Genomic DNA, 56,393 nt, shown 5'->3' with positions numbered 1-56,393 from the left:
GGGCCTTTCGGTGCGCGCGGTCGAGGAGATCGTGGCGCTGATGGGCTCGGAGTCGCCGAGCGCGGTGAAGCCGAAGGGCCCGCGGGCGGGTGCCCGGGTCGCCCCGGCGCTCAGTGAGCTGGCGACGCGGTTGTCGGACCGGTTCGAGACGCGGGTGAAGGTGGATCTCGGCCAGAAGAAGGGCAAGATCACCGTCGAGTTCGCGTCGATGGAGGACCTGGAGCGGATTCTGGGCACTCTGGCGCCGGGCGAGGGCAGGGTGCTGGACCAGGGCGCTGCCGGGGAGTAACCCACAGCCTGGGGGCGGTTCGTGCCGGTGTGAACCGGTGCGGCCCGCCCCCTTTGCCTTGTTGCGGTTTCGGGTGATTCGCGCTGTGGATACGATGCGGTCATGGGTCGTCGGCTGGTACCGCTCACGCTGGACAACCTCCAAGACCTGCCCCGGCGTTGCCGGTCCTGTGTCTTCTGGGAGCTGGACCCCGTCAGCGGCGATGCCGCCGTGAAGGCGGGGAACCCTGCCGAGGAGAAGGAGGCGTGGATCTCCGCCGTCCTCCTGGAGTGGGGCTCGTGCGGACGGGTGGTCTACGTGGACGAGGTTCCCGTGGGGTTCGTTCTGTACGCGCCGCCGGCGTACGTGCCGCGTGCGACCGCGTTCCCGACCAGCCCGGTGTCCCCGGACGCCGTACAGCTCATCACCTCGTGGATCATGCCGGGGTACCAGGGCCAGGGGCTGGGGCGGGTGATGGTGCAGACGGTGGCGAAGGATCTGCTGCGCAGGGGGTTCCGGGCGATCGAGGCGTTCGGCGATGCCCGGTGGGAGGGTCCGGCCTGTCTGCTGCCGGCGGACCATCTGCTGGCGGTGGGCTTCAAGACGGTGCGCCCGCATCCGACGCGTCCCCGGCTGCGGTTGGAGCTGCGCTCCACGCTGTCGTGGAAGGAAGACGTGGAACTGGCCCTGGACCGGCTGCTGGGCGCGGCCCGGAAGGAACCGGCGCTGCGTCCGCTGTGAGACGGGAGCAGCCTGTTCCCGTACGCGCCTGACATGCGGACGGGGCCGCCCTGGCAGGGGACGGCCCCGTGTCACGCGATCGCGTCCGGTCTCGGACGCGGGTGCGTCAGGCCTTGATGGTGACGAAGGCGTCGAGGTCGCGCAGGATGGCGGCCTTCGGCTTGGCGCCGACGATGGTCTTGACGACCTCGCCGCCCTGGTAGACGTTCAGCGTCGGGATGGACATGACGCCGTACTTGGCCGCCGTTTCCGGGTTCTCGTCGATGTTGAGCTTGACGATCTCGATCTCGTCACCGTACTCGGAGGCGATGGCCTCGAGGGACGGAGCGATCTGGCGGCACGGACCGCACCAGGCGGCCCAGAAGTCCACCAGGACGGGCTTGTCGCTCTTGAGGACGTCGTCATCGAAGCTTGCGTCGGTGACGGTCTTGAGGGTGCCGGCCACAGCGGCCTCCTTCTTTTCCTGCGGGGAGTGGGGTGTGGTGTTGCTTGAGGGTGTCAGACCGCTGCGTGCGCCTTCTCGGCGTCCGCGAGGGCGGCGAGGAAGCGCTCGGCGTCGAGGGCCGCGGAGCAACCGGTGCCCGCGGCGGTGATGGCCTGACGGTAGGTGTGGTCGACCACGTCGCCCGCGCCGAACACACCGGTGAGGCTGGTGCGGGTCGAGGGGGCGTCGACCTTGAGGTAGCCCTCCGCGTCGAGGTCGAGCTGGTCCTTGAACAGCTCGGTGCGCGGGTCGTGGCCGACGGCGATGAAGAGGCCGGTCACGGGCAGTTCGGAGGTCTCACCCGTCTTGGTGTTGCGCAGGGTGAGGCCGGTGAGCTTCTGCTCGCCGTGGATCTCCGCGACCTCGCTGTCCCACGCGAACTTGATCTTCGGGTCGGCGAAGGCGCGGTCCTGCATGGCCTTGGAGGCGCGCAGGGAGTCGCGGCGGTGGACGATCGTGACGGACTTGGCGAACCGGGAGAGGAAGGTGGCTTCCTCGATCGCGGTGTCACCGCCGCCGACCACGGCGATGTCGTGCTCCTTGAAGAAGAACCCGTCGCAGGTCGCGCACCAGGAGACGCCGCGTCCGGAGAGGGCGTCCTCGTTCGGCAGGCCGAGCTTGCGGTGCTGGGAACCGGTGGTCACGATCACGGCCTTGGCGCGGTGCACGGTGCCGGCGGTGTCGGTGACGGTCTTGATCTCACCGGTGAGGTCCACGGAGATGACGTCGTCCGGAATCAGCTCGGCGCCGAAGCGCTCGGCCTGGCCACGCATGTTGTCCATGAGGTCCGGCCCCATGATGCCGTCCTGGAAGCCGGGGAAGTTCTCGACCTCGGTGGTGTTCATCAGGGCGCCACCGGCGGTGACGGCGCCTTCGAAGACCAGGGGCTTGAGCGAAGCGCGTGCGGTGTACAGGGCGGCGGTGTAACCGGCCGGCCCGGAGCCGATGATGATCACGTTTCGTACGTCGCTCACGGGTTGATTCCTCGTCTCTGCGGACTGCCTGCTGCCTACCGGGGGGCCGGTGTGGACTCTCACCCCACCCAACGGATCCTACGGCGCCTGCATTCCCGAGTTGTCCCCCCGGGCTTTCCGGCCGCTCAGCTCCTCGGGTAGGTGCGGGTGAGCAGGGGCTTTCCGGGAACGGCCGTGGGGTCGGTGACGCAGGCGGAGCCGACGAGATAGGCGTCGACGACGGTGGGGTCGCCGGGGTGGGGCAGGACGATGAGGAAGACGTCCTTGCCCTCGTAGGTGCCGGGTTCGAAGCCCAGGGGGGTCTCGGTGCGGCCGGTGGCTTCCTGCACGCAGGCGGGTGCCTGCAGCGCCCGGCCATCGGCTGGGGCGGGGCTAGGTTCGGCCGGAGGGCTGTTGTCCACTCCGAAGGTGTTGTTCCCCTCCCCCGCGGCCTTGTCCCCCGGGCCGCCGGACGCGAGGAGCTCGCGCACCGTGGCGGGGAGCCCCTGGGCGGTGTACTCGGGCACGGCGGACCTGGGCTGGGCGGCGGATGCCTCGCTCCGCGCGGACATGTCCTGCGCGGGGCGGTCGCCGGACATCAGGCCGGCCACCAGGACGCCGGCGGCGCACGCCGCGAGCAGTCCGCCCGCGAGAGCGATCCGGCGGCGTGCGCGACGCCGTCCGGGGCCGGTTGGGCCGGTCGGGTGACCGGAGGGCCGCAGGGCGCTGGTCTCACCGAGCGGTGCGGGGGCGGTTTCACGTGAAACATCGGCGTCGGCGACCCGTACGGCCGGCTGGTCCGGGTGGCCGGGCCCGGACTTGCCGTGCGGGGTGGTGGCGTCGAGGAGTGCTTCGGCGGCGAGGGCCGCGTCGATCCGGCCGGAGATGTCGACGGGCATCCGGGCCGGCCCGGGCAGGGTGCCGAGGAGGGACCGGATCTCCTCCAGGGAGGCACGGACGTCCGCGCACAGGGGGCAGTCGCCGAGATGGCTGCGGACCTCCACCGTGCGGGACGGGGAGAGGAGGCCTTCCGCCAGCTCGGAGATCTCCGAGACGTCAGGGTGCCCGATCGTGCCGGTCGCGCCGGTTGTGGGGTTCACGCTCGTCCACCTCCGCCCTTCACTGCGTTGGGATCCGGGGCCGGATCCCCGCGGTCTGCCGTCGGTGGGACGGTTGTCCCCGGTGTCCGGTTCCTTCCCCGCTCGGTGTCGGTGTTATCCCCGGTATGCGTGCGCAGATGAGTGAGGAGCGGGACGAGTTTCGCCCTGCCGCGTGCGCACCGGCTCTTCACGGTGCCGACGGGGACGTCGAGGATGCGGGCGGCCTCGGCGACGGGGTAGCCCTGCATGTCGACGAGGACCAGAGCGGCCCGCTGATCGGCCGGGAGGGTGCTCAGGGCCGCCAGCAGCTGCCGGTGGAGGTCCTGGCGCTCCGCGGGCGCCTCGGCGGACTCGTGGGGCTCCAGGAGGCGCTCCAGGCGGTCCGTGTCGTCGAGGGGGGACGTCCTGCGGGAGGCGGCCTTGCGGGCCCGGTCCAGACAGGCGTTCACGGTGATGCGGTGGAGCCAGGTCGTGACGGCGGATTCGCCGCGGAAGGTGTGTGCGGCCCGGTAGGCGGAGACGAGGGCGTCCTGCACGGCGTCGGCGGCTTCCTCCCGGTCGCCGAGGGTGCGCAGGGCCACGGCCCACAGCCGGTCACGGTGCCGGCGTACGAGCTCACCGAAGGCGTCCGGGTCTCCGGCGGCGTGCAGCGACAGGAGTTCCTGGTCGCTGCGGCCGCTGGGCGTGGCTTCGTTCAACGCCGGCCCCCTCCCCTGCTGTCCGTCAGCCCGTGAACTTCACGTCCGTGATGGCTTGCTTGAAGCCCGGCCCGCTGTACGTGTCGGCGCCCGCCGCCGGCATCGCCGTGATCCAGACGAGGACGTAGCGCGTGGTGACCGGGGAGTCAGTGGTCGCCTTGAGCGTGCTGTCCGACGTGGAGCTGGTCGCGATCCTCTTCATGGAGCCGACCGGGGTCGACGAGGACATGGAGTTGGCCGCGTAGAGCGTGACGTTCGTGTGGCTGCCGGCGTACTTCAACGCTATCGAAGCGCCGTTGACCGCTTGCTCGGAGCCGAGATCGTAGACGATGCCGACGCCGGCTTTGTAGTCCGTCTTCATCGCGGGGCCCTCGCGGTAGCTCTTGGTGCGCCAGTAGGTGGTGGCGTCGCCGTCGAAGGTGTTTCCCACGTTGGTGGGGTCCTGGGCCAAGCCGTCGGGAAAGTACTCCTGGGCGCCCTTGATGGAGAGGAGCGTGGGCTCCTTCTTCTCCGGGACGTCGTCGGCCGTCTCATGCGTGGTCTGGCTGCCGCTGGTGCTGCCCTGGTTGCTCCGGTTGAGCAGGGTGTCGGCGAGCTGCCAGCTGCCCAGTCCGAGGGCGGCGATCAGCAGGGCCGCTACGCCCCACTTGAGGACGCGGCCGGTACGGCTCTGCAGGGGCGGCGGCGGAGGAACGACGGTGAGGACCTGCGCGGTGGGCATGCCGGGGCCCTGGGGCCTGCCGTAGCTGCCCTGCTGGTAGGTGGTGTGCTGGTACTCCGGAGGCGCTGTGAAGGTGGGCTCCGGCGGCCGGATGCGGGGCATCGCGGCCACGGCCTTGGAGAGCTCTTCCGGGGTGGTGCAGGCGGGTTCCTGCCGCGATGCGGTGGCCCCGTCGTTGGCGAGGGCACGCATGGCCAGCTCGCCCAGACCGCGGTGCACGCCCGCGCGGACCTGGTCGGGGGCGATCAGGCCGACGCCCTTGGGCAGGCCGGTGAGGCCGTAGGCGTCGTTCTCGTACGGCCAGCGCTGGGTCAGCGCGGCGTACAGGAGGGCGCCGATGGCCTCGGTGTCCGAGCGCTGCGGGGTCTCGCTGGTGATGCCGCGCAGGGCGGCGTTCACGGCGAGGCCGCGGATGCGGTACTGGCCCGAGGAGGTGCGCAGTATCGCGCTGGGGGTCAGCCGCAGGTGCGCCAGGCCCTCGCGGTGCGCGGCGGCCATGGCCTGGGAGACCTGGCTGACGAGCTGGTAGGCCTCGTGCGGCTCCATGGGGCCGGCGGCGAGGACCGCGGTGAGCTCCGTGGCGTCGGGGAGCCACTCGTGGACGACGTAGACGAGGTCGTTCTCCTCCACGGCGTCCAGGACCTGGACGAACCGGGGGTCGCCGAGCAGGGCCGAGGAGCGGGCGGCGGCCAGGACGGCGCGGGCCCGCGCGTGGTCGGCGGGCAGCAGGTGGACGCCCACGGCCCGGCGCAGTTTCTCGTCCATCGCACGCCAGCTGCTGAATCCGTCCAGACGGGTGACGCACTCTTCGAGCCGGTAGCGTCTGGCCAGCTTGTGGCCGCTGTGCAGCTCGGGCGCGGCAGCGGGTGCCGCGTTCCTGCGATCGCCGTCCTTCTCGGGCATGGTTCCGTCCGCGGCTTGTCCGTTCTCGGTGTCCACCCCGTCGGCCGTGGCCTGGGCCGTCTCTGCGGCCAGCGGCTCGTCGCCGCCGTTGTCGGCCACGTCGACGGCAGCCGTGCTACGTTCCGCCACCGTCGTCCCCGCCTCCCCATCCGTTGCGCGCTGTCGGCCAGTCTGCGAAGCCATGCCAATTGTGCCCACAGTCCACCGATCTGCACGACACGCCAGGGAGCAGGATGGTTGTACGCATCAGCGTCCCAGGCGTCCGCGGACCATCCCGACCATGGCGTTGAGTTCTTCGATGCGCATCCGCTTGGCGGCGACGAGGAACACCGCCGCCAGGGAGATGCCGCCGGCCACCAGGGCGGTGAGGGAACCGAGTGCTCCGCTGCCGATGAAGTGCAGGACGGCGTAGGCGACGGCGCCGGCCACGGCCGCGGCCGGGACGCAGGCGCCGATGAGCCGGGTGTAAGTGCGCATCACGTGCGCCCCGTCGAGGTCTCCGCCCAGGCGGGTGCGCAGTCGGCGCCAGGCGACACCGACACCCACGGCGTAGCCGAGGCCGTAGGCGGCGGCCATGCCGACGACGGCCCAGCGGGCGGGGAGCATGAAGAAGGCGACGGCTGACATGCCCGCGTTGACGGCGGCCACGATGACCGTGTTGTAGAAGGGCGTCCGGGTGTCCTCGTAGGCGTAGAAGCCGCGCAGGACCACGTACTGGACGGAGTACGGGATCAGTCCGAGGCCGAAGGCCATCAGGATGAAACCGATGTTCTGGGCGCTCTCCGCGCCGGAACCGGCGTAGAGCAGGCCGGCCATCGGGACGCCCAGGGCGAGGAACGCGAAGGCGCAGGGCACGATCGCGACGGCGGAGGTGCGCAGTCCGTAGGAGATGTCGTCACGGACCGCGGCGGCGTCGCCGTCGTGGGCGGACCGGGAAATGCGCGGCAGGACGGCGGTCATGACGGAGACGGTGATGATGGCCTGCGGCATCTGCCAGAGCAGCAGGGCGTAGTTGTAGCCGGTGATGCCGGTACCGCCGTGGCCCTGCTTGTCGGCCAGCTCGCCCGCCCAGGTGGCGAACTGGGTGACGACGATGAGGCCGATCTGGTTGGCGAGGACGAAGAAGAACGTCCACTTGGCCAGGCCGGCGGCCTTGCCGAGGCCGTGGCCCTTCCAGTCGAACCGCAGGCGCGGCTTGAAGCCGGCGTCGCGCAGGTAGGGAAGCATCGCCAGGGACTGGACGACGAGGCCGAGCAGGGTGCCCAGGCCCAGCAGCCGGACGCCCTCGGGAGTGATGCCGGCCTCGGTGACCCCCGTGGTGGTGAAGCCGCCGAAGGCCCAGATGAAAGCGCCGAAGGTGGCGATGACGACGATGTTGTTGAGGACCGGGGTCCACATCATCGCGCCGAACCGGCCGCGGGCGTTGAGGATCTGACCGAGGACCACGTGCACACCCATGAAGAACATGGTGGGCAGGCAGTAGTGGGCGAAGGCGACGGCGACGTCCAGCCGCTGCGGGTCGTCGGCGATCGTCTGCGACATCATGCCGATGAACAGCGGGGCCGCGAGCACACAGACCACGGTGACGGCGCCCAGCAGGACCATGACGAGGGTCAGCAGCCGGTTGGCGTACGCCTCTCCCCCGTCCTCGTCGTTCTTCATCGCGCGCACCAACTGCGGGATGAAGACGGCGTTGAGGGCGCCGCCGCCGACCAGGACGTAGATCATCGTCGGCAGGGTGTTGGCGACCTGGTAGCTGTCGTTGAGGGTGGCGACGCCGATCGCTCCGGCGATCACCAGGGTCCGCATGAAGCCGGTGATGCGGGAGACGATGGTGCCGGCGGCCATCAGGGCGCTGGACTTGAGCAGACTCGAGGCGCGTCCGGCGGGCTTGCTCGGTGCCGGCGCGGCCACGGGCGCGTCCTCGGCCGGGGTGCGGGGCGCCGCGTCCTGGTCCCGGTAGAGGTGGGCGAAGGCGTCGGGACGGGGGTCCTGGTCGGCGGCCTTGGTCACGAGGGAGTCCACGCCCACGAACTGCGTCGTCGTGGCGTGGTCGCCGTAGGGCAAGTGCCGTGACGGGCCGTCCGGCTCGGGCGGCGGGGTCTGGGCCCATACCCGGGGGTCCGGGGCGTACGAGGGGGCCGGCGGGGCCGCGTAGAGCGGACCGGGCTCCTGGAAGGTGCCGGGCGGTGGCGGGGGGTGCGAGGCCCGGTCGTACAGGACCTCTGCCACCGGGTCTTGGGCGGACAGGTCCTGCGCCCGGTACGGGTCGTAGGCGTAGGCGTCCTGGACATAGGGGTCGTGGTCCGGCGCTGGTGCGGGCGCGGGAACCTGTCCCGGCACCGGGGCGCCGGGGGCAGTGCCCTGGGAGGGCGCGGGCCCGCCAGTGCCCTGCGCACGGTCACCTTCGTACGGCGCGTTCATCGAAACCCCACCTCATCGTCCCCAGGCCGACCGGCCACGGCGTCGCTCAACGGTCCACTGTCTCACCCGTGCCGGACGGGTCCGCGCTTTGCGGTCCGGTGTCCGGGGACTCGTCACTCTGCTGCGTGCTCTCCTCGGCGGCGGCGCGTGCCGCGACACGCTTGCGGCTGGCGTACATCTTGATGCCGGCCAGCACGAGGAGGAGGACACCGCCTGCGATGACGAGCATGACGGTCGGGGTCACCTCGGTGGCTTCGACGGTGAACGTGCGGGCCTTCCCGTAGGGCACGCCGTCGATGGTGAACAGCTGGGCCGTCACCTCGACCGGGCCGCTCGCGGTGGCGTTTGCGGGGAATTTCACGGTCTGGCTGTGCCCGCCCTGGACCGCGACCTGCTGCTGGGACTCCCCGCTGTCGCCGAACATCAGCCGGGTCGGGTTGGCGGACCGCACCCGCAGGACCAGGTTGTGGGTGTCCTGGACGAGGCTGTTCTGGACGCTCACGGGGATGGTCGCGCTGTGTCCGGAGAGCGTCGCATCGGACTTGGGAATGATCTTGACCTTCTCGGTCAGACCGATCAGGTACCGCTGCACCTGGTCCCGGTAGTCCCACGCCGCGTCGGGGCGGCCGCGCCAGGAGGCGGACATCTCCCGGTTGGTGGTGTTGCCGAAGGGGATCTCGACGCGGTCGGGCGCGGTCAGGATCACCTTGAAGGCGTCGAGGGTCGTCTCGGTGGTGCGGATCTTCTCGAAGGCGGAGACCGGCAGTTCCTGCTTGCTCAGCGCCTCGGGGTACTGGCCGGCTCCCGGGACCTGCGTCGCGGCGCGGGGGTCGGGAGTCGCGGCGGCCGCCGCCTCCAGGTCCACGGCCTGGCTCCAGCGGCCCGCCTGCAGACCCCGTATGGCGGCGGCCATCGTCTGCACTTGGCTGGAGCTGGGCATCCGCTGCGGGGCGACGACGACGCTGCGCTGGTTGTCGGTCTCCTGCAGGTTCAGGGCGAGGGTCTGGGCGAGGAACTTCTGCACCGCGAGGGTGGAGTTCCCGGCGTGGAGCACGTCGCCCTCGAAGGCGGTGGAGAGATCGGCGTCGGCGACGACCGCCGTGGTGCCCGCGCCGATGGGCCGGGCGGCCGACGGGGTGTAGCCGAGGGCGCCCGTCTCCTGGAGGCTGTCGCTGCGGGTGAGGACGTTGTGGGCGCCGGCCGAGGTCGCGACGTTGACGATCGACGGGTCGATCGCCCCGTCCACGGGCCAGGAGAAGTCGGTACTCGCGGGGACGTGCAGGACGGTCTCGACGGCCTGCTTCGCCTTGTCGGTGGCCGGCCGCAGCTGTCCCAGGGTGCCGGACACGTCCTTGCCGCGGTGGGCGAGCGAGGCGATGTCAGGATCGGCGAAGGGCAGTGCGACGACCTTCTTGCCCTGGACGGCGCTTTCCAGCGAGCTCAGCCACTGCTCGGCGATGGCCTTGTTCTTGCCCTGGACGGTCCGGCCGTCCGGGGTGCGGACCCGGTAGCCCTTGGTCATGGCGTCGACGGTGTAGAGCAGATCCGGGTCGATGAGCCAGGTGATGGGGAGGTCCTTGCCGAGGGTGACCATCTGTTCCAGACGGCCGCCCGGCCTCAGCTCGTCGGCGAGGCTGTCGTCGAGGAAGACGGGGGTCTGCAGCTCGTCCGAGCCGGTCTCCGAGGTCAAGTGCGTGGTGGAAATCAACGGCCACACGTACGCGAGCTGGGACCGCTTGGCGGCCGCCTCCGGCTGCCAGGGCAGGAAGGTCCGCTTGATGCCGAGGACCTGCTCGTACTGGCGGCTCTCGGTCTCCCCGGACAGGGAGACGCCGAGCTGGTAGACGCCGTCCTCGTCCAGGTCCAGCTTGTTCACCGGAACCTTGAGGGTGAACGGCTGGCCGACCTTCGAGGGCAGCGAATCGATCTTCACGGCGAACTCGGCACCGACCTCCGCCGGGTCGGCGCCCGCCCGGAATCCGCCACGCTCGGCGGCCTCGTCGATGGAGCTGCGGTCCCCCAGGGCAGGCCCGACCCGCAGGCCCACGTGTGCGTCGGTGATCTTCTCCGGGCCGTTGTTGATCACGGTGCCCGAGATGGTGAGGGTGTCGCCCTTGACCGGGGCGCTCGGTGTCATGGTGTCGAGCTGGACGTCGACGGCGGCGGCCGCCGTTTCGGCTGCCTGGGCTTCGGGGGCGTGCGAGTAGACCAGGCCGGCGAGTACCGGCGTCCCGGCGAGCAGGACGACCGCGCGCCGCAGCCAGCGTCGCCGGGCAGGAGCGAGGGGTGCCCCCTGGATGTCTGCCGCCTCGGCCAACGCGCTCGCCCGTCCCTCGAAGTGTCAGTGGTCGTCGTTTGTGCGTCCACGCATGGTAACGAGGCCCGCTGTGCGCGAGTGCCGCGCCTTGCTCCACATGATCGGGTCCGCCCCGGGGTGGCCGCGGGCCGGGGTGGCCGCAAAACGCGGGAGCTCCCGGCGGGCCGGGCACGTACCCTTTTCTGTTGTGCCGAACGCCAACGAAGACAACCCCAGTGTCCTGAATCACGGGCAGGCCCGCGCGGTGAGTGAACTGCTGCGGATCGCCCCTGTCGCCGACGAGCTCGGCCGCCGCTTCCAGGAGGCGGGATTCCGGCTCGCCCTGGTCGGCGGGTCCGTCCGCGACGCGCTGCTCGGGCGCCTCGGCAACGATCTCGATTTCACCACCGACGCCCGCCCCGAGGACGTTCTCAAGATCGTCAGGCCGTGGGCCGACTCGGTGTGGGACGTCGGCATCGCCTTCGGCACGGTCGGTGCGCAGAAAGAAGCCCGCGTCGGAGACGCTGATCGAAGCTTCCAGATCGAGGTGACCACGTACCGCTCGGAGTCCTACGACCGGACCTCGCGCAAGCCCGAGGTCTCCTACGGCGACTCGATCGAGGACGACCTCGTCCGCCGCGACTTCACGGTGAACGCGATGGCCGTCGCGCTCCCCGAGAAGGAGTTCGTGGATCCGTACGGCGGCCTGGAGGACCTCCGGGCGGGCGTGCTGCGCACCCCGGGCACGGCCGAGGACTCCTTCTCCGACGATCCGCTGCGGATGCTGCGGGCGGCGCGGTTCGCCGCTCAGCTCGACTTCGAGGTCGCCCCGGACGTGGTGGCGGCGATGACGGAGATGTCCGGCCGCATCGAGATCGTCTCGGCCGAGCGGGTCCAGGCCGAGCTGAACAAGCTGCTGCTGTCCGCGCACCCGCGCAAGGGCCTGGGCCTCCTCGTGGACACGGGGCTGGCCGAGCACGTGCTGCCGGAGCTGCCGGCGCTGCGTCTGGAGAGCGATGAGCACCACCGGCACAAGGACGTCTACGACCACTCGCTGATCGTGCTGGAGCAGGCGATCGCGCTGGAGCAGGACGGCCCGGACCTGGTGCTGCGGCTCGCGGCGCTGCTGCACGACATCGGCAAGCCCCGGACCCGCCGGTTCGAGAGCGACGGACGGGTCTCCTTCCACCACCACGAGATGGTGGGCGCGAAGATGACCAAGAAGCGCATGACCGCACTCAAGTACTCCAACGACATGGTCAAGGACGTAGCCCGGCTGGTGGAGCTGCACCTGCGCTTCCACGGTTACGGGGACGGGGAGTGGACCGACTCGGCCGTGCGGCGCTATGTCCGCGACGCCGGTCCGCTGCTGGACCGCCTGCACAAGCTGACCCGCTCCGACTGCACCACGCGCAACAAGCGCAAGGCGAGCGCGCTCTCCCGCACCTACGACGGGCTGGAGGAGCGTATCGCGCAGCTCCAGGAGAGGGAGGAGCTGGACGCGATCCGGCCCGACCTCGACGGCAACGAGATCATGCGGGTCCTCGACGTGGGTCCCGGCCCGGTGATCGGCAAGGCCTACGCGTTCTTGCTGGAGCTGCGGCTGGAGAACGGCCCCATGGAGCACGACGCGGCGGTCGCCGCCCTCAAGGAGTGGTGGGCCGCACAGGGCTGAGCGCCTGAAGGTCTGGGCACCAGAGGGTCTGAGCGCCTGAAGGTCCGGGCGTCCCGATGTTTCACGTGAAACATCGGGACGGAGACCCGGTCGTGCTCCGGTCAGGGCGATGTTTCACGTGAAACATCGCCCTGACGCATGAGGAGAGCCGCGGTAGCGGCATAGAGCGTCGCCACCCCGAGGATCAAGGGGACGGAGTGCCCGTCGAGGGGGAGCACGAGAGCGGCCACCCCGGCGGCCCCGACGAAGGCGGCGTTGAAGAGCACGTCGTAGACGGAGAAGACGCGGCCGCGAAAGGCGTCGTCCACCTGGGACTGCACGACGGTGTCGGTGGAGATCTTGGCGCTCTGGGTGGCCAGGCCCAGCACGAAGGCGGCCGCCAGCATCGGTCCGGGCGCGAAGAACAGGCCGAGCGCCGGCACCAGCACCGCGGCGCTCGCGGCGCAGAGGGTGATGGAGCCCAGGGCGCCCAGCCGGCCCACCAGCCAGGGAGTGATGACGGCGGCCGCGAAGAACCCGGCCCCGGAAACGCCGACCGTGACCCCCAGCAGGGCCAGCCCGTCGGCCTCGTTGTCCGACCAGGCGTAGCGGCAGAGCATGAGCAGCGTGACGAACAGGGCCCCGTAGCAGAACCGCATGACGGTCATGGCGGTGAGTGCCCGGGCCGCTTCGCGCCGGGAGGACAGGTGCCGCAGGCCCTCGGCCAGGCCCCGCACGGTGAGGGCGATCCCCTGGCGGACCGTCGGGTTGATCCGGCCGGGAGGGTGGTCGGGTCCGAGGAGGTCCAGGGCCAGTCGCAGGGAGACCAGGGCAGCGCACAGGTAGAGGCCGGCTCCGAGGAGGACGACCAGGGCGTCGGAGTCGTCGGCCAGTACACGGACGAGGAAGGCCAGGCCCCCGCCGGCGACGGCGGCGAGCGTTCCCGCAGTGGGTGAGAGTGCGTTCGCGGTGACCAGCTGGCCGGGTGCGACGACCCGCGGCAGGGAGGCGGCGAGCCCGGCCAGGACGAAGCGGTTGACCGCGGTCACGGACAGGGCCGAGGCGTAGAAGAGCCAGTCGGGGACGTGCGCGACGATCAGCATGCCGGTGACGCAGGCGAGGAAGGCCCGCAGCAGGTTGCCGTAGAGGAACACCTGGCGGCGGCGCCAGCGGTCCAGCAGGACTCCCGCGAAGGGGCCGATCACCGAGTAGGGCAGCAGGAGCACCGCCATGGCGGAGGCGATGGCCCCGGGAGAGGCCTGCTTCTCCGGGGAGAAGACGACGTAAGCGGCCAGTGCGACCTGGTAGACCCCGTCGGCGGCCTGGGAGAGCAGCCGTACGGCGAGCAGGTTGCGGAAGTCCCGCAGACGCAGGAGTACGCGCAGATCACGCACGACAGCCATGGGGGCAAGGGTCACATACGCGGAGGGTCCCCGGGCGCATTGCCCAGGGACCCTCCGCGGAAGCACAGCCGAAGTCCAGGCGTCCTTGCGGACGCCGGGGGTTCGACTAGCGCTCGACCTCGCCCTTGATGAACTTCTCGACGTTCGCGTAGGCCTCGTCGTCGAAGTACTGCACCGGCGGGGACTTCATGAAGTAGCTCGAAGCCGACAGGATCGGGCCACCGATACCGCGGTCCTTGGCGATCTTCGCGGCGCGCAGGGCGTCGATGATGACACCGGCGGAGTTCGGGGAGTCCCACACCTCGAGCTTGTACTCGAGGTTCAGCGGGACGTCGCCGAAGGCGCGGCCTTCGAGGCGGACGTAGGCCCACTTGCGGTCGTCGAGCCACGCCACGTAGTCGGACGGGCCGATGTGGACGTTCTTCTCGCCGAGCTCGCGGTCGGGGATCTGCGAGGTGACGGCCTGAGTCTTGGAGATCTTCTTCGACTCGAGGCGGTCGCGCTCCAGCATGTTCTTGAAGTCCATGTTGCCGCCGACGTTGAGCTGCATGGTGCGCTCAAGACGGACACCGCGGTCCTCGAACAGCTTCGCCATCACGCGGTGCGTGATGGTGGCGCCGACCTGCGACTTGATGTCGTCGCCGACGATCGGGACACCGGCCTCGGTGAACTTGTCGGCCCACTCCTTGGTGCCGGCGATGAAGACCGGGAGGGCGTTGACGAAGGCGACCTTGGCGTCGATGGCGCACTGGGCGTAGAACTTCGCCGCAGCCTCGGAACCGACCGGCAGGTAGCAGATCAGGACGTCGACCTGGCGGTCCAGAAGGGTCTGGACGATGTCGACCGGGGTCTCGGCCGACTCCTCGATCGTCTCGCGGTAGTACTTGCCCAGACCGTCCAGGGTGTGGCCGCGCTGAACGGTCACGCCCGCACTCGGGACGTCGCAGATCTTGATGGTGTTGTTCTCGCTGGCGCCGATGGCGTCCGAAAGGTCGAGGCCGACCTTCTTCGCGTCGACGTCGAACGCGGCGACGAATTCGATGTCGCTCACGTGGTAGTCGCCGAACTGGACGTGCATCAGACCGGGGACCTTGGCCGCCGGGTCGGCGTCCTTGTAGTACTCGACGCCCTGCACCAGCGAGGCGGCGCAGTTGCCTACGCCGACGATGGCTACGCGAACCGAACCCATTCCGGTTGCTCCCTGTTTGTTCTCGGACGAGGCCTGCGAGATGCAGACCTCACTTTGTGGTTTCGTCGGACGGACCGGGTCGTCTCTGATCCCGTCCCGCCCGCTCACTCTCGATGAGCTCGTTCAGCCAGCGCACTTCGCGCTCCACGGATTCCATGCCGTGGCGTTGCAGCTCGAGCGTGTAGTCGTCGAGCCGCTCGCGTGTGCGAGCCAGCGAGGCGCTCATCTTCTCCAGGCGCTCCTCAAGGCGGCTGCGACGGCCCTCCAGCACCCGCATGCGCACTTCTCGTTCGGTTTGACCGAAGAAAGCGAAGCGGGCGGCGAAGGACTCGTCCTCCCAGGCATCGGGGCCCGTGTGGGAGAGGAGCTCCTCGAAGTGCTCCTTACCTGCTGCCGTCAACCGGTAGACGATCTTGGCGCGGCGCCCTGCGAGTGAAGCGGCGAGAGCGTCTTCCGGGGCATTGCCCGGCTCTTCGATCAACCAGCCGTTGGTGACGAGCGTCTTGAGACAGGGGTAGAGCGTCCCGTAGCTGAACGCTCTGAACACCCCCAGTGAGGTGTTGAGCCGCTTGCGCAGCTCGTAACCGTGCATGGGGGATTCGCGAAGCAGGCCGAGAACAGCGAACTCGAGGATGCCTGAGCGCCTGCTCATCCGCTTGCCCTTCCCCAGTCTCGGAGTCTTTATGTCGAGCTGATGTATCGGCTCGATACATCCAGACGATAGAACGGGTGGCCGCCCGCTACAAGTGGCGACACGGTGACCGGCGTCACATCACTGATTTGACGGAGGCAAGTTGCCTGATTTGGGGTGAACTTCGGCACTGATTGGCTTTTGGGCGTGCGTAGTCTGTGCGCCATGACACCGGGGGGACCGGAACTCACCTGCCGCTTCCAGGCCACTCGCCTGCCCGAGGAGTAGTCGTTCGATGAGCGAGCACCGCCGCAAACCGCAACAGCCCCAGAGCGGTGGCCGCGCCGCCGCCCGCAAGGCTGCCCAGCAGCGCCCCTCCAGGGGCGCCGGTTCCGGGCGTGACGTCCCCACCGCGTCACCCAGCGGGCCGTATTCACCGCAGCCGGGTCACGGCAGCCGGTCGGACGCCCGGAGATCCGCCGGCCGCGGCTCGGCGGGACGGGGCCGGGGCGCCGCCGCAGCCGCGGGCGCCGGCCGCCCCAAGCGGTTCATCAACTATCCGCGCGGCGAAAAGGCCGGCTGGAAGCGCTTCGTCCCCTCCTGGAAGCTCGTCAGCGGTACGGCCCTGGGCTTCTGCGCGATCATCACGGCAGGCGCCGGCATCGGCATCGCTTCGGTGGACACACCCGACGTGAACAAGACGGCCGAGGCGCAGAACAACGTCTTCTACTGGGCGGACGGCACCCAGATGGTCGCGACCGGCGGGTCCGTCAACCGCCAGATCGTCCCCATCGGGAAGATCCCCCGGTCCATGCAGAACGCCGTGATCGCGGCGGAGAACGAGTCCTTCGAGTCGGACAAGGGCGTCGACCCGATGGGCATCGCCCGCGCCGTGTGGAACATGGCGAAGGGCGGATCCACCCAGGGCGGCTCCACGATCACCCAGCAGTTCGTGAAGAACCAGTACCTGGACTCGGACCAGACGCTCAAGCGAAAGGTCACCGAGCTCTTCATCTCGATAAAGCTGGGTGTCAACGAGGAGAAGAGCGAGATCCTCGCCGGCTACCTGAACACCGCCTACTACGGCCGCGACGCCTACGGGATCCAGGCGGCCGCGCGTGCCTACTTCGGCAAGGACTGCGACAAGCTGACCCCCTCCGAGAGCGCCTTCCTCGCCGCCGTACTCAAGGGCCCCAACCTCTACAACCCCGACGGCGGCATCGGCGCCGCGGCCGCGCCCGAGCAGAACACCAAGCGGGCCCAGGACCGCTGGGCATGGGTGCTGGAGCGCGAGGTCAAGGTCGGGCGCATGCAGCAGGCGGAGCGGGACCAGTTCAAAACCTTCCCCCCGCTGATCGAATCCGCTCAGGCCGCCGGCATGTCCGGGCAGATCGGCTACCTGGTCGATACCGCCAACCTCTACCTGTCGAAGACCAAGGGCATCAAGGTCGAGGACCTGGCCAAGGGCGGCTACCGGATCCACACCACCTTCCAGAAGAAGAAGGTGGACGCGCTGGTCAAGGCCGTCGAGGGAACCCGGGACGGGATGCTCGACGAGAAGAAGCGGCCCAAAACGGACACCTTCGTCCAGTTCGGCGCGGCCTCGGTGGACGTCAAGAGCGGCGCTCTCGTGGCCCTGTACGGCGGTCCCGGCATCGACAAGAAGCACTTCAACAACAACGCCAACACCTCCGGCGTCCAGGTCGGCTCGACCTGGAAGCCGTTCGTGCTGGCCGCGGCCATGCAGTACGGCACGCAGAACTCGGACGGCGAGGGAATCTCGGCCGACAGCAAGTACATGGCCAGCGACCTCACGGTGATCAACAACCGTGCGGGCCAGCCGCTGCGCGACGGCTCCGGCAAGCCGTTCCGGCAGAAGAACGAGAGCCCGACCGATTACGGCTACGTAACCTTGAACAAGGCGATGGAGGACTCCATCAACGTGCCCTTCGCCCAGCTCGTCTTCGACGTCGGCCACCGCAAGGTGAAGGACGTCGCCGAGTCCACCGGCATCCTCCCGGAGTCCTTCGACCCGAACGACAACGCCTCCTTCGCGCTGGGCACCTCGACCCCCAGCGCCATCCGCATGGCCGACTCCTACGCCACCTTCGCCGCCTCCGGAATCCACCACGATCCGTACTCGGTGAGCAGCGTCCAGAAGAACGGCAAGGACCTGCCCAACTTCGGGCCCCCCAAGGGCTCGCGGGCCATGGACAACTCCATCGCGGACAACATCACCAAGGTCCTGCGCAACGTCGTCGAGAAGGGCACCGGTACGAAGGCCAAGAAGCTGGGCCGGCCCGCCGCGGGCAAGACCGGTACCACCGACAAGAACATGTCGGCCTGGTTCGTCGGCTACACCCCCGAGCTGTCGACCTCCGTGGCCCTGTTCCGCTCGGACCCGAGCGCGAAGAAGAAGGAACTGATCTCGATGGAGGGCGTGGCGGGCATTCCCTCCCTCCACGGTGGTGACATCCCGGCAGAGATCTGGACCAAGTACATGAAGGAGGCGCTGAACGGCGTCCCGGAGTCGGACTTCCCGGAGCCCGACGAGCTCGGTGTCGTCGCGGACGCCTCGGGCGCTCCGTCGCCCTCCCCCTCCATGTCCCGCTCCCCCTCGCCGTCTCCGTCGAACTCCCCGTCCCCGTCCCCGTCCCGGTCCCCCAGCCCGAGTCCTTCGCGCGGCGCCAAGCCGACCTGCAAGCCGTGGGCCATCTGCGATCCGGACCCCAGCCCCAGTTCGTCCCGGTCGCCCTCGCCCTCGCCCAGCAAGACGCGCGACAGGCCGAGCGGCGGTACCGGAGACTTCCCGATAGGGGGCTCCACGGGGGGCTGACCGCAGGCCTCACGACACGGACGGAGAGGGCCGTCGCACCCAGTGCGGCGGCCCTCTTGCCTGTGCCATGGGAGAGGGCGGCGCCGTACGGCAGGATGTGCGCATGACGAAGGTGCACGAGGACAGCCCCGTACTGCCCACCCAGCAGGACGAGGTGGCCGCCGCGGGGAGTGAGTTCATCGGCGGCCCGCTGGGCCGATACGCCCGGCTGGGCGGCCACTGGCTGACCCCGGTGCGGGTCGTCGTGCTCGTCGCCCTGGGGATGTTCGCGCTCGGCATGGTGCAGAAACTGCCCTGCTACGACTGGGCGTGGTTCCGCGGGGCCGGCTCCCAGTACACCCACGCCTGCTACTCGGACATCCCGCACCTCTACGTCGTACGCGGCTTCGCCGACGGCCTCACCCCGTACTTCGACCGGATCCCCGGCGACATGCAGTTCCTGGAGTACCCGGTGCTCACCGGGCTCTTCATGGAGATCGCCTCCTGGATGACTCCCGGCAGCGGCTCCATGCAGCACCGGGAGCAGATGTACTGGATGGTCAACGCGGGCATGCTGATGGTCTGCGCCGCCGTGATCGCGGTGTGCGTGGCCCGCACCCATCGCCGGCGGCCGTGGGACGCGCTGCTCTTCGCCCTCGCACCCGCCTTCGCGCTCACCGCGACCATCAACTGGGACCTGCTGGCCATCGCCCTGACCGCCGCCGCGATGCTCATGTGGTCGCGGGGCGGGGCGCGGTCCTTCGGTGTCCTGATCGGCCTGGCCACCGCGGCCAAGCTCTATCCCGTCCTGCTGCTCGGGGCCGTGTTCGTGCTCTGCTGGCGGGCCGGGAAGTGGCGTGCGTTCGGCGAGGCGGTCGGCGGCGCCCTGGTCGCCTGGCTCGTGGTGAACCTGCCCGTGATGTTCTTCGCCTGGGAGGGCTGGCAGAAGTTCTACACCTTCAGCCAGGAGCGGCCCATCGACTTCGGGTCCGTGTGGCTGCTGATCTCCCAGCGCTCCGGGAACCCCCTCGAAGGCGCCAACACCTATGCGACGGGCCTGACACTGCTGCTGTGCGCGGGCATCGGGCTGCTCACCCTGACCGCGCCCCGCCGCCCCCGCTTCGCGCAGCTGGCCTTCCTGCTGGTGGCGGCCTTCATCCTGGTCAACAAGGTCTACTCGCCCCAGTACGTGCTCTGGCTCATCCCGCTCGCCGCGCTGGCCCGGCCGCGCTGGCGCGACTTCCTGATCTGGCAGGCCGGCGAGGTCGTCTACTTCCTGGGGATCTGGTTCTACCTCGCCTACACGACCAGCGGGGACAAGCACCAGGGCCTGCCCCTGGAGGGCTACCAGCTGGCCATCGCGGCCCACCTGCTGTGCACGCTCTACCTGTGCGCGGTGGTCGTACGCGACATCCTGCTGCCCGAGCGGGACGTGGTGCGGCGTGACGGATCGGACGACCCCTCCGGGGGCGTCCTGGACGGCGCCGAGGACGTCTTCACGCTCCTGCGGACGCCGAAGGCGCCGCAGGACGCGGCGCCTTCGGAGGGTCAGCGGGTGGAGTGGGGCGCGCGCCCCGGGGAGTGACTCAGGCGTCGAGCACCCGGTCGAACTGCGTGGTGGTGTGGCGCAGGTGCGCCACCAGCTCGTCGCCGACCTTCGGCTCGGGAGAGTCCGACGGCACGAACAGGATGGACACCTGCATGTGCGGCGGCTCGGCGAACCAGCGCTGCTTGCCCGCCCACACGAACGGCGACAGGTTCCTGTTGACGGTGGCGAGTCCGGCGCGGGCGACGCCCTTGGCGCGCGGCATCACCCCGTGCAGGGCCTTGGGGGCCTCCAGGCCGACTCCGTGGGAGGTGCCGCCGGCGACGACGACCAGCCAGCCGTCGGAGGCGGCCTTCTGCTGCCGGTAGCCGAACCGGTCGCCCTTGGCGACGCGGGTGACGTCGAGGACGGCGCCGCGGTACTCGGTCGCCTCGTGGTCGCCCAGCCACAGCCGGGTGCCGATGCGGGCCCGGAAGCGCGTCTGCGGGAACTGCTGCTGCAGCCGCGCCAGCTCCGAGGCCTTCAGGTGGCTGACGAACATCGTGTGCAGCGGCAGCCGGGCCGCGCGCAGCCGGTCCATCCAGCCGATGACCTCCTCGACGGCATCGGAGCCGTCAGGGCGGTCCAACGGCAGGTGCAGGGCGAAGCCCTCCAGCCGGACGTCCTCGATCGCCGTGTGCAGCTGGCCGAGGTCCTGCTCGGAGATCCCGTGCCGGCGCATAGAGCTCATGCACTCGATGACGACACGGGCGCCGACCAGGCCGCGTACACCGTCCAGCGAGGACACCGAGCGGATGACCCGGTCCGGCAGCGGCACCGGCTCCTCACCGCGCCGGAACGGGGTGAGGACGAGCAGGTCACCGCCGAACCAGTCCTTGATGCTGGCGGCCTCGTACGTCGTCCCGACGGCGAGGACGTCGGCGCCCATTCGGGTCGCCTCCTCGCAGAGCCGCTCGTGACCGAAGCCGTAGCCGTTCCCCTTGCAGACGGGGATCATCCCGGGGAACTGGTCCTGGATCTGCTTCTGGTGCGCACGCCAGCGCGCGGTGTCGACGTAGAGCGTGAGCGCCATGCCCGTCCGGAGCCTCTCTCGATGAGCTGCGTGGTGCAGCGGTGCGGTGTGTGTGGATGGGGCGGGGTCAGCGACGCGACATGTAGATGTCGAGTGCCTTGTGCAGCAGCTTGTTGAGCGGGAAGTCCCACTCGCCGACGTACTCGACGGCCTCGCCGCCCGTGCCGACCTTGAACTGGATGAGGCCGAACAGGTGGTCGTTCTCGTCCAGGGTGTCACTGATGCCGCGCAGGTCGTAGACGCTTGCGCCGAGCGCGTAGGAGTCGCGCAGCATGCGCCACTGCATCGCGTTCGAAGGACGGACCTCGCGCTTGTGGTTGGCGGAGGCGCCGTACGAGTACCAGACGTGCTGGCCGACGGTGAGCATCGTGGCGGCGGCCAGCGGCTCCCCCTCGTGCGTGGCGATGTACAGCCGCATCCGGTTGGGATCCTCGGCGTTGAGGGCCGTCCACTGGCGCTGGAAGTAGCTGAGCGGGCGCGGGCGGAACTTGTCGCGCTCGGCCGTGACCTCGTACAGCTTCTGCCAGGTCGGCAGGTCCTCGTAGCCGCCCTGGACGACCTCGACCCCGGCCTTCTCGGCCTTCTTGATGTTGCGGCGCCACAGCTGGTTGAAGCCCTTGAGGACGTCGTCCAGCGAGCGGTTGGCCAGGGGGACCTGGAAGACGTAGCGGGGCTGGACGTCGCCGAAGCCGGCGCCGCCGTCCTCGGCCTGCTGCCAGCCCATCCGGCGCAGCTTGTCGGAGACTTCGAAGGCGCGGGGCTCGATGACGGAGGCCTCCACGTCGCGCAGGCGCTTGACCTCCGGGTCCTGGATACCGGCCTTGATGGCGGTCGAGTTCCAGCGGCGGATGACGACGGGCGGGCCCATCTTCACGGTGAAGGCGCCCTGCTGCTTGAGGTGCGCCAGCATCGGCTGGAGCCACTCTTCGAGGTTGGGGGCGTACCAGTTGATGACCGGGCCCTCGGGGAGGTACGCGAGGTACCGCTTCACCTTGGGCAGCTGTCGGTACAACACGAGTGCGGCGCCGACGAGTTCGCCGGACTGGTCGAACCATCCGAGGTTCTCGGAACGCCACTCGTTCTTCACGTCGGCCCACGCCGGGACCTGGCAGTGGCTAGCCGAGGGCAGGCTCTGGAGGTAGCCCAGGTGCTGCTCTCGGCTGATGGTCCTCAGGGACAGGCTCATGCGGGGCGTCTCCTCGGCGGCTTCGCTGGCTATGGCGCGAAGCCTACTGCGACGGGGGCGCCACCCATCTGGGGGACAGGCCGGGCCCGGGCCGGTGGGAGGCCGGCGCCCCGTCGCGGAGGCACCCGGTCAGCCCAGCCAGCCGCCGAAGAGACCGCCGTGCGCCATGCCGAGGAAGAACCCGATGGCCGAGGCTCCGAGGCCGATGATCAGTGCTGTGCGTTCGCGTGTCGTGGCGGAGATGAACTGGCCGTAGAGCCCGGTGACGATCCCGATCAGCCCGGCCCACGAGCTGAGCAGGTGCAGATTGTGGAAGAAGGCCGTGACGAACGCCACGGCGCCGAGGACCAGGGTGACGGCCACCAGGGTGTCCTGGAGCGGATGGGGTTTTCCGTCGGTCGCGAAGAGCGAGATGGAGGACTGAGATCGCATTGCCTGTGCCATCGGAAGGCACCTCCTGGCTGCAGCAGAGCGGTGCTGCGGGCTTCCTCCGGCAGGGGCCGAAGGCATAGCACCGAGCACACCCGATGCATACAGATTGTGGCCTCCTGGTGCCGGATTTCAACCGGAAGGAGTCGAGGAGGTAGTCTGTACAGCTGCGCGGTGTCTGCTCTGCAGATGCCGTGCGCACGCATCACGACCCTCCTGCCACGGAACGACCGTGGCCGCTGAGTCCAAAGGAGGTGGGTTCCACATGCGTCACTACGAAGTGATGGTCATCCTCGACCCCGATCTCGAGGAGCGCGCTGTCTCCCCGCTGATCGAGAACTTCCTTTCTGTCGTCCGTGAGGGCAACGGAAAGGTCGAGAAGGTCGACACCTGGGGCCGTCGTCGTCTCGCTTACGAGATCAAGAAGAAGCCCGAGGGCATCTACTCGGTCATCGACCTCCAGGCCGAGCCTGCGGTCGTCAAGGAGCTTGACCGACAGCTGAACCTGAACGAGTCGGTTCTCCGGACCAAGGTCCTTCGCCCCGAGACCCACTGAACTTCGGTTCAGCGGTAATCGGGACCGAGTAGCACAGCAGCCCAGCAGCAATCCCCGCCGAGAGGTTCATCCATGGCAGGCGAGACCGTCATCACGGTCGTCGGCAATCTCGTCGACGACCCCGAGCTGCGCTTCACCCCCTCGGGTGCGGCGGTCGCGAAGTTCCGTGTCGCGTCCACTCCCCGCACCTTCGACAAGCAGACCAATGAGTGGAAGGACGGCGAAAGCCTGTTCCTGACCTGCTCGGTCTGGCGCCAGGCGGCTGAGAACGTCGCCGAGTCCCTCACGCGGGGCATGCGCGTCATCGTGCAGGGCCGGCTGAAGCAGCGGTCGTACGAGGACCGTGAGGGTGTCAAGCGCACGGTCTACGAGCTGGACGTCGAGGAAGTCGGCCCCAGCCTGAAGAACGCCACGTCCAAGGTCACCAAGACCACTGGTCGCGGTGGCCAGGGTGGGTACGGCGGCGGTGGCGGCGGTCAGCAGCAGGGCGGCGGCGGCAACTGGGGCGGAGCCCCCGGTGGCGGCGCCCCCCAGGGCGGCGGAGCTCCCTCCGACGACCCCTGGGCGTCCAGTGCGCCGGCCGGCGGCCAGCAGCAGGGCGGCGGCGGTGGCGGTTGGGGCGGAAGCTCCGGCGGCTCCGGCGGTGGCTACTCGGACGAGCCGCCCTTCTAGGGCAGCTCGCTCCCCCACTTCTTGATTTCACAGGAGAGACACAATGGCGAAGCCGCCTGTGCGCAAGCCTAAGAAGAAGGTCTGCGCGTTCTGCAAGGACAAGACCGCGTACGTGGACTACAAGGACACGAACATGCTGCGGAAGTTCATTTCCGACCGTGGCAAGATCCGTGCCCGCCGCGTCACCGGCAACTGCACGCAGCACCAGCGTGACGTCGCCACGGCTGTGAAGAACAGCCGTGAGATGGCACTGCTGCCCTACACGTCCACCGCGCGATAAGGAAAGGGTGACCGAATAATGAAGATCATCCTGACCCACGAGGTCTCTGGCCTCGGCACCGCCGGCGACGTCGTCGACGTCAAGGACGGCTACGCCCGCAACTACCTGGTCCCGCGTGGTTTCGCGATCCGCTGGACCAAGGGTGGCGAGAAGGACGTGGCGCAGATCCGCCGCGCCCGCAAGATCCACGAGATCGCGACGATCGAGCAGGCCAACGAGTTCAAGGCCAAGCTCGAGAACGTCAAGGTCCGTCTGGCCACCCGCGCGGGTGACGCCGGTCGTCTCTTCGGTTCCGTCACGCCCTCCGACATCGCCACGGCGATCGAGGCGTCCGGTGGCCCGAAGGTCGACAAGCGCCGCGTGGAGCTGGGCTCCCCGATCAAGACCCTCGGTTCGTACCAGGTCTCCGTGCGTCTGCACGCTGACGTGGCCGCGACCGTCGGCATCGAGGTCGTCGCCGCCTAAGGGCTGCGCATGAAGGGCCGCACCCCTGTGGGGGTGCGGCCCTTCATCGTTGTTTCACGTGAAACAACGGGCTCGTTCATCGGTCCTGTTTCACGTGAAACATCGCTCCAGGGCGACAGCGGGCGACAGCGGTCTACCGCGGGCCGCCTCCGCTCTATCGGGTGGCTCCGGCGACCAGCCAGCGGCCCGAGCGGGCGCGCAGCTGGAGGGTGACCATGCGGACCAGCATCATCAGGGTCATCGCGCACCACAGGCCCGTCAGCCCGCCGCCCAGGGCGGGTACGAGCAGGGCGGCCGGCGTGAAGACGACGAGGGTCAGCAGCATGGCCCAGGCCAGGTAGCGGCCGTCGCCCGCGCCCATCAGGACGCCGTCGAGGATGAAGACGATGCCGGAGACGGGCTGCGAGAGGGCCACCACGAGCAGGGCCGGCAGCAGGGCGCCTTCGACGGCGGGGTCGCTCGTGAAGAGCGGGATGAACACCGGGCGGGCCGCGATCACGACCAGGCCCAGGACGATGCCGGAGACGATCCCCCACTGCACCATGCGGCGGCACGCCGCCTTGGCTCCCTCCGTGTCGCCCGCGCCGAGGTAGCGGCCGATGATGGCCTGCCCGGCGATCGCGATCGCGTCGAGAGCGAAGGCGAGCAGGCTCCACAGGGCGAGCAGGATCTGGTGGGCGGCGATGTCGGCGTCCCCGAGGCGTGCGGCCACGGCGGTCGCGATCAGCAGGACCGCCCGCAGGGACAGGGTGCGGACCAGCAGGGGCGCACCGGCCTGGGCGCAGGCCCGGATGCCGTCGGCGTCGGGCCTCAGGGAGGCGCCGTGCCGGCGGGCGCCCCGGACGACCACGACCAGGTAGGCGGCGGCCATGGCGCACTGGGCGATCACCGTGCCCCAGGCGGAGCCGGCGATGCCGAGACCGGCTCCGTAGACGAGGGCGACGTTCAGGACTCCGTTGAGGGCGAAGCCGCCGATCGCGACGTAGAGCGGGGTCCGGGTGTCCTGGAGGCCGCGGATGACGCCGGTGGCGGCGAGCACCACGAGCATCGCGGGGATGCCGAGGGCGGAGATCCGCAGGTAGGTGATCGCGTACGGGGCGACGGTGTCGGAGGCCCCGAAGAAGGAGATCAGGGTGGGCGCCGTGGGCAGTACGACGGCGACGACGGCCGCGCCGAGGAGCAGGGCGAGCCAGATGCCGTCCATGCCCTGCCGGATGGCGGCCTGGAGGTCGCCCGCGCCGACGCGGCGGGCCACGGCCGCGGTGGTGGCGTAGGCGAGGAAGACGAAGATGCTCACGGCCGTGGTGAGCAGTGTGGCCGCGATGCCGAGACCGGCCAGCTGGGGTGTGCCGAGGTGGCCCACGATGGCGCTGTCGGCCATCACGAAGAGGGGTTCGGCGACGAGGGCGCCAAAGGCGGGGACGGCGAGTGCGAGGATCTCGCGGTCGTGCTGTCTCGGGGCAGCCTTCGGTGCGGTGGGGGCCAGTCTCATGTGCTCAATCTAATCTTCCACAGGTAATAGATGCAAGGGCTCTTGGGTCCTTACCGATGCGTCGATTCGAGCGTTCGTCCCACCTCATTGGAGGCGATCTCGGGACAGTGGCCAGAAATTTTCTCCCCCACAGCCGGTGGAGGGGGAAATGCCAGGTCAGGTGGGGTGAGGGGGTGGTCCAGGTGATTTTGTCCACAGCGCCGTCCCCCGGTCCGTGCACAGCTTCCGGGGAGTTACCCACAGCATTGGCGCCGTCATCCACACCTCATGCACACAGCCTGTGGATAACAGGATTGGCTGACGTCGCTCCCGGCCCTACCGTTGGTCGTTGTCCGACTCGCCGAGAGCCGATTCGGGTGCCCCAAATGTCAGAGCCGTGTCGTAGAAAGAGTGACACGGCAAGGTCCGCGTTGCGGACGGGAGGAGGCCCGGTGAGCATGTCCGAGCCCATGGACGACCCCTGGGCCGACAGCGGTCCAGGTGACCGTCTGCCCGCCCGTACGCGCCGCAACGGCGAAGGCCGTGGCCGCGGGGACGAACAGAGCGACCGAGGCCGTGAGGGCGGCTCCTGGGACGGCGGTGGCGGCGGCTTCGAGCGGGTCCCGCCCCAGGACCTCGACGCCGAGCAGTCCGTCCTGGGCGGCATGCTGCTGTCCAAGGACGCCATCGCCGACGTCGTCGAGGTGCTGAAGGGGCACGACTTCTACCGTCCGTCGCACGAGACGATCTACCAGGCCATCCTCGACCTGTACGCCAAGGGAGAGCCGGCCGACCCGATCACGGTCAGCGCCGAGCTGACCCGGCGCGGTGAGATCAGCAAAATCGGCGGCGCCCCCTACCTGCACACCCTGGTCCAGTCGGTCCCCACGGCGGCGAACGCCGAGTACTACGCGGAGATCGTCCACGAGCGGGCGGTCCTGCGCCGGCTGGTCGCCGCCGGTACGAAGATCACACAGATGGGTTACGCCGCCGACGGAGACGTCGACGAGATCGTCAACAGCGCCCAGGCCGAGATCTACGCCGTCACCGAGCAGCGGACCTCCGAGGACTACCTGCCGCTCGGCGACATCATGGAAGGCGCCCTCGACGAGATCGAGGCGATCGGGTCGCGCAGCGGCCAGATGTCGGGCGTCCCGACCGGCTTCACCGACCTGGACTCGCTGACCAACGGCCTGCACCCGGGCCAGATGATCGTCATCGCGGCCCGACCCGCCATGGGTAAGTCCACCCTCGCGCTCGACTTCGCCCGTGCCTGTTCCATCAAGGCGAACCTGCCCAGCGTCATCTTCTCCCTCGAAATGGGGCGCAACGAGATCGCGATGCGCCTGCTCTCGGCGGAGGCCCGGGTGGCCCTGCACCACATGCGCTCGGGCACGATGACGGACGACGACTGGACCCGGCTGGCCCGCAGGATGCCGGACGTCTCCGCCGCCCCGCTCTACATCGACGACTCCCCGAACCTGTCGATGATGGAGATCCGGGCGAAGTGCCGCCGCCTCAAGCAGCGCAACGACCTGTCGCTCGTCGTCATCGACTACCTCCAGCTGATGCAGTCGGGCGGCTCGCGCCGGCCCGAGAGCCGCCAGCAGGAGGTCTCGGACATGTCCCGAAACCTCAAGCTCCTGGCGAAGGAGCTGGAGGTCCCGGTGATCGCGCTGTCCCAGCTGAACCGTGGTCCCGAGCAGCGCACCGACAAGAAGCCGATGGTCTCCGACCTGCGTGAGTCCGGCTCGATCGAGCAGGACGCCGACATGGTGATCCTGCTGCACCGCGAGGACGCGTACGAGAAGGAATCCCCCCGCGCGGGCGAGGCGGACCTGATCGTGGCGAAGCACCGTAACGGTCCGACGGCCACCATCACCGTGGCCTTCCAGGGCCATTATTCGCGGTTCGTGGACATGGCCAACACATAGCATCCGCAGCATGGATACCGCACTGGAAGATCTTGTCCTCCTGCCTGCGACCCGGCGTGCGCTGAGCCACCGGATCGCGGTCGCGCAGCGCGAAGGCCGGACTCCGTCCCTGGTGGCGGCCGTGGTGCGGGGTGGCGAGGTGGTCTGGGAGGGGTCCCGGACCATGGTCGAGGGGCACGGTCCCGACGGAAACGTGCAGTACCGGATCGGGTCGATCACCAAGACGTTCACCGCCGTGCTGGTGATGCGGCTGCGGGACGAGGGCCTGCTTGAACTGGGCGACCCGATCGAGAAGTTCCTTCCGGGTACCGGAGTCGGCGAGGTGACGGTGGGACAACTGCTGTCCCACACCTCCGGACTGGCGGCGGAGACGCCCGGCGAGTGGTGGGAGCGCACGGCGGGCACGCTGCGGCCGGAGCTCTCGGACGTCCTGGGCGAGACCCCCTTCCGCTTCGAGCCCGGTCGGCGCCACCACTACTCCAACCCCGGGTACACACTGCTCGGTTCACTCATCGAAGCCGTCCGTGCGAGGCCCTGGGAGGAGGCGCTCCGCGCCGAGGTTCTGGAGCCGCTGGGGCTGGAGCGCACGACGGCGCAGCCGGTGGCCCCGCACGCGGGCGGCTGGGCGGTGCACCCGTGGGCGGACGTGATGATGCCGGAACCCCTGGAGGACCTCGGGCTCATGGCCCCGGCCGGCCAGCTGTGGTCCACCACCGGTGATCTGGCGAAGTTCGCCGCCTTCCTCGTACGGGGTGACGCGCGCGTGCTGAGCGCCGAGTCCGTACGGGAGATGCGGACGTCGGCCACTCCCCCGGAGCTGGGCATCGCCGACCTCGGATACGGGCTCGGGGTACAGCTGACGCAGAGCGGTGGGCGACAGCTCGCGGGACACAGCGGTTCGCTGCCGGGCTTCCTCGCCGGGCTGTGGCTGAGCGAGGCGGACGACGTGGCGGCGGTGGCACTGGCCAACTGCACGTCGGGGCTCGCGGTCTCGACGCTGGCGGCCGAACTGGTGGGCATCGTCGCCGAGGCCGAGCCACGGATCCCCGAGCCGTGGCGGCCGCTGCGGGAGGCCGATCCCGTCGCGCTGGAGCTGTGCGGCCCGTGGTACTGGGGCACGTCGGCCCAGGCCGTACGGCTGGCCTACGACGGATTCCTGGAGCTGGGCCCGGTGGGCGCGACCGGCCGGGCCGCCCGTTTCCGGCGGGAGCCGGACGGCAGCTGGACCGGACTGGGCGGCTACTACGCGGGTGAGTCGCTGCGGGCCGTCCGGCGGCCGGACGGATCGGTGAGCCACCTCGACCTCGCCTCGTTCGTGTTCACCCGCGAGCCCTACGACCCGAAGTCCCCGGTGCCCGGCGGGGTCGACCCGCAGGGCTGGCGGGGGATCGGCTAGCGCACCGCCCTCACCCCGTGACGAGTTCGCGCTCCAGCGGGGTGCGGAAGCGCGGGGTGATCCGGTCCTCCCCCAACCAGGCGGCGAGCCGGACGGCCTCGGCGGCGACGGCCTTCTCGGCTTCGCTGCCGGGGTCGCCCAGCAGCCGGTGGACGACCTCGCCGTCGCCGCGCTGGGCCCAGCCGCCGACGATCTCTCCGTTCCACCACACGGTGGGGCCGATGTTGCCGGAGCGGTCGAAGTGAGGTGCCCCGAAGTTCGCGGACTCCCGCCATGCAAGAGATACTTACCTTGACCAAAGGATAGGTAAGTGGCAAAGCGCACGACCCCGTACTCGGCAGAACTCAAAGAGCGAGTAGTGCGGGAAGTACTCGACAAATCACGCCCCCACGCGGATGTCGCCAAGGAGTTCGGTGTCACCGAGAGCTCGTTGAGTCGTTGGGTCGCCCAGTACCGGAAGCGGCACCTCGCAGGCGAACCGATGGCAGATTCCATCGCCGCGGACGAGCGTGTCCGCGAGTTGGAGAAGAAATTGCAGGAGGTCACCACCGAACGGGACTTCCTAAAAAAAGCGGCAGCCTTCTTTGCCCGCGACCATCGGTGACCGAGAAGTATGAGTTCATCGACGGCGAGAAGGACAATTTCCCGATCACGGGCATGTGCACCTGGCTTGACGTTTCCACCTCTGGTTTCTACTCCTGGAAAATGCGACCGGCTTCGCCCACTTTTCGAGCGGCGTGAAAAACTGAAGCTCATCATTCGTCATGTCTTCGACGAATCCGATGGCACCTACGGATACCGCCGAGTTCACGCCGCCCTCGGCCGCAAGGGCGTCGAGGCAGGGCCCGAGCTGGTGCGTCTCCTGATGCGGGACCTGGACCTGGTCCCCTGCCAGCCAAGGCCCTGGCGGATCACGACCGTGTCAGACAATGATCAGCCGGCACTCCGGGACTTCCTCGGACGCGACTTCACGGCCGCCGCTCCCGGACAGAAACTGGTGGGAGACATCACATACATCCACACCTGGGACGGCTTCCTCTACCTGGCGACGGTGATTGACTGCCACACCAAGGCCGTTGTCGGCTGGTCCATGGCGAACCACATGAAGACATCCCTCATCTCGGACGCCGTCGACATGGCAGCGGGCAATATCAAGCTCGCTGATGGATGCATATTTCACTCTGACAGAGGAAGCCAGTACACTTCACAAGAGTTCCGAACGAAACTTCAAAGGATGCAAATGCGGCCCTCGGTCGGCAAGACCGGAGTCTGCTGGGACAACGCCATGGCCGAGTCTTTTTTCGGAGCCCTGAAGAACGAACTCGTGTATCGCACTACCTTCCCGTCCCGGGAACACGCACGCAAGGCGATAGTGCGGTACATAGAAGTCTTCTACAACCGTAGACGCCTGCACTCGGGACTTGGGTACAAGACCCCGCAAGAGGTTCACCGCGAATACGAGAAGATACAGCTCGCAGCGTAAGTTTCTCGCGCAAGCACAGTCCGTTTTCTTCGGTGCCCCTCAAAGAGCGGCGGGCGGTGGGCGGGATCGAGGTGGAAGCCCCGGTCCGCCCAGCCCATAGCGCTCGGGTCCAGGGCGGGCAGCAGGGCGGCCCAGGGCTCCTGGCCGGGTTCGGGCCCGGTGTCCCCGGGGCAGACGATCGCGGTGGTGCCGTCCTCGAGCCGGACCTCGTCGGGGCCGACGGCCGCGAGGGCCTTGCGGACCTCGGTGAGGGTCCAGCCCGTCCACCACCTGAGGTCGGCCTCGGTGGCCGGACCGTAAGAGTGGAGCCAGCGCCGGGCGATCTCGGCGCGGGCCTCGGCCGCGGGCACGGCCGGCCAGGGTTCGGTGTGGACCCAGCGGTACTGGCTGGAGGTCCACGAGCCCCGGGGCCGGTCCCGGCGGATCCGCCCGTCGGCGGCCAGCAGGCGGATGACGCGCGTGGCGACCCCCGTCTCGGTCTCGTACTTCTTGCCCCGGCCGTAGACGAACTTCCGGCGCAGAGCGGGGACGGCGGCGGAGAGCTGGCTGCCGGTGGAGGGGCCTTGGGCGTCGAGCGCGTCCAGCACGGCGCTCTCCACCCGGGCCAGCCAGTCCGCGTCGAGGCCCTGACCGTCCTCCTCCAGGTGCTTGAGGAAGGTGCGGCGCTCCTTCACGGCGATGCCGCGGGCGGTGGAGGCGTCGACGTACGGGGCGAGCTCGGCGGAGACGGCGAAGAGCGTGTTGCGCATGCTGAGCAGCCGCACGAGGGTCACGTCCTCGTACAGGGCCCGCTCGATCGCGGCGGGCGAGCCTTCGCCCAGCCTGGCGCGGGCGGAGAGGAAGACCGTCGCGGCATCGGTGGCGTGCAGGGCGACGACGGCGTCCGCGGCCTCGGACACGGTGGTGGCGTGTGCCGACGGGGCCAGGCGGTGCCGGCGGCCGAGGCGTCGGCGGCGCTCCGCCGTGGTGACGAGGGGAAGGCTGCTCATCCTCCCGATCGTAGGCCGGGCAGCCGACAGCGACCCGGCCCACGCACGGGGCCTCAGAGCTGGAGCTTGAACCCGACGTGGGAAGCGGTGAAGCCGAGCCGCTCGTAGAAGCGGTGGGCGTCGGTGCGGGTCACGTCAGAGGTGAGCTGGACGAGTTGGCAGTTCTCGGCACGGGACCGTTCGATCGCCCATTCGATGAACCGGGTCCCCAGCCCGCTGCCGCGTTCGTCGGCGTGGACCCGTACGCCCTCGATGATCGAACGGGTGCTCCCCTTGCGGGAGAGTCCGGGGACGATCGTCAGCTGGAGGGTGCCGACGACGCGGCCCGCGCGGACGGCGACGACCACGTGCTGGTGGGGGTCGTCCGTCAGCCGCTTGAGGGCCACCACATAGGGGGTCAGATCGTCCGGGGACTCCCGGGTGGCGCCGAGCGGATCGTCTGCGAGCATCGCGACGATCGCGGGCAGGTCCTCCTCGGTGGCGGGACGGATGAGCAGGCCGGAGTTGCTGTCGGTCATGGTCTGGTGCTCCTTGCTCAGCCGGCCGCCACGGTGAGCGGGGCCCACCGGCGGGTCCAGTCACCGGCCAGGCCGGGGATGTCCCGGGTCATGACGGTGTTGAAGGCCACGGAGCCGAGACCGCGGTCCTTGAGCCAGTCGAGCAGTTCTTCGTGGCGTACGTCGACATCGGTGCGCAGGTGCCGGTCGGTGGCCGCCGCGAGGGCGGTGACCAGCGCCCTGGCCGTGTCGGTGTCACGGGCCACCAGGGGTCCGATGACATGGGTGTCCATGTTCGGCCAGATCGCTCCGTAGCCGATCAGGTCGCCGGAGGGGGCCTCGGCGACGAGCAGTCGGTCCGTGAAGGCGGGCAGCCGGGTGATCAGGTGGGTCCGGTCGACGCCGAACACCTCTTCGTCCAGTCGCAGGATCCCCGCGATGTCCTCGGCGCCGGCGGGCCGGACGCGGACGGTGTCCGGTGCGGGTGCACCGGCATCCGGGAGGAAGGCGCCCCGCAGCATCTCGGCGCGGCCGGTGGTCTCGAAGCCGAGCTCCTCGTAGAGGGGGCGGCCGTACGGGGTGGCGTGCAGGGTGATCGGAACGCCCTTGAGGACCTCGTCGCAGATGTAGGTCATGAGGCGCCGGCCCAGACCCTGGCGGGCGTAGCGCTCGGCGACGAGGACCATGCCGATGGCGGCGAGCTCGGGGTCGGCCATCGGCGGTCCGTAGCGGGTGACGACGCAGGCCGTGGCCAGTCCCTGTCCGTCGGGGGCGTCGATGCCGTAGCCGTGTCCGGCGGCGAGCAGCAGACCCCACTTGTGGTCCTCGCGGGGCCAGCCGCGGTCTTCGGAGAGATCGGCGCAGTGGCGGAGGTCTTCCACGGTCAGTGCGCGGATCGGGAGAGAGGTGAGGTGTGGTGGTGTCACGGCCCCAGACTGGTTCATCGAAGGTGACCCGGTCCAGGGGATTTGGGGTGGATGTTTCACGTGAAACATCCACGCGAGGTCCGGTGGGGGACATCCACTGTTTCACGTGAAACGAACGTACTAGCCTCGACGGTTATGACCCTCCTTCACCTGTTCGACCTCGACGGGACGCTGATGTACGGCTCGGCCTCGCCGGTCGAGATCTCGCGGCAGCTCGGGCTGTCCGACGAGATCGCCGAGCTGGAGCGGGCCTTCGCCGCACGGGAGCTCCAGCCGCACCAGTTCGCGCTGGCGGCGCAGAAGCTCTGGGCGGACCTGACTCCGGCACACGTCCGGGCGGCGTTCGACGGGGCTCCTTGGCTGTCGGGGATCCGGGAGGTCTGGCAGGAGATCCGGGAGCGCGGGGACTACTGCGCGGTCATCTCGCTGTCGCCGTCCTTCTTCGTGGAGCTCCTGCTGGAGTGGGGCGCGCACGCCGCGCACGGCTCGGTCTTCCCGGAAGTGCCCTTCACCCGGCCGGTGGACGTGGCCGGGATCCTGACTCCGGAGGGGAAGGTGGCGGTCGCCGACCGGCTGTGCGCGCGGTTCGGCCTGACCCGGGCCGACTGTGTCGCGTACGGGGACTCCAGCACCGACGTGGCGCTCTTCGCAGCGGTCCCGCTTTCCGTGGCGGTGAACGCCCGTCCCTACTTGGTGGAGCGGGCGACGCACGTCTACGAGGGCCGGGACCTGCGCGAGGCATACCAGCTGACAGGGGTGGCGCGCACGGGAGTTGAGGCATCTTAAGGGGAAAGTGGGTTCGAAACGCGGATTTCCCGCATTTCCCCGCAAGCTCTGGGGCGGACTGGCACGCTGTGGAACCCGGAACCACGGATTCGAAGGCCGTGGCGCGTGCAGCCCTACCGAGATGCTCGAAGCGAGGCACCGCATGGACGCTCCGCCCACCAGATCGGCAAGACGGGGGTCATCCCGGATACCGTCCAGGGACGGGGCGCCCGAGCCCTCCCCCGACGCCGTGCTCATCCGACGGACCCTCGCGGAGATCGCACCCGTCGCCGACAAGGTGACCTCCTACTTCTACGCCGTCGTCTTCACGGGATACCCGGACCTCCGGGGGCTGTTCCCCGCTGCCATGGACGTGCAGCGCGACCGGCTGCTGAAGGCGCTGCTCACGGCCGCCGAGCACATCGACAACCCCGAGGTGCTCACCGCCTACCTGCGCAGGCTGGGCACGGGGCACCGCAAGTACGGAACCAGGCCCGAGCACTATCCGCCGGTGGGAGAGGCCCTGATCGCGGCGCTGGCCAAGTACGCGGAGGCCACCTGGGGGCCGGAGACCGAGGCCGCCTGGGCCCGGGCGTACACCGCGATCTCCCAGATCATGATCGACGCGGCGGCCGAGGACGAGCCCAAGGCGCCGCCGTGGTGGCACGCGGAGGTGGTCTCGCACGATCTGCGCACCTCCGACATCGCGGTGCTCACTGTCCGCCCCGACCAGCCCTACCCCTTCCTCGCGGGCCAGTACACGAGCCTGGAGACCCCATGGTGGCCGCGGATCTGGCGGCACTATTCCTTCGCCTCGGCGCCGCGCGCGGACGGACTGCTGTCCTTCCACGTCAAGGCCGTTCCGGCGGGATGGGTCTCCAACGCGCTCGTCCGGCACGCCCGCCCCGGCGACGTGCTGCGGCTCGGGCCCCCGGCGGGATCGATGGTGGTGGACCACAGCACCGACAACGGAATGCTGTGCCTGGGCGGCGGCACGGGCATCGCCCCGATCAAAGCACTGATCGAGGACGTGGCCGAGCACGGAGAGCGGCGCCCGGTGGAGGTGTTCTTCGGGGCGCGCAGCGACGACGACCTGTACGACAAGGACACGCTTCTGGGGCTGCAGCGCTCGCACCCCTGGCTGTCGGTGCGCCCGGTGGTCTGCGACGAGGGGCTGGCCGGACAACTGCCGCAGGCCGTCGGCACTCACGGACCCTGGAGCTCCTACGACGCGTTCGTCTCGGGGCCGGCGGCGATGATCCGCAGTGGGGTGGACGCGCTGAAGAGGATCGGGATCCCCGGTGAGCGGATCCGGCACGATGCGGTGGAGGAACTGGCGGGCGTCGCCGGCTGATTCCGGCGGCGCCCGCGTGCGGTGGGTCAGCCCAGGTCGGGGGCGTGCATCGCGCGCACGCCTTCGATGTTGCCGTCGAGGTAGTGGCGCAGGGACAGCGGGACGAGATGCACCGCGGCGATGCCGACGCGGCTGAAGGGCACGCGGACGATCTCGTACTCGCCCTCCGGCTCGTCGATCTCGGGGCCGTGCCGCTGGCTGGGGTCCATGGATTCGAGATGGCAGACGAAGAAGTGCTGCACCTTGACCCCGGTCACTCCCCCGTCGGCGATGTGCTCGACGGTGTCGACGAAGCAGGGCACGACATCGGTGATCTTCGCGCCGAGTTCCTCGTGGAGCTCTCGATGGAGGGCGTCGACGACGGTCAGGTCCGAGGGCTCCACGCCCCCGCCGGGGGTGAGCCAGTACGGGTCGACGCCGGGTTTGGTCCGCTTGATGAGGATCAGGTCGCCACCGTCGAGCAGGATCGCGCGGGCGGTGCGTTTGACCACTGGACGTTCGGTCATGGGAGAAGAGTGGCCCAGACTTCCGCTTCTGAAACGCGTGCCGGTGAAACCCGCCGGGCGGGGATCCGGGCGGTCCGAGCCGCGGGGCGACGCACTCGGACCGCCTTCGGGCGGGCGGTCAGCTCTTCGCGGCCGCCAGGTCGAGTGCTCGCAGGACGTCCGCGACCAGGTCCTCGGTGTCCTCGGCACCCGCGGAGAAGCGGATGAAGCCCTCCGGAACGTTGTCGCCACCCCACCGCCGGCGGCGCTCCGCGGTGGAGCGCACCCCGCCGAAACTGGTGGCGTCCTCGACGAGTCGCAGCGCGGCCATGAACCGTTCCGCGTGAGCCTGATCGGGCAGGGTGAAGGAGACCACGGAGCCGAAGCCGCGCATCTGTCGCGAGGCCGTCTTGTGGGACGGGTCCGCCGGCAGACCCGGGTAGCGCAGCGCGGTGACGTCGCCGCGGTCGGCCAGGGCCTCGGCGACGGCGAGCGCGTTGGCCCACTGACGCTGGGCGCGCAGCTGGATGGTGGACAGGGACCGGTGGGCGAGCCAGGCCTCCATGGGGCCGGGGATCGCGCCGACCACCTTGCGCCAGCGGCGGATGCCCGCGGCGAGCCCGGCATCGCGGCAGACGACGTACCCGAGCAGCAGGTCGCCGTGGCCGGTCAGGCCCTTGGTGCCGCTGGCCACCGAGAAGTCGGCACCCAGTTCGAGGGGGCGCTGGCCGAGCGGGGTCGCGAGGGTGTTGTCGACGGCGACGAGGGTTCCGCCGGCGTGCGCCGCGTCCACGAGGCGTCGTACGTCGCAGACGTCGAGCCCCGGGTTGGACGGGGTCTCCAGCCACAGCAGCCGGGCCCCGTCGAGAACCGCGAGCTGGGCGTCCTCGCCGGTGGGGGCGGTGCGCACGTGGACTCCGTAGGCCTCCAGCTGTTCTCGGACGAGGGGCAGCACCTGGTAGCCGTCGTCCGGCAGGACGACGGTGTCGCCGGCGCGGGCCTGGGAGAGCAGGACGGCGGACACGGCGGCCATGCCGGAGGCGAAGACGACCGTGTCCACCCCGTCCAGGCCGGGGGCCTCCAGCTCCCCGATGGCCCGCTCCAGCAGGGTCCAGGTGGGGTTGGTGTCACGGCCGTAGGCGTAGGGGCCCTCGACGTCGCCGGGAAGGTGGAAGTGGGCGGCGAAGACGGGGCCGGGCAGCGGCGGCTCGTTCTTGACGGGCTCCGGCAGACCGGCGCGGACGGCGACGGTGCCGTCTCCGAGCCGCTCGGACGTCGCAGGCACGGGGCCGGGGGCGTTCATGGGGTGTGCTCCTTCACGGCTTCGCTTACGGCGGCCAGCAGGCCGGGGCTCGCCGACTCGACCAGGTGCAGGCACTCCTCGAATCCGTCGAGGGGGCCGTAGTAGGGGTCCGGTACGTCGGTCTGCGCGGAGGAGGCCGCCGGGTCGTAGGACCGCAGCAGCCGGACCTTGGCGGCGTCCTGCGGGGTGGGGGCGAGCGCTCTGAGGTCGCGCAGGTGCCCGACGTCGAGTGCGATGACGAGGTCGAGGCGGGCGAACCAGGAGGCCCGGAACTGCCGGGCCCGGTGTCCCGGCTCATATCCGGCGGCCTCCAGTACGGCCACGGTGCGCGGGTCGGCCCCGTCCCCCTCGTGCCAGCCGCCGGTGCCGGCGCTGTCGACCTCGACCAGGCCCGAGAGCCCGGCGTCGGCCACATGGGAGCGGAAGACCGACTCGGCCATGGGCGAGCGGCAGATGTTGCCGGTGCATACGAAGCACACGCGGTACATGGGCGCCCGGCTTCAGTTCTTGTCGGGCAGGACCATGTTCAAGGCCCAGGAGACGACGGAGATGATCAGGGCGCCGACGATCGCCGACCAGAAGAAGTCGTTGACGTGGAAGCTGAGGTCGAACTGCTGCGCCAGCCAGGAGGTCAGCAGCAGCATCGCCGCGTTCACCACGATGGTGAAGAGGCCGAGGGTGAGGACGAAGAGGGGCAGCGAGAGCAGTCTCACCACGGGCTTGACGATGAAGTTGACCAGGCCGAAGATCAGCGCGACCAGGATCAGGGAGAGTGCTTGGTGGCCCATGCTGGTGCCGTCGTCCAGCGTGATGCCCGCGACGAGCCAGATGGCGACGGCCAGGGCTGCCGCGTTGGCGAGGGTCTTGACTACGAAATTCGTCATGTGTCTGATCGTTGCAGAGAAGGTCCCGGTGGAACATCAGCTGATCTGCGGATGCTTGCCGGACGAGAGAGCACAAGGGGTACGAAGAGGATGAAGGCCTTCCGGCTGGACGAGCTCGAGGCCGAGCGGGCCGCGAACAAGGGTGCCTACCTGCAGTTCCTGCGCGAGCGGAACATGTCGGTCGGGCTGTACGCGCTGGACGCCGGGCAGAGCGATCCCCAACAGCCGCACGGCCAGGACGAGGTGTACTTCGTCGTCAGCGGCCGGGCCTCGATCACCGTCGGCGAGGAGACGACGATGGTCGCCAACGGGAGCGTGGTCTACGTGCCGGCCGGGGTGCCGCACAAGTTCCACCACATCACCGAGAACCTGAAGGTAATGGTCGTCTTCTCTCCGCCGGAAGGGTGAACGGCCGGAAGGACGAACGGACCGGGGCTGAGGGTCCGGGGCCCCTTCCCCCTAGGGGTCGGATCAGGGGACTACGGGGGCTCGCAGGCCCCCGCTGGGGGCCGTGGCCTCCTAGCATCGAGAGCAGGAGTTCACCGGCTAGACGGACTAGGAAGAAGAGGTCGAGGACATGGAAGGCATCCGAGGGATATTCGAGGGCATGCCCTGGTGGGTCAAGTGGGTCGCCGTCCCGCTGCTGGTGCTGTTCGTCTTCGGTGGTGTGATCACCAGCATCATCGGTGCGCTGATCGGCTTCCTCTTCAAGGCGCTGCTCCTCGTGGCCCTGGTCGGAGGCCTGATCTTCGTCGTCCGGAAGTTCAAGGGCACCGAGTCGAAGTCCTCCGCCGGGGAGTGGTAGAACTGGCGCAACCAGGGTCACAGTGGGATTAACCCAGCTGAGGGAACGTGAAGCGCTAAACCGCTCACAGCCCGGGAATCGGCGGATAGAGTGGCAATCTGTGCCGTTCCCTGGGCACCGAACGCCGGTACTGCCGCTCTGACCTGCGGTTCTTTGTTACAGCCGCCGAGCACGACCCCCAGGAGTCACGGCACACGCGGGGGCGGCCCCCGCAGGGCGGGCCCCCCCAAGGCTCGCCGCCACGCCTGGGGGTGAGCTTTGTCTTCGGTTCACAATGCCGGTGTGCCGACTCTGATCGGTTCGGTGCAGCGGGCACTGAGGCTGCTCGAAGCGGTGGGTTCCCATAGTGAGGGAGCCCCGGCGAAACAACTGGCGCGCGAGGCCGGGCTCCCGCTTCCCACCGCGTACCACCTGCTGCGCACCCTGACGCACGAGGGCTATCTGCGACGGGAGAGCGGGGTCTTCGTCCTGGGGGACGCCGCGGGCCGTCTGGCCGGTGGCGGGCTTCAGCAGAAACGTCGCAGCATGATCCTCGACTCCCTCGCGCACTTCCGCGACGCGGTCGGGGCCCCCGTCTACTTCGCGGTCTACCGCGAGGGTGAAATCGAGGTCGTGGGTGTCTCGGACACCCCGGCGAACCCGGCGTGCGAAGAGTGGGCCGATTTCCGCGAGACCGGGCACGCGCACGCCGTCGGGCAGTGCCTGCTCGGCCAGCTCGACGAGAAGGCCCGCAAGGACTACTACGACCGGCACCCGGTCGAGGCCATCACCGCCTACACCGTGCGGGACATGGCGGCTCTGGAGCAGCGGATCGGCTCCATGGAGCGGATGCAACCGGTGACCGAGCGGCAGGAATACGCCCTGGGCACGGTGTGCGCGGCCATCCCCATCACGGCCGGCGACACCGCCGCGACCATGGCGATTTCTCTTCCTCTGCACCACGAAAATCGATTGCTGTATGCGGTCGATCGGCTACGGAGTGAAGTAGGCGCGCTGTTGAGCACCCTCTCGTTCTCTATCAGTATCTGAAAACTCACTCCTTGTGATCTGCAAGCGCTTCCACCACTCTTGTCAAGAGGGCCTTGGGGGATCATTCCTGGCCACTTCCACTACAGCGGGGTAGTCAATGCGCGAGTCGGTACAGGCAGAGGTCATGATGAGTTTCCTCGTTTCCGAGGAGCTCTCGTTCCGGATCCCGGTGGAACTCCGGTACGACGCTCGTGACCCCTACGCAGTCCGCCTGACCTTCCACCTTCCCGGAGATGCGCCCGTGACCTGGGCGTTCGGCCGGGAGCTCCTTCTGGACGGCATCAACAAGCCGTGCGGTGACGGCGATGTCCACATCGCCCCGACCGATCCGGAGGAACTGTCCGATGTCCACATCCGGCTGCAAGTAGGTGCAGACCGGGCACTCTTCCGCGCGAGCGCGGCGCCACTCGTGGCGTTCCTCGACCGCACCGACCGGATCGTCCCGCTCGGCCAGGAGCGCAACCTCGGGGATTTCGAGGAGAACCTCGACGAGGCGCTCGACAAGATCCTCGCCGAGTCGCAGCAGAACGAGCAGAACGCGGGCTGACCGGAGCCCGGCCGGACGCCTGCTGACCAGGGCGTGCCGGCACGCACCAACTGCATCACCGCACCACCTGCATTACTGCCTCACCACGTACGCACCACGTTTACGCACCACGGCTCAGCGTGCCGACGCGCTGAGCGCTCCACCTTGCCGTTCCTCACGACCGGCCGTGCGCGCGAACTGACCATTCGCGCCCGCAGGTCCGCCTTTCAGCGCTTGCGTCGCCGGCCCCGGCCGCTGCGGAGCGGCCCCGAGGCCGCTGTGGCCGCCGGGGATTCCGCGCGGTCTGCGGACACCAGCAGCGCGGCCAGTGCCGTCGTCACGGGTACCGAGGCGACCAGTCCGATCGAGCCCACGAGGGTTCGTACGATCTCTTCCGCGACCAGCTCGCTGTTGGCCACCGAACCCATACTGCTGTTCGCGATCGAGAACAAGAGAAGCAGTGGCAACGCCGCGCCTGCGTACGCCAGTACCAGGGTATTAACCACCGACGCGATGTGGTCACGCCCGATGCGGATACCCGCCCGGTAGAGCCCGCGCGGGCCCATCGACGGGTCTGCCTGGTGGAGTTCCCACACCGCCGAGGTCTGAGTGACGGTCACGTCGTCGAGTACGCCGAGCGATCCGATGATGAAACCGGCAAGCAGCAAACCGCTCATGTCGATGTTCGGGTAGAGCCCGTGGATCAGCCCGGTGTTGTCGTCCGTGTTGCCGCTGAGGAACGCCCAGTCGACGAACACCGAGCCCAGCAGGCCGATCAGCAGCAGCGAGATGATGGTGCCGAGGACCGCGACCGAGGTGCGAGCCGTCAGCCCGTGGCACATGTAGAGCGCGATCAGCATGATCGCGCTGGCTCCGACCACGGCCACGACGAGCGGATTCGACCCCTGCAGGATCGCCGGGAGGATGAAGAGGGTCAGCACCGCGAAGCTGACGGCGAGGGCGATGAGCGCGAACAGCCCGCGCATCCGCCCGACGAGGACCACCGCGAGGGCGAAGATGCCCGCGAGCAGGGCCATCGGCAGCTTGCGGTTCACGTCGATCACGGAGTACTGGAGATCCCGGGGCGCGTCCGGGGCGTAGGCGACGACCACGTCCTGGCCGTCCGTCAACTGTCTCGGGGCGCCCGGCTGGACGATCTCGACGAACTCGCGGCCCTTGTCGGGGCCGCTGCCGACCTTGATGGTGGCCTTCTTGCACTCGCCGTTCTGTGAGGCGAGGGCCTCTCGCCCCTCGGGGGTGGAGGTGTCGCCGGTGGCCGGTACCTGCGCGGCGTTCACCGATTTGCAGTCGACGTGTTGGAGCGCGACGACCGTGGCCTGCTGGGTCTGCCGGTCGAAGCCGACTCCGGTGCGCGCGTGGTCCGGCGCGCCACCGGGCCAGAGCACCACCATGCCGATCACGACGGCGGCGGCGAAGGGGATCAGCACGGCCGCGATCACCTTGCGCAGGTGCTTCGAGACGGGAGCCGCCGGGCCATGGCTGTGCGCATGGCCGTGGGAGTGCCCGGGAGACGGGTCGGGCGAGTGGCCGGGGTCTGCGTGCGTGTGGCATGAGTGGCCGGCGTGACCAGCGGGATCCGTGGGCTCGATGGGGGGCTGCGGCGAGGACGTCACTGGCAGATCATCGCAAGAGATGAGGGGGCCCACTGTTCAGCACGCCACACATGACGCTAGCGTGGGGGCTACTTTGCACAACGCGGGAGCTCGGAGCACCGGGCTGAGAGGGCGCTGATCACCGTTCGCATTCGAATATGCGTACGGGAGGAGGCTGCGTCGACCGCCGAACCTGTTACCGGGTAATGCCGGCGTAGGGAGATTAGGTCTCATGACCATTCAGGACGCACGCACGCCTGCCGTCAGCCAGGACGCCGATGGCCAGACCGAGCGCCAGCCTGGCTGGCACAAGGGGTACGTGGCGGGCTCCCGCCCCGACATCCGGGTGCCGGTTCGCCAGGTCCACCTCACCAACGGCAAGGACGTGACGCTCTACGACACGTCCGGGCCGTACACCGACCCGCAGATCGAGACCGACGTGCGCCGCGGCCTGCCGCCGCTGCGCGAGAACTGGATCATCAGCCGCGGTGACACCGAGGAGTACGCGGGCCGCCCCGTGCGCCCCGAGGACGACGGCATCAAGCACACCTCGCCGCGCGGAGGCCTCAAGAACCTCGACGCGGTCTTCCCGGGCCGTCCGCGCCAGCCCCGCCGTGGCCGTGGCGGCGCCGCGGTCACGCAGCTCGCGTACGCCCGCCGGGGTGAGATCACCCCGGAGATGGAGTACGTCGCGATCCGCGAGAACGTCTCCCCCGAGGTCGTCCGCGAGGAGATCGCCGCAGGTCGCGCGGTCATGCCGGTCAACGTGAACCACCCCGAGATCGAGCCGATGATCATCGGCAAGCGGTTCCTGGTGAAGGTCAACGCCAACATCGGCAACTCCGCGGTCACCTCCTCGATCGAGGAGGAGGTGGACAAGATGACCTGGGCGACCAAGTGGGGCGCCGACACGGTCATGGACCTTTCGACCGGCCGCAACATCCACACCACCCGCGAGTGGGTGCTGCGCAACTCTCCCGTGCCGATCGGCACCGTGCCGCTGTACCAGGCGCTCGAGAAGGTCGACGGCCGCGCCGAAGACCTGACCTGGGAGATCTACAAGGACACGGTCATCGAGCAGGCCGAGCAGGGCGTCGACTACATGACGGTCCACGCCGGCGTGCTGCTGTCGTACGTGCCGCTGACCGCCCGCCGCAAGACCGGCATCGTCTCGCGCGGCGGTTCGATCATGGCCGCCTGGTGCCTGGCGCACCACAAGGAGAACTTCCTCTACACGAACTTCGAGGAGCTCTGCGAGATCCTCGCGGCGTACGACGTCACGTACTCGCTGGGTGACGGCCTGCGCCCCGGTTCCATCGCGGACGCCAACGACGCGGCGCAGTTCGCGGAGCTGAAGACGCTGGGCGAGCTGAACACGATCGCCAAGCGGCACAACGTGCAGACGATGATCGAGGGCCCCGGGCACGTCCCGATGCACAAGATCAAGGAGAACATCGACCTTCAGCAGGAGATCTGCGAGGAGGCGCCGTTCTACACGCTCGGCCCGCTGACCACCGACGTCGCGCCCGCGTACGACCACATCACCTCGGGCATCGGCGCCGCGATGATCGCCTGGTGGGGCACCGCGATGCTCTGCTACGTCACGCCCAAGGAGCACCTGGGCCTGCCGAACCGCGACGACGTGAAGACCGGTGTCATCACGTACAAGATCGCGGCCCACGCGGCGGACCTGGCCAAGGGCCACCCGGGCGCCCAGGAATGGGACGACGCCCTGTCGGACGCCCGGTTCGAGTTCCGCTGGGAGGACCAGTTCAACCTGGCCCTCGACCCGGACACGGCCCGTGAGTTCCACGACGAGACCCTCCCGGCCGAGCCGGCCAAGACCGCGCACTTCTGCTCCATGTGCGGTCCGAAGTTCTGCTCGATGAAGATCTCCCAGGACATCCGCCGCCAGCACGGTGGCGACCTGGGCGCCGAGGAGATCGAGGCGGGCATGGCGGAGAAGTCCGCCGAGTTCGCGGCCGCGGGCAACCGCGTGTACCTGCCGCTGGCCGACTGACCCTCCGCTCCGGCACACACGGACGGCCCGCGACACCGAGGGGGGAGTCGCGGGCCGCCGTGGGGTACGTCGTGTCAGCCCAGCGCGGCGAGATAGCGGTTGGGTGCGTCCGGGGCGGCGAGATTGCGCATGCTCAGCTGGTTGAGGCAGTAGTAGGCGAGGTCGGTCGAGTCGTAGACGTGGTGGGCGACCAGGGCCAGCTGCCTGAGTTGCTCGTCGGTCATCGACTCGGGGTGTCCGAAGTCGCGCACGTACACGACATCGGCTTCGAGGAGCTGGTGCCGGGCCGTGCGGAAGTCGCCGCCGAAGACCACCGGGGCGATCGGCCAGCGCTTGATCGCTGCGAAGGCGTGTGGGATGAATCCCTGGCCGCGCAGCTCCTGGTCCACGTCGCCGAACACGGGCTGGTTCTCGTACAGCGGGACGAAGGAGACCTCCGTGTGCACGGCCACGGCCCCGGCCAGTTTTTCCCGGGCGCCTTGGAAGACCATCAGCTCGGCCCCCTGGATGTCGATCTTCAGCAGATCGAAGGCGCCGACCGCTTCGACGTCGTCCAGTCGTCGGGTGGAGACCCGGACCTCTTCGCGGATCCGGCCCCATTCGCTGAAGCCGTTGAAGAGCCCGAGCCGGTTCGCGTCGGGGCGGAAGAGGCTGGTCATCCCGGAGCTGGTGGCTACGCAGAGCGTGTGGGTGCCGCCGTCGCCGAGGGCGTCGGGCAGGTAGGTCTCGTACGGGCCCTTGCGGCGTTGCAGCGTCTCCAGCGCATCGGGCTGAGGCTCGAATCCGGTCACTCTGCACAGGCCGGCCTCGAGCATGCCCCGGTACGGCGGGTCTCCGTCGATCGGGTTGGCGCCCACGTCGACGACGTGGGTCGGACGGGTCGGCTGCACCAGGTCGAGCAGGGGTGAAGCGGCATGCGTCGAGGCAGTGATGGTCATGGGCGCTCTCCGGGTATCGAGCTGACGAAAGCCTGATGAGGACCCCTTCGACGCAGTTTTCCGCAACCGGAGTCGATCGGGCACGGACGCCACGCGAGGAGACGGGGTCAGGCGAATACCCGGGACTCCACGCCCAGCTTGCGCCGCGCGAACTCGAGGTTCGCGAGGATCCGGTCCTGCTGGTCGTCGGGTAGCTTGCCGTCCTGGAGCAGGCGTTCGCAGCAGTCCGATGACTCCTGGTACTCACCGGTCCAGTAGGCGGCCACCGCGAGTTCGTCGAGTGCGCGCCAGTCGTGCCAGGCGAACTCCACGAAGAGGATGTCGTCCGGGTACGGCACCCGTACGGCCTGCCGGGCGAACAGGTAGGCGAGGGGCCAGCGGCTTTCGAGGCGGCAGAGGCGGGCGAGGTCTGCGAGGGCCTCGGCCCGTGAGGGACGGCTCTCGTGTGCGCGGAGGTAGCGGTCCATCACCTCGGCCGGCGGCCTGTTGAGGGTGACCGCGAGGCGCGCGGCGTAGAGCTGCGCGCAGTAGGTCTCCTCGGCCCAGCCGCCCATGGCCACCCGGTGGTCGTACGCGGCGAGGGACTTCTCCGGCTCTCCCGCGTCGCGCCAGCTCTGGGCGAGGTAGAACGCGTAACGGGCGTTGTCGGGTTCTTTCGCGAGACCTTCGGTGAGTACCTCCGCGTCGCGCAGGTACTTCGCCCGCTGGCCTTCCGCCCGGAGGCGGCCCCCACCGCCGACGGAGAGGATGTTGAAGCCCTCGATCACGCCGCGGCTGTACTCGGTGCCGGATTCGATGTACTCGTGGAGTACGCCCACGTACCGCCAGGGCAGCCGGTTGGAGACCAATGCAGGCCGCCAGTGAACGATCGGACCGTCGTGCAGCGCGACCTGGTACGCGTCGAGCGTCAGGTCCGGCATGCGGAAGCCGGGCTGAACCTGCATCTCGTCGTCGCCGTCGATGAACAGCAGGTAGTCGGCGCTGGAGCGGGCGAGTTCGATCGCCTCGGTGCGGCTGCCGTCGAAACCCTTCCACGGCCGTTCGTGGAGCGTGCCGGGCAGGTCGGCGAAGCAGTCCCGGATGACGTCCTGGGTGCCGTCGGTGGAGCCCGTGTCCACGATCACCCAGGTGTCGATCAGGGGGCGCACCGACTCCAGGCACTTTCGGATGGTCGGAGCCTCGTTCTTGACGATCATGTTCAGACAGATGGTCGGCTTCACCGCAGCACCCTCTCCTCGGACGGATCGCGGGCGACTTTAGGGAGTGAGGCCGCCGATCGGGTGGCGGCACGCCGACCGAAGCACCGTTGCGCGCTCGTGGACGCATCCATTGGTAGGGGCCTGATAGGCCAATCTGTTGATAGGGGTCAAAAACCCTCAAGACAACCCAGCTGTCGTCCGTAGCCCCCGGAGGAACCTCGAACTTGCGGCCGGGGCGTCACCCGTGCCGGCTCGCATTCCGTTTCAAAGGAGCGCTGTACATGAGTCGTGAGCACCGGACCAAGGCCATGGCACTCGGCCCCATCCCCCGCAAACGGGCCTGGATTGCGGGAGGCGCCCTGGCCTCGCTCTCCCTCGTCCTCGTGGGCATGGCCAGCCCCGTCGTCGCGGCGGTCAAGCCGACCGTCTCGGCCGTGAGCGCTGCGGCACCGTCGGGCGGCGGAGGCGACGACTGCAGGCCGCACGGCGGACCTCACGACGGGCCGCACGGCAAGCCGCCGCACGCCGCGCTGCTGGACAAGTACCTGGGCGGCGGGGACGAGGGTGACGGCCCGGGCTGGGACGACAACGGGCGCGACCCCCACGACGGGCACGACGACAACTGCAACGGCCAGACCGGCCCGACGGGTCCGACCGGCCCCACGGGTCCGACCGGCCCGAAGGGCGACACGGGTCCCACCGGTCCTACCGGCCCGGGTGGGACGGGTGCGACGGGTGCCACCGGCGCGACGGGTGCCACCGGCGCGACGGGTGCCACCGGTGCGACCGGTGCGACGGGTGCGACCGGTGCCACGGGTGCGGGGGGTACGGGCTCGGTAGGACCGACCGGCCCCACCGGTGCGACGGGTGCCACGGGTGCGCCGGGCGCTGACGGCGCTGACGGCGCGACGGGCGCTACCGGTGCCACGGGAGCGACGGGTGCGACGGGTGCGGGCGGTACGGGCTCGGTAGGCCCCACCGGCCCCACCGGCCCCACTGGCCCGACGGGTGCCACTGGCCCGACGGGTGCCACGGGTGCGACCGGTGCCACGGGTGCTGGGGGTACGGGCTCCGTAGGCCCCACCGGCCCCACCGGCCCCACGGGTGCCACGGGTGCCACGGGTGCGACGGGTGAGACGGGTCCTGCCGGTACTACCGGTGCGACGGGTGCGACCGGTGCCACGGGTGCCACGGGTGCGACCGGTGCGACCGGTGCGACCGGTGCCACGGGTGCGACCGGAGCCACTGGTTCGTGCAGCGCCGTCGCCGCCTACAAGCCCACCGGCTCGGAAGAAGTCAAGGCAGTCAACAGCAACACCGCGGTGTGGGTCGGAATCCGGAGCATCCAGCCGGACGTCGACCCCTTCGAGTGGAACAACCTGAGCGACAACGCGCGCTTCCCCGCCGGGGCGTGCGGCGTCTCGGTCAGTGACCAGGCCGGGCTGATCAACGTCGAGACGGTGGCCCCCAACGGGACGGTCTGGGAGACCACGTGCACCCAGAACCCCACTAACCCTCCGAGCCTCACCTGCAACTCCCCCTGGGCCCCGGTGAACGCTCTGGTCGACAGCCCGCCTCTGCAGAACCAGTCCGCCAAGAACATGCCCGCCAAGAAGCCTGCCATCAAGAACCAGGCTGCCAAGAAGCCGGCCGCCAAGCACATGGCGGACAAGGGCAACAAGCACCGCGGCTGACACTCCGACGGGTAACCCCGGCGGAAGCAACACCATGAACCGACAGTGAACCCAAGCGCCGGGCCGCTCCTGAGGGAGCGGCCCGGCGTTTATGTGCTTGTGCTGGAGTGCGCTCCAACTCCTACAGTGCGGGCCCATGAGCATGCGATACCGAATTCTGGGTGGGACCGGCATCGAGGTCAGCGCGCACTGCCTCGGCACGATGATGTTCGGCGCGGTGGGCAATCCGGATCACGAGGAGTGCGCGCGGATCATCCACGCCGCGCTCGATCACGGGATCAACTTCGTGGACACCGCGGACATGTACTCCGCCGGGGAGTCCGAGACGATCGTGGGCAAGGCGCTCAAGGGCCGACGGGACGACGTCGTGCTCGCGACCAAGGTGCACTTCCAGATGGGCGAGGGCCGCAACCGCAGCGGGAACTCCAGGCGCTGGATCGTGCGTGCCGTCGAGGACAGCCTGCGCCGCCTGGACACGGACTGGATCGACCTCTACCAGGTGCACCGGCCCGATCACGGCACGGACGTCGAGGAGACCTTGTCCGTCCTCGGCGATCTGGTCCGGGCCGGCAAGATACGGGCCTTCGGCTGCTCCACCTTCCCGGCCGAGGAGATCGTCGAGGCGCACCACGTCGCCGAACGGCGGGCTCTGCCGAGGTTCCGGACCGAGCAGCCGCCGTACTCGATCCTCGCGCGGGATCGAGAGCAGTGTGCTGCCGGTGGCCCGGAGGTACGGGATGGGCGTCCTGACCTGGAGCCCGCTCGCGTCCGGATTCCTGAGCGGGAAGTACCGGCTCGGCGGTGCCATCGACATGACCTCGGGGCGTGCGGCGCTCACTCCCGCCCGGTTCGACCCCGCGATTCCGGGCAATGTCACGAAGCTGGAGGCCGTGGAGCAGCTGGTGGAGCTCGCCGACTCCATCGGCTGCACGCCTCCCGAGCTGGCGGTGGCCTTCCCGTTGGCACATCCCGCCGTCACCTCTGTGATCATCGGGCCGCGGACCATGGAGCAGCTGGAATCACTGGTGAAGGGCGCCGGACTGGTCCTCGACGACGCGGCCCTCGACCGGATCGACGAGATCGTGGAGCCGGGACGGAATCTGTACCACCCGGACGGAGCCTGGCGCTCGCCGGCGCTGGCGGATCTCGCGCAGCGGAGGCGGGTGCTGGGAGACCGGTCCGCCGGTTAGGCGGGCGAACGCTTGGATGTTTCACGTGAAACAGAGACGGGTGTTTCACGTGAAACATCCTGCGCCGGATGGCAAGGCCGTGCGCAGACCCGTGTGGCCGTGCGGCAGGCCGCCAAGTGGCGGTGTTCACTGGGCCGTTCCGCTGACCGTTGGGCGCGCCGGTCGGACTCGCGGGGTCGAGGTCCTCAGGATGACCCGCGGAGCCCGGTCATATTTCCGGACTTCGCAGGTCGATTCGATCCGGTGTCTGCGAGGAGCGGTACATGAGTTCTGAGAACAAGGCCCGTACCTACCTGGGGCCGTTGCCCCGACGGGCCGGCTGGCTGACGGGAGGCACGCTCGCCACGGTGGCGCTGGTGCTGGGCGGCCTGGCGTCCCCTGCGGTCGCGATGGCCGAGGCGTCGGGGAGTCCGGACCACTGCAAGTCCCAGCGCCACAGAGCGGGCGTGCCGACGGCGGCTCACGGCGACGACTGCAAGGTGGGCCCGCGGGGGCCCAAGGGCAAGACGGGGGCTACAGGACCCGCCGGGCCCAGGGGCGCGACGGGTCCGCGGGGCGCGACGGGCCCGACGGGTCCGCGGGGTGCGACGGGCGCGACGGGTGCTACCGGGGCGACCGGCGCCACGGGCGCGACGGGTGCCACCGGGCCGTGCAGTGACATCGACAGCTACGCGCCTTCGGGCACGGAGGAGTTCCACGCCGCGCTCAGCGGTGGTCACACCTACGCCGGCATCGCCTCCGCCCTGGGTGCCGTGCCCGTCTGGACGGATGTCTCCGGCCTCAACAACTACCCCAACAGCGCAGCCACCGGGTTCGCCTGCGGAGTCTCCATCTCAGCCCAGGGCCCCAACGCGTACATCAAGGTGCTGACGACCACCCGGCGGGTGTTCCAGCTGCACCTCGCGGTCAACGGCCCGAACTTCATTCCCGATGCCAGCTGGACGGAGCTGTCGCCGGGTCCGGCGCCCGCCTTCCGGTCCAAGGGCGTCTCCAAGGGAGACATCGCCTGGAAGGGAGACCTCGGCTACGCGGGTCCCCCGAACAGCCTCCACACGAAGTAGCCGTCACTCCGGCCCGGTCTCCGGGCCGCCGAAGTCCGGGCTGGTGAAGTCCGGAGACGTGTAACCGGGACGGGGCCCCTGCGCCGGGGCCCCCGGACTGGTGAAATCGGGACGGGTGTATCCCAGGTTGGGGATGCGCCCGGCTCCCGGCTTTCGGGGGGCCGGGAAGCCGGCCCCCGCGCTGGGATCGGCCAGCGCGTCCCGGAGGAACGGCACGATGCCCCGCTCCAGCAGGGCGTTGCGCCAGGCTTCCCGGGCCCGCGCCACCTCGTCGGGTACCGCCTCGGTCTCGTCCGCCGCCACCTCGGTGGAACTGTTGCGGACGGCCGTCACGAGCAGCCCGATCACGGCGAAGAGCAGCGCGGCGGCGGTGAGCCCGCCGAAGAGCCAGCCCGCCGTCAGCATCGTGTCGGCGAAGGCCGGTTCGGGTTCGATCATCTTCAGGATGTAGCCCACCAGCAGGAAGATCAGCATGGCGGTGCCGGCCAGGACGGGCGCGAGGACCGCGACCACGGCGCTGATGCCCGCGCCGCCGCCCTGCCCGTCGTCCTCCTCCCCCGTCGTTCCGGGGGTGGACAGGATCTCGTCCTGCCGTTCCTTGCGGACCTTCACGTAGTGGTCGTACTCGGCTGCGGCCGCGGCCGTCAGCAGCGAGGTGGCCCCCATGGCCATGGTGCGCAGCTGTTCGGCGTTCAGCCGTTCGCCGAGCGCGGCGAGTTCGGGCCGGGCGCTCGCCGTGCGCAGCGCCTCGTCGAGGAGCCGATCGAACTCCGGTCGGTCTTCGGTGAGCAGGTGCGGAGCGCTGGTCATGTGCATCCCCCGATGCTCCGTGGGGACCGGTATGCCCGCGTAGAACGGGGCGCCGGCACAAACGGAGGAGAGCCTGCTACGGATAGAGCGATGGTAGAGCGCCCACGCCGTGCGTCGACAGGGGCTTTCCGGAAATACCCAGCTCCGGGAAGCCTCAGTCGTTCAGCGGGAGTTGCACGACGAGCAGTTTGCCCGCCATCGTCACGCCACCGTCCATGGCGATGGCCAATCCTTCCGCGTAGACGTGGGGGCCGACGACGGCCTCCGGACCGTGCGCCCCGTCGCCGTCCTCGGTGCCCACCTCGCCCAGCAGGTACGGGATGGGGCTGTGGCCGTGCACGACGCGACTGCCGCCGTAGGTGCCGATGAGCTCGCGTACGGCCTGGGGGCCGGTCTCCTCGTCGCGGAAGGCGAAGCGCTTGGTGAACTTGCGGAACAGGTCCCAGGTGATGTCGGCGTCGTTGCGGTTGAGCAGCTCGTGGATGGTGTCGTTGACGTCCTCGACCGAGTCGCCGTAGTCGAGGTAGGCGGTGGTGTCGGAGTGGAGGAGCAGGTGGTCCTCCACCAGGACGGCCGCGTCCAGCCGGGACATCCACTGGAGGTGGACGTCCTGCAGCCGGTCCATGTCGGTGCGCTGGCCGCCGTTGAGGAGCCAGGCGGCCTGGAAGGTGGCGGTGCCGGCGCCGGAGACGATGGGGGTGTCCCCGAACCGCTTGGCGCCGATGAGCAGCAGTTCGTGGTTGCCCATGAGGGCCTTGCAGTAGCCGCCCGCGGCGGCGGCTTCGGCGGAGAGCCGCATGACGAGGTCGATGACCCCGATGCCGTCGGGGCCGCGGTCGGTGAAGTCGCCGAGGAACCAGAGCCGGGCGTTGCCGGCGGACCAGTTGCGGTCGGCGTCGATGAGCCCCTGGAACTGCAGTTCGGAGACGAGTTCGTCGATGTAACCGTGGACGTCCCCCACGACGTACAGCGGGCCGGGACCCCCCTCGTCCGGGGTCTCCTGGGGGACGTACTGGATCTGGACGGTGTCGCCGGGGCCGCCGAGCCCGATGACGGGGAGGTCGCGCTGCGTCGGGGTGTACCCCTCGGGGTCGCTGTCCTCGGCGACGTGGCCCATCGGGCGGCCGGGCTCGCCGAGGACGCCGGCGGCGCCGTACGCGGCTTCGTGGCCGTACCCGTGCTGCGCGGGGACGGGAGCCGGACCCGCGTCGTAGTAGGCGGGGTACTCGCCGTAGACGGGGGCGTCCGCTCCGAACCCTGCGGGGCCGCCCGATCCGGCTGCTGCGGCCCCCGGGGGGACCGTATGCGAGGCGGGTTCGGCGACCGGCAACCGGAAGTCCCGCTCGGTGTCCGTCCGCACCGCGGGTCCCTGACCGGCCCCCTGAGTCATCGACCCCTCCACCACCGTCGCGCTGCCGTACACCTGCGGACCCTCCCGCCTTCGGGGCTGAGGATCCGTGATGTCGTGCGCCCATCATAGGAATGCAGCTCGCGCTCTGTGACGCACCAGGGGTGGTGAATCCTGGGCGGAGCTGGTCCTTCCTACCGGTTTCTCCCGATATCGGTGTTGCTGAAATCCTCGGCGGGGCCCCAGGCCCCGCCGTTGGGCCGGCGTGGTGGTCAGTCCTGTGCCGGGGATCGGGGCGGGCTGACGGTCGTACGGGGCTGCCTGCGCTGGGACGAGGTACGGATGATCAGCTCGGTCGGGATGACCTGTTCGACGGGTCCGCCCGTGTCGACGCCCTCGATGGCGTCGATGAGCAGCTGGACGACGGCGGTGCCGATGCGGCGCGGTTTGAGGGACAGGGTGGTGATGGGCGGTTCGGTGTTGGCGTACACGGTGGATTCGCTGCAGCACACGAGCAGCAGATCCTCGGGAACACGCAGGCCGTAGCGCCGGGCGGCGGCGAGCAGGTCGGTGCCATTGGGGTCGAACAGGCCGTAGACGGCGTCGGGCCGGTCGGGCCGGGCGAGGAGCCGGTCGGCGGCGACGGCGCCGGCGCACGGATCGTGGGCGGGGTAGGACTCGTAGACGGGGTCCTGGCCCACGCGCTCACACCAACGCAGGTAGGCCGTGGTGGAGAGCCGGGTGTAGGTGTCGGTGGTGGTGCCGGTCAGCAGCCCGATGCGGCGGGCTCCGGCGGCGGCGAGGTGGTCGAGGAGGCCCAGTACGGCGGCCTCGTGGTCGTTGTCGACCCAGGCGGTGACGGGGAGTGAGCCGGCGGGGCGTCCGTCGGAGACGACGGGCAGACCCTGGCGGACCAGTTCGGTGACGACGGGATCGTGGTCGGAGGGGTCGATGACGACGGTGCCGTCGAGGGCCACGTTGGACCAGACGTCGTGTCGGGAGGTGGCGGGGAGGATGACGAGGGCGTAGCCGCGAGCGAGCGCGGCGGAGGTGGCGGCCCTGGCCATCTCGGCGAAGTACGCGAATTCGGTGAAGGTGAAAGGTTCATCCCCGTACGTCGTCACGGTCAGGCCGATGAGGCCCGACTTGCCGGTACGGAGGGTGCGGGCCGCCGCGGAAGGGCGGTAGCCCAGCCGGTCTGCGACCTCGCGAACGTGGCGGCGGGTGGCGTCCGGCAGTCGTCCCTTCCCATTGAGGGCGTCGGAGACGGTCGTGATCGAGACGCCCGCCGCGGCGGCCACGTCCCTGATGCCCGCCCGGCTTTGTCGGCCGGCGGCCCGCCGGGTGGTCTCGGTCCGGCTCACCTGATGCTTCCCTGCTGCTGTCATGGCGAGCCGATAGTAGGGCGCGGTGGGCAGGGCGGTCCGGATGCATATGCACGCGTTGACAGGCACGATTCTGCACGGTTCGCCACCCCCAATGACCTTGGAAATGAAGGTGTTTGGTTGCAAAGGGTGTCGGGTGCCCTTGTCGACGGGACCGTGCATGCCAAAACGGTGCGCTCTCGTCCTCTGCTCAACTCACCTGTACGAGGGACGCGCGCCACGGCGCAGGCCACCGGCGCACGCATATATGCGTGCGCTCTCCCGCATTCCAGGCGCCTGCCGTTCTCGGATGGACGGAATCCTCATAAGGTGAGGAGTATTGAGTCGACGGCGACGTCGTACGGGACGGTCGAGGAGGACCTGCGGTGAGCGAGAAGAGCCCGAAGCTGCGCGCCGAGCTGGACGGCATCCCCACCTACAAGCCCGGGAAGCCCGCGGCAGCGGGCGGTCCGGTCGCGTTCAAGCTGTCCTCTAACGAGAACCCGTACCCGCCCCTGCCTGGGGTGCTGGAGAGCGCGGTCGCCGCGGCGGGCCACTTCAACCGGTACCCCGACATGGCGTGCACGGGCCTCGTGAACGAGCTCGCGGATCGTTTCGGGGTCCCGGTCGAGCACATCGCCACCGGCACCGGCTCGGTCGGCGTCGCCCAGTCGCTGATCCAGTCGACGGCGGGTCCCGGTGACGAGGTCATCTACGCCTGGCGGTCTTTCGAGGCTTATCCGATCATCGTTCAGATCTCGGGTGCGACCTCGGTCCAGGTCCCGCTGGCCGAGGGGGACGTGCACGACCTGGACGCGATGTTCGAGGCGATCACCGACCGGACCCGCCTGATTTTCGTCTGCAACCCCAACAACCCCACCGGCACCGCGGTGCGCCGTGCGGAGCTGGAGCGGTTCCTGGACCGGGTGCCCTCCGACGTCCTCGTCGTCCTCGACGAGGCGTACAAGGAGTTCGTGCGCGACGTCGAGGTTCCGGACGGCATCGAGCTCTACCGCAACCGCCCCAACGTCGCCGTGCTGCGTACCTTCTCCAAGGCGTACGGGCTCGCCGGCCTGCGCGTCGGCTTCGCGGTGGCGCACGAGCCGGTGGCCGCGGCGCTGCGCAAGACCGCGGTGCCCTTCGGCGTCAGCCAGCTCGCCCAGGACGCGGCGGTCGCCTCGCTGCGGGCCGAGGACGAGCTGATGGGCCGGGTCGGCTCACTGGTGAGCGAGCGCGCCCGGGTCCACGGGACGCTGCTGGCCCAGGGCTGGACGGTGGTGCCCGAGACGCAGGCCAACTTCGTGTGGATGCGGCTCGGCGAGCGGACCGCCGACTTCGCGGCGGCCTGCGAGAAGGCCGGCGTGGTGGTCCGGCCCTTCGCGGGCGAGGGCCTGCGGGTCACGATCGGCGAGCCCGAGGCGAACGACCTCTTCCTGCACACGGCGGAGGCGTTCTTCAAGGAGATGTAGCGCTCCCGGGACTGGTGTCAGGCCAGTTCCACGCGGATGGGGTCGCCGTCGCGGACGGTGGCCAGCAGGCGGGGGTCGCCGTCGAACGAGCCGAGGACGTTGCACGGGCTCGCCAGGCGGCTCTCGCCTCCGCGGGAGATCGGGGTGGGGCCGTAGGGCAGCGCGAGCGCGTCGCCCTCGGTCCAGAACGCGACCGTGCCGGGCTCGACGACCTGCTGGGCGTCGTGCTCCAGCGCCACGGAGACGCCGGTGTCGAAGTAGACCTCCTCGCCCCAGGTGTTGGCGGAGGCGGAAATGGGGAGTGCGTCGGCGAGCGCCTTGGCGGTCGGGGTCTCGTCGAGCGTTGCGGTGAGCTGGCCGGCGGGCCAGAGGAATCGAATCTTCATGGGTCGTATTCAACAATCTGTTGAATTTATTCGCTAGGGGGGACCCCCCCCTGAAAGATGCCGACAGCAGTGCGACATAATGCTTGTGAATGTGAACGCGTTCACAAGCGTCCCTGCTTCGTCCCGGATTGAGTGGGATACAAGAGGCAAACTGCGGCTGTGACCACGGCGAAACGAAGGAGACGATGACGTGGACCTAGCTTTGGCGCCAGAGACCCTGGCGCGATGGCAGTTCGGTATTACCACCGTCTATCACTTCCTCTTCGTCCCCTTGACGATCTCTCTGGCCGCGCTCGTCGCGATCTTGCAGACCGCCTGGGTGCGTTCGGAAAAGGAGAAGTACCTCAAGGCCACCAAGTTCTGGGGCAAGCTCTTCCTGATCAACATCGCGATGGGTGTCGTCACCGGCATCGTCCAGGAGTTCCAGTTCGGCATGAACTGGTCCGACTACTCGCGGTTCGTCGGTGACATCTTCGGAGCCCCGCTGGCCTTCGAGGCGCTCATCGCCTTCTTCTTCGAGTCCACCTTCATCGGTCTGTGGATCTTCGGCTGGGACAAGCTGCCGAAGAAGATCCACCTGGCCTGCATCTGGATGGTCTCGATCGGCACCATCCTGTCCGCGTACTTCATCCTCGCGGCGAACTCCTGGATGCAGCACCCGGTCGGCTACCGGATGAATCCGGAGCGCGGCCGGGCCGAGCTCACCGACTTCTGGCTGGTGCTCACGCAGAACACCGCGCTGACCCAGTTCTTCCACACCATGACGGCGGCCTTCCTGGTCGGCGGTGCGTTCATGGTCGGCATCGCGGCCTTCCACCTCGCCCGCAAGAAGCACATCCCGGTCATGCGGACCTCGCTGCGACTCGGCCTGGTCGTCATGATCATCGCCGGTCTGGGAACCGCCATCAGCGGAGACCTGCTCGGCAAGGTGATGTTCAAGCAGCAGCCGATGAAGATGGCCGCCGCCG

50 protein-coding genes and 3 pseudogenes (2 of these 53 cut by a window edge) are annotated in these 56,393 nt (G+C 69.4%); 24 read left to right on the top strand and 29 right to left on the bottom strand.

Translation table 11 applies throughout. From position 1 onward, the window contains the following. On the top strand, positions 1-289 hold the end of the coding sequence (locus AC3IYI_RS20600; RefSeq protein WP_489405156.1) for a ParB/RepB/Spo0J family partition protein. 806 nt of this gene lie to the left of the window's left edge; only the last 289 of its 1,095 coding nucleotides appear in the window; its start codon lies off the left edge, out of view; it ends in the stop codon at positions 287-289. A 102-nt stretch (positions 290-391) separates the two neighbouring features. Next, the gene (locus AC3IYI_RS20595) at positions 392-1,009 is read left to right on the top strand and encodes a GNAT family N-acetyltransferase (RefSeq protein ID WP_489405155.1); all 618 of its coding nucleotides are present in this window, start codon (positions 392-394) and stop codon (positions 1,007-1,009) included. 106 nt (positions 1,010-1,115) lie between these two features. Here AC3IYI_RS20595 and trxA read toward each other — a convergent pair whose 3' ends face one another. From trxA to AC3IYI_RS20560, 7 genes are all read right to left on the bottom strand, one after another. Then, complete coding sequence (gene trxA / locus AC3IYI_RS20590) at positions 1,116-1,454, bottom strand: thioredoxin (RefSeq protein WP_243331126.1); 339 nt, start codon at positions 1,452-1,454, stop codon at positions 1,116-1,118. Positions 1,455-1,507: 53 nt separating this feature from the next. Then, the gene (trxB, locus tag AC3IYI_RS20585) at positions 1,508-2,467 is read right to left on the bottom strand and encodes a thioredoxin-disulfide reductase (protein ID WP_489405154.1); all 960 of its coding nucleotides are present in this window, start codon (positions 2,465-2,467) and stop codon (positions 1,508-1,510) included. Between the two features lie 125 nt (positions 2,468-2,592). Continuing rightward, positions 2,593-3,546 (bottom strand): anti-sigma factor family protein, encoded by a 954-nt coding sequence (locus AC3IYI_RS20580; protein WP_489405153.1) that lies wholly within the window; start codon positions 3,544-3,546, stop codon positions 2,593-2,595. Beyond that, the gene (gene sigM, locus AC3IYI_RS20575) at positions 3,543-4,244 is read right to left on the bottom strand and encodes an RNA polymerase sigma factor SigM (protein WP_489405152.1); all 702 of its coding nucleotides are present in this window, start codon (positions 4,242-4,244) and stop codon (positions 3,543-3,545) included. The genes AC3IYI_RS20580 and sigM overlap by 4 nt, the downstream gene beginning before the upstream one ends. Positions 4,245-4,269: 25 nt before the next feature. Continuing rightward, a complete protein-coding gene (locus AC3IYI_RS20570; RefSeq protein ID WP_489405151.1) occupies positions 4,270-5,997 on the bottom strand; it encodes a protein kinase family protein in 1,728 nt (575 codons plus the stop codon). Positions 5,998-6,114: 117 nt separating this feature from the next. Next, the gene (gene murJ / locus AC3IYI_RS20565) at positions 6,115-8,292 is read right to left on the bottom strand and encodes a murein biosynthesis integral membrane protein MurJ (RefSeq protein WP_489405150.1); all 2,178 of its coding nucleotides are present in this window, start codon (positions 8,290-8,292) and stop codon (positions 6,115-6,117) included. Between the two features lie 46 nt (positions 8,293-8,338). Continuing rightward, positions 8,339-10,609, bottom strand: a complete 2,271-nt coding sequence (locus AC3IYI_RS20560; protein ID WP_489405149.1) for a DUF6049 family protein — start codon at positions 10,607-10,609, stop codon at positions 8,339-8,341. A 187-nt stretch (positions 10,610-10,796) separates the two neighbouring features. Between AC3IYI_RS20560 and AC3IYI_RS20555 the strand changes: the two genes are divergently transcribed. Next, positions 10,797-12,263 carry a CCA tRNA nucleotidyltransferase gene (locus tag AC3IYI_RS20555; RefSeq protein ID WP_489405148.1) on the top strand — a complete coding sequence of 489 codons (1,467 nt, stop codon included), beginning with the start codon at positions 10,797-10,799 and terminating at the stop codon, positions 12,261-12,263. A 101-nt stretch (positions 12,264-12,364) separates the two neighbouring features. Here AC3IYI_RS20555 and AC3IYI_RS20550 read toward each other — a convergent pair whose 3' ends face one another. From AC3IYI_RS20550 to AC3IYI_RS20540, 3 genes are all read right to left on the bottom strand, one after another. Further along, positions 12,365-13,645 carry an MFS transporter gene (locus AC3IYI_RS20550; RefSeq protein ID WP_489405147.1) on the bottom strand — a complete coding sequence of 427 codons (1,281 nt, stop codon included), beginning with the start codon at positions 13,643-13,645 and terminating at the stop codon, positions 12,365-12,367. Positions 13,646-13,751: 106 nt separating this feature from the next. Continuing rightward, on the bottom strand, positions 13,752-14,834 hold the full coding sequence (locus AC3IYI_RS20545; RefSeq protein ID WP_250738618.1) for an inositol-3-phosphate synthase: 1,083 nt from the start codon (positions 14,832-14,834) through the stop codon (positions 13,752-13,754). A 49-nt stretch (positions 14,835-14,883) separates the two neighbouring features. Next, positions 14,884-15,486 (bottom strand): PadR family transcriptional regulator, encoded by a 603-nt coding sequence (locus AC3IYI_RS20540; protein WP_489405146.1) that lies wholly within the window; start codon positions 15,484-15,486, stop codon positions 14,884-14,886. 274 nt (positions 15,487-15,760) lie between these two features. Here AC3IYI_RS20540 and AC3IYI_RS20535 point away from each other — a divergent pair, with 274 nt between their 5' ends. Next, on the top strand, positions 15,761-18,301 hold the full coding sequence (locus tag AC3IYI_RS20535; protein ID WP_489405145.1) for a transglycosylase domain-containing protein: 2,541 nt from the start codon (positions 15,761-15,763) through the stop codon (positions 18,299-18,301). Between the two features lie 103 nt (positions 18,302-18,404). Further along, the gene (locus AC3IYI_RS20530) at positions 18,405-19,865 is read left to right on the top strand and encodes a glycosyltransferase family 87 protein (RefSeq protein ID WP_489405144.1); all 1,461 of its coding nucleotides are present in this window, start codon (positions 18,405-18,407) and stop codon (positions 19,863-19,865) included. A 1-nt stretch (position 19,866) separates the two neighbouring features. Here AC3IYI_RS20530 and AC3IYI_RS20525 read toward each other — a convergent pair whose 3' ends face one another. The 3 genes from AC3IYI_RS20525 to AC3IYI_RS20515 all read right to left on the bottom strand — a co-directional run bounded on the left by AC3IYI_RS20525 (position 19,867) and on the right by AC3IYI_RS20515 (position 22,528). Then, on the bottom strand, positions 19,867-20,898 hold the full coding sequence (locus AC3IYI_RS20525; RefSeq protein ID WP_489405143.1) for an alanine racemase: 1,032 nt from the start codon (positions 20,896-20,898) through the stop codon (positions 19,867-19,869). 67 nt (positions 20,899-20,965) lie between these two features. After that, positions 20,966-22,084 carry a lipid II:glycine glycyltransferase FemX gene (locus AC3IYI_RS20520; RefSeq protein WP_250738613.1) on the bottom strand — a complete coding sequence of 373 codons (1,119 nt, stop codon included), beginning with the start codon at positions 22,082-22,084 and terminating at the stop codon, positions 20,966-20,968. A 129-nt stretch (positions 22,085-22,213) separates the two neighbouring features. After that, positions 22,214-22,528 carry a hypothetical protein gene (locus AC3IYI_RS20515; RefSeq protein ID WP_489405142.1) on the bottom strand — a complete coding sequence of 105 codons (315 nt, stop codon included), beginning with the start codon at positions 22,526-22,528 and terminating at the stop codon, positions 22,214-22,216. Between the two features lie 250 nt (positions 22,529-22,778). On the opposite strand from AC3IYI_RS20515, the gene rpsF reads away from it, so the two are divergent. The 4 genes from rpsF (at position 22,779) to rplI (ending at position 24,486) form a co-directional block, all read left to right on the top strand. Beyond that, entirely contained in the window at positions 22,779-23,069 is a 291-nt protein-coding gene (rpsF, locus tag AC3IYI_RS20510; RefSeq protein WP_015034882.1) for a 30S ribosomal protein S6, read from the top strand. Between the two features lie 72 nt (positions 23,070-23,141). Further along, on the top strand, positions 23,142-23,741 hold the full coding sequence (locus AC3IYI_RS20505; RefSeq protein WP_489405141.1) for a single-stranded DNA-binding protein: 600 nt from the start codon (positions 23,142-23,144) through the stop codon (positions 23,739-23,741). A 43-nt stretch (positions 23,742-23,784) separates the two neighbouring features. Further along, positions 23,785-24,021, top strand: a complete 237-nt coding sequence (gene rpsR, locus AC3IYI_RS20500) for a 30S ribosomal protein S18 (protein ID WP_005315025.1) — start codon at positions 23,785-23,787, stop codon at positions 24,019-24,021. An 18-nt stretch (positions 24,022-24,039) separates the two neighbouring features. Then, positions 24,040-24,486: a 50S ribosomal protein L9 gene (gene rplI / locus AC3IYI_RS20495; RefSeq protein WP_243331152.1), complete on the top strand. Its 447-nt coding sequence runs from the start codon at positions 24,040-24,042 to the stop codon at positions 24,484-24,486. Positions 24,487-24,640: 154 nt separating this feature from the next. On the opposite strand, the gene AC3IYI_RS20490 is transcribed toward rplI, so the two are convergent. Beyond that, positions 24,641-25,978 carry an MATE family efflux transporter gene (locus tag AC3IYI_RS20490; protein WP_489405140.1) on the bottom strand — a complete coding sequence of 446 codons (1,338 nt, stop codon included), beginning with the start codon at positions 25,976-25,978 and terminating at the stop codon, positions 24,641-24,643. 449 nt (positions 25,979-26,427) lie between these two features. On the opposite strand from AC3IYI_RS20490, the gene dnaB reads away from it, so the two are divergent. Then, positions 26,428-27,891, top strand: a complete 1,464-nt coding sequence (dnaB, locus tag AC3IYI_RS20485; RefSeq protein ID WP_489411601.1) for a replicative DNA helicase — start codon at positions 26,428-26,430, stop codon at positions 27,889-27,891. Between the two features lie 10 nt (positions 27,892-27,901). Further along, entirely contained in the window at positions 27,902-29,287 is a 1,386-nt protein-coding gene (locus AC3IYI_RS20480) for a serine hydrolase domain-containing protein (RefSeq protein WP_489405139.1), read from the top strand. A gap of 10 nt (positions 29,288-29,297) precedes the next feature. On the opposite strand, the pseudogene AC3IYI_RS20475 reads toward AC3IYI_RS20480, so the two are convergent. After that, positions 29,298-29,528, bottom strand: a pseudogene (locus tag AC3IYI_RS20475) (DNA glycosylase AlkZ-like family protein); the annotation flags it as partial. A gap of 69 nt (positions 29,529-29,597) precedes the next feature. Here AC3IYI_RS20475 and AC3IYI_RS20470 point away from each other — a divergent pair. Then, a pseudogene (locus tag AC3IYI_RS20470) lies at positions 29,598-30,770 on the top strand (IS3 family transposase). Here the strand turns inward: AC3IYI_RS20470 and AC3IYI_RS20465 are convergent. The 3 genes from AC3IYI_RS20465 to AC3IYI_RS20455 are packed head-to-tail and all read right to left on the bottom strand — an operon-like array spanning position 30,734 to position 33,182. Beyond that, positions 30,734-31,759 (bottom strand): winged helix DNA-binding domain-containing protein, encoded by a 1,026-nt coding sequence (locus tag AC3IYI_RS20465; protein WP_489405138.1) that lies wholly within the window; start codon positions 31,757-31,759, stop codon positions 30,734-30,736. The pseudogene AC3IYI_RS20470 and the gene AC3IYI_RS20465 overlap by 37 nt on opposite strands. Before the next feature lie 53 nt (positions 31,760-31,812). Continuing rightward, entirely contained in the window at positions 31,813-32,277 is a 465-nt protein-coding gene (locus AC3IYI_RS20460) for a GNAT family N-acetyltransferase (protein ID WP_489405137.1), read from the bottom strand. Positions 32,278-32,294: 17 nt separating this feature from the next. Next, positions 32,295-33,182 carry a GNAT family N-acetyltransferase gene (locus AC3IYI_RS20455; RefSeq protein ID WP_489405136.1) on the bottom strand — a complete coding sequence of 296 codons (888 nt, stop codon included), beginning with the start codon at positions 33,180-33,182 and terminating at the stop codon, positions 32,295-32,297. Between the two features lie 135 nt (positions 33,183-33,317). Here AC3IYI_RS20455 and AC3IYI_RS20450 point away from each other — a divergent pair, with 135 nt between their 5' ends. Together AC3IYI_RS20450 and AC3IYI_RS20445 are read left to right on the top strand one after the other, a co-directional pair. Then, entirely contained in the window at positions 33,318-33,968 is a 651-nt protein-coding gene (locus tag AC3IYI_RS20450; RefSeq protein ID WP_489405135.1) for an HAD family hydrolase, read from the top strand. A 121-nt stretch (positions 33,969-34,089) separates the two neighbouring features. Continuing rightward, on the top strand, positions 34,090-35,301 hold the full coding sequence (locus tag AC3IYI_RS20445) for a globin domain-containing protein (protein WP_489405134.1): 1,212 nt from the start codon (positions 34,090-34,092) through the stop codon (positions 35,299-35,301). Between the two features lie 26 nt (positions 35,302-35,327). Here AC3IYI_RS20445 and AC3IYI_RS20440 read toward each other — a convergent pair whose 3' ends face one another. The 4 genes from AC3IYI_RS20440 to AC3IYI_RS20425 all read right to left on the bottom strand — a co-directional run bounded on the left by AC3IYI_RS20440 (position 35,328) and on the right by AC3IYI_RS20425 (position 37,973). Further along, positions 35,328-35,807, bottom strand: a complete 480-nt coding sequence (locus tag AC3IYI_RS20440; protein ID WP_385368599.1) for an NUDIX domain-containing protein — start codon at positions 35,805-35,807, stop codon at positions 35,328-35,330. A 118-nt stretch (positions 35,808-35,925) separates the two neighbouring features. Continuing rightward, the gene (locus tag AC3IYI_RS20435; protein ID WP_489405133.1) at positions 35,926-37,089 is read right to left on the bottom strand and encodes a cystathionine gamma-lyase; all 1,164 of its coding nucleotides are present in this window, start codon (positions 37,087-37,089) and stop codon (positions 35,926-35,928) included. Next, complete coding sequence (locus AC3IYI_RS20430) at positions 37,086-37,577, bottom strand: low molecular weight protein-tyrosine-phosphatase (RefSeq protein WP_489405132.1); 492 nt, start codon at positions 37,575-37,577, stop codon at positions 37,086-37,088. Before AC3IYI_RS20430 ends, AC3IYI_RS20435 begins: the two co-directional genes overlap by 4 nt. A 12-nt stretch (positions 37,578-37,589) precedes the next feature. Continuing rightward, positions 37,590-37,973 carry a phage holin family protein gene (locus AC3IYI_RS20425; protein WP_489405131.1) on the bottom strand — a complete coding sequence of 128 codons (384 nt, stop codon included), beginning with the start codon at positions 37,971-37,973 and terminating at the stop codon, positions 37,590-37,592. Positions 37,974-38,063: 90 nt separating this feature from the next. On the opposite strand from AC3IYI_RS20425, the gene AC3IYI_RS20420 reads away from it, so the two are divergent. From AC3IYI_RS20420 to AC3IYI_RS20405, 4 genes are all read left to right on the top strand, one after another. Next, the gene (locus tag AC3IYI_RS20420) at positions 38,064-38,381 is read left to right on the top strand and encodes a cupin domain-containing protein (RefSeq protein WP_250738593.1); all 318 of its coding nucleotides are present in this window, start codon (positions 38,064-38,066) and stop codon (positions 38,379-38,381) included. Positions 38,382-38,559: 178 nt separating this feature from the next. After that, positions 38,560-38,778, top strand: a complete 219-nt coding sequence (locus tag AC3IYI_RS20415) for a DUF5326 family protein (RefSeq protein ID WP_243331368.1) — start codon at positions 38,560-38,562, stop codon at positions 38,776-38,778. A gap of 291 nt (positions 38,779-39,069) precedes the next feature. Continuing rightward, positions 39,070-39,807, top strand: coding sequence for an IclR family transcriptional regulator (locus tag AC3IYI_RS20410; protein WP_489411600.1), 738 nt, complete (start codon positions 39,070-39,072; stop codon positions 39,805-39,807). 97 nt (positions 39,808-39,904) lie between these two features. Then, entirely contained in the window at positions 39,905-40,354 is a 450-nt protein-coding gene (locus AC3IYI_RS20405; protein WP_243331178.1) for an SsgA family sporulation/cell division regulator, read from the top strand. A 206-nt stretch (positions 40,355-40,560) separates the two neighbouring features. Here AC3IYI_RS20405 and AC3IYI_RS20400 read toward each other — a convergent pair whose 3' ends face one another. Continuing rightward, a complete protein-coding gene (locus tag AC3IYI_RS20400; protein WP_489405130.1) occupies positions 40,561-41,967 on the bottom strand; it encodes a YibE/F family protein in 1,407 nt (468 codons plus the stop codon). Positions 41,968-42,178: 211 nt separating this feature from the next. Here AC3IYI_RS20400 and thiC point away from each other — a divergent pair, with 211 nt between their 5' ends. Further along, positions 42,179-43,966, top strand: a complete 1,788-nt coding sequence (gene thiC / locus AC3IYI_RS20395; RefSeq protein WP_389689740.1) for a phosphomethylpyrimidine synthase ThiC — start codon at positions 42,179-42,181, stop codon at positions 43,964-43,966. 74 nt (positions 43,967-44,040) lie between these two features. Here thiC and AC3IYI_RS20390 read toward each other — a convergent pair whose 3' ends face one another. Both AC3IYI_RS20390 and AC3IYI_RS20385 read right to left on the bottom strand, forming a co-directional pair. Further along, on the bottom strand, positions 44,041-44,904 hold the full coding sequence (locus AC3IYI_RS20390) for an FkbM family methyltransferase (RefSeq protein ID WP_489405129.1): 864 nt from the start codon (positions 44,902-44,904) through the stop codon (positions 44,041-44,043). A gap of 107 nt (positions 44,905-45,011) precedes the next feature. Continuing rightward, entirely contained in the window at positions 45,012-46,124 is a 1,113-nt protein-coding gene (locus AC3IYI_RS20385) for a tetratricopeptide repeat-containing glycosyltransferase (protein WP_489405128.1), read from the bottom strand. A gap of 260 nt (positions 46,125-46,384) precedes the next feature. Here AC3IYI_RS20385 and AC3IYI_RS20380 point away from each other — a divergent pair, with 260 nt between their 5' ends. The 3 genes and pseudogenes from AC3IYI_RS20380 to AC3IYI_RS20370 all read left to right on the top strand — a co-directional run bounded on the left by AC3IYI_RS20380 (position 46,385) and on the right by AC3IYI_RS20370 (position 50,048). Then, positions 46,385-47,797, top strand: coding sequence for a hypothetical protein (locus AC3IYI_RS20380; RefSeq protein WP_489405127.1), 1,413 nt, complete (start codon positions 46,385-46,387; stop codon positions 47,795-47,797). Between the two features lie 142 nt (positions 47,798-47,939). Further along, positions 47,940-48,987 (top strand): annotated as a pseudogene (locus AC3IYI_RS20375) (aldo/keto reductase). 263 nt (positions 48,988-49,250) lie between these two features. Next, positions 49,251-50,048 (top strand): hypothetical protein, encoded by a 798-nt coding sequence (locus AC3IYI_RS20370; protein ID WP_489405126.1) that lies wholly within the window; start codon positions 49,251-49,253, stop codon positions 50,046-50,048. A gap of 3 nt (positions 50,049-50,051) precedes the next feature. On the opposite strand, the gene AC3IYI_RS20365 is transcribed toward AC3IYI_RS20370, so the two are convergent. From AC3IYI_RS20365 to AC3IYI_RS20355, 3 genes are all read right to left on the bottom strand, one after another. Then, complete coding sequence (locus tag AC3IYI_RS20365) at positions 50,052-50,864, bottom strand: hypothetical protein (protein WP_489405125.1); 813 nt, start codon at positions 50,862-50,864, stop codon at positions 50,052-50,054. Positions 50,865-51,012: 148 nt separating this feature from the next. Next, the gene (locus AC3IYI_RS20360) at positions 51,013-52,263 is read right to left on the bottom strand and encodes a metallophosphoesterase (protein ID WP_489411599.1); all 1,251 of its coding nucleotides are present in this window, start codon (positions 52,261-52,263) and stop codon (positions 51,013-51,015) included. A 215-nt stretch (positions 52,264-52,478) separates the two neighbouring features. After that, positions 52,479-53,594, bottom strand: a complete 1,116-nt coding sequence (locus tag AC3IYI_RS20355; protein WP_243331194.1) for a LacI family DNA-binding transcriptional regulator — start codon at positions 53,592-53,594, stop codon at positions 52,479-52,481. Between the two features lie 362 nt (positions 53,595-53,956). Between AC3IYI_RS20355 and hisC the strand changes: the two genes are divergently transcribed. Then, a complete protein-coding gene (hisC, locus tag AC3IYI_RS20350; protein ID WP_489405124.1) occupies positions 53,957-55,039 on the top strand; it encodes a histidinol-phosphate transaminase in 1,083 nt (360 codons plus the stop codon). A 17-nt stretch (positions 55,040-55,056) separates the two neighbouring features. On the opposite strand, the gene AC3IYI_RS20345 is transcribed toward hisC, so the two are convergent. After that, positions 55,057-55,425: a cyclophilin-like fold protein gene (locus tag AC3IYI_RS20345; RefSeq protein WP_243331197.1), complete on the bottom strand. Its 369-nt coding sequence runs from the start codon at positions 55,423-55,425 to the stop codon at positions 55,057-55,059. 190 nt (positions 55,426-55,615) lie between these two features. Here AC3IYI_RS20345 and AC3IYI_RS20340 point away from each other — a divergent pair, with 190 nt between their 5' ends. After that, positions 55,616-56,393, top strand: the 5' portion of a protein-coding gene (locus tag AC3IYI_RS20340; protein WP_489405123.1) for a cytochrome ubiquinol oxidase subunit I. 728 nt of this gene lie beyond the right edge of the window; 778 of the gene's 1,506 nt are visible here — the first part of the coding sequence; it begins with the start codon at positions 55,616-55,618; its stop codon lies off the right edge, out of view.

Source organism: Streptomyces sp. GL_148 (assembly GCF_057834205.1).
The sequence above is the reverse complement of the archived record's forward strand: the minus strand, read 5'-3'. Positions and strand labels throughout refer to the sequence as shown.

Coding starts and splice junctions, on each gene's coding strand:
- thiC (WP_389689740.1), top strand. CDS start 42,179: ATGACCATTCAGGACGCACGCACGCCTGCCGTCAGCCAGGACGCCGAT.
- AC3IYI_RS20450 (WP_489405135.1), top strand. CDS start 33,318: ATGACCCTCCTTCACCTGTTCGACCTCGACGGGACGCTGATGTACGGC.
- AC3IYI_RS20430 (WP_489405132.1), bottom strand. CDS start 37,577: ATGTACCGCGTGTGCTTCGTATGCACCGGCAACATCTGCCGCTCGCCC.
- AC3IYI_RS20535 (WP_489405145.1), top strand. CDS start 15,761: ATGAGCGAGCACCGCCGCAAACCGCAACAGCCCCAGAGCGGTGGCCGC.
- AC3IYI_RS20550 (WP_489405147.1), bottom strand. CDS start 13,645: ATGGCTGTCGTGCGTGATCTGCGCGTACTCCTGCGTCTGCGGGACTTC.
- AC3IYI_RS20370 (WP_489405126.1), top strand. CDS start 49,251: ATGAGTTCTGAGAACAAGGCCCGTACCTACCTGGGGCCGTTGCCCCGA.
- AC3IYI_RS20435 (WP_489405133.1), bottom strand. CDS start 37,089: ATGAACGCCCCCGGCCCCGTGCCTGCGACGTCCGAGCGGCTCGGAGAC.
- rplI (WP_243331152.1), top strand. CDS start 24,040: ATGAAGATCATCCTGACCCACGAGGTCTCTGGCCTCGGCACCGCCGGC.
- AC3IYI_RS20460 (WP_489405137.1), bottom strand. CDS start 32,277: ATGACCGACAGCAACTCCGGCCTGCTCATCCGTCCCGCCACCGAGGAG.
- AC3IYI_RS20505 (WP_489405141.1), top strand. CDS start 23,142: ATGGCAGGCGAGACCGTCATCACGGTCGTCGGCAATCTCGTCGACGAC.
- AC3IYI_RS20390 (WP_489405129.1), bottom strand. CDS start 44,904: ATGACCATCACTGCCTCGACGCATGCCGCTTCACCCCTGCTCGACCTG.
- AC3IYI_RS20445 (WP_489405134.1), top strand. CDS start 34,090: ATGCTCGAAGCGAGGCACCGCATGGACGCTCCGCCCACCAGATCGGCA.
- AC3IYI_RS20525 (WP_489405143.1), bottom strand. CDS start 20,898: ATGGCGCTCACGCTCTACGTCGACACCGCGCGCTGGCGTGCGCACCAG.
- AC3IYI_RS20545 (WP_250738618.1), bottom strand. CDS start 14,834: ATGGGTTCGGTTCGCGTAGCCATCGTCGGCGTAGGCAACTGCGCCGCC.
- AC3IYI_RS20420 (WP_250738593.1), top strand. CDS start 38,064: ATGAAGGCCTTCCGGCTGGACGAGCTCGAGGCCGAGCGGGCCGCGAAC.
- AC3IYI_RS20540 (WP_489405146.1), bottom strand. CDS start 15,486: ATGAGCAGGCGCTCAGGCATCCTCGAGTTCGCTGTTCTCGGCCTGCTT.
- AC3IYI_RS20365 (WP_489405125.1), bottom strand. CDS start 50,864: ATGCACATGACCAGCGCTCCGCACCTGCTCACCGAAGACCGACCGGAG.
- AC3IYI_RS20490 (WP_489405140.1), bottom strand. CDS start 25,978: ATGAGACTGGCCCCCACCGCACCGAAGGCTGCCCCGAGACAGCACGAC.
- dnaB (WP_489411601.1), top strand. CDS start 26,428: ATGGACGACCCCTGGGCCGACAGCGGTCCAGGTGACCGTCTGCCCGCC.
- AC3IYI_RS20405 (WP_243331178.1), top strand. CDS start 39,905: ATGCGCGAGTCGGTACAGGCAGAGGTCATGATGAGTTTCCTCGTTTCC.
- AC3IYI_RS20440 (WP_385368599.1), bottom strand. CDS start 35,807: ATGACCGAACGTCCAGTGGTCAAACGCACCGCCCGCGCGATCCTGCTC.
- AC3IYI_RS20480 (WP_489405139.1), top strand. CDS start 27,902: ATGGATACCGCACTGGAAGATCTTGTCCTCCTGCCTGCGACCCGGCGT.
- murJ (WP_489405150.1), bottom strand. CDS start 8,292: ATGAACGCGCCGTACGAAGGTGACCGTGCGCAGGGCACTGGCGGGCCC.
- AC3IYI_RS20595 (WP_489405155.1), top strand. CDS start 392: ATGGGTCGTCGGCTGGTACCGCTCACGCTGGACAACCTCCAAGACCTG.
- AC3IYI_RS20425 (WP_489405131.1), bottom strand. CDS start 37,973: ATGACGAATTTCGTAGTCAAGACCCTCGCCAACGCGGCAGCCCTGGCC.
- AC3IYI_RS20520 (WP_250738613.1), bottom strand. CDS start 22,084: ATGAGCCTGTCCCTGAGGACCATCAGCCGAGAGCAGCACCTGGGCTAC.
- AC3IYI_RS20345 (WP_243331197.1), bottom strand. CDS start 55,425: ATGAAGATTCGATTCCTCTGGCCCGCCGGCCAGCTCACCGCAACGCTC.
- AC3IYI_RS20530 (WP_489405144.1), top strand. CDS start 18,405: ATGACGAAGGTGCACGAGGACAGCCCCGTACTGCCCACCCAGCAGGAC.
- rpsF (WP_015034882.1), top strand. CDS start 22,779: ATGCGTCACTACGAAGTGATGGTCATCCTCGACCCCGATCTCGAGGAG.
- AC3IYI_RS20380 (WP_489405127.1), top strand. CDS start 46,385: ATGAGTCGTGAGCACCGGACCAAGGCCATGGCACTCGGCCCCATCCCC.
- rpsR (WP_005315025.1), top strand. CDS start 23,785: ATGGCGAAGCCGCCTGTGCGCAAGCCTAAGAAGAAGGTCTGCGCGTTC.
- AC3IYI_RS20355 (WP_243331194.1), bottom strand. CDS start 53,594: ATGACAGCAGCAGGGAAGCATCAGGTGAGCCGGACCGAGACCACCCGG.
- AC3IYI_RS20465 (WP_489405138.1), bottom strand. CDS start 31,759: ATGAGCAGCCTTCCCCTCGTCACCACGGCGGAGCGCCGCCGACGCCTC.
- AC3IYI_RS20515 (WP_489405142.1), bottom strand. CDS start 22,528: ATGGCACAGGCAATGCGATCTCAGTCCTCCATCTCGCTCTTCGCGACC.